The organism is Marisediminitalea oceani (assembly GCF_003731635.1).
Lineage (GTDB): Bacteria > Pseudomonadota > Gammaproteobacteria > Enterobacterales > Alteromonadaceae > Alteromonas > Alteromonas oceani.
In genome coordinates, this window is the sequence record NZ_RCUA01000020.1 from 57672 (window position 1) to 114430 (window position 56759).

The following is a 56759-nucleotide window of genomic DNA, read 5'->3' on the forward strand; positions in this document are numbered from 1 at the left end:
CTGCTTCTACCCTGCATAAATTAAACGAATCAGGATTTGATCTGCATACCTTAGATCGCTACGGTCGCAGCCTGCTTTTTACCGCGATTCAGGCGATGAATCTGGAAGCCCTGACATTCCTGGTAGAGCAAAACGTGCCTTATTATCAGCCCGATGATGCACCCGATCCGCTCTATCAGGCGCTTTACTTTGTCGCCACTAGAGGACAGGCGCAAAACGCGTATGAAATCGTTTCACATCTAATGAGCTATCAGCCCACTATCACCCAGGCACACCTTAACCAGATGCTGTTGCTAAAGCTCAGGTTTCGCCAAACCTATGACAACATCGTCGATGCTTTCCCTGCATTGGCCAGTGATGAAGATAATGCTGTTTACCCTACAGAAACTTGCGCTTTATGACTGCTACGCCAATTCGAGTAATTTCAGTTGAAAACTAACGCGATGTTATGCAGCTAGTCGAATCGCCCTTTTGATTCGCTGCGTCATCCCAATAATACTTGGTATGCAAACTAACAGGTATTTTCATGACTGAATCCTTGCCCCTGTCGATTCTCGACCTCGCCCATGTCGCCCAAGGCAGCTCCGTACGCGACGCTCTGCTGCGCAGTCAGGCCATCGCACAAACGGCTGAGCAAGCCGGCTTTACCCGTTACTGGCTGGCTGAACACCATGGTATGCGGGCTGTGGCCAGTGCCGCAACGGCGGTATTGTTATCAAGTGTGGGCGCAGTAACCAACCGTATTCGTATTGGCTCAGGTGGCGTCATGCTGCCCAATCATGCGCCACTGGTGATTGCCGAACAATTTGGCACCCTTGCCGAACTTTATCCTGACCGGGTAGATTTAGGTTTAGGCCGGGCTCCGGGTACTGATATGGCCACCGCTCGCGCGCTGCGTCGCGATATTCAGGGCGATGCCGAGCGCTACCCTGAGGATGTCGCTGAGCTTCAGCGACTGCTGGGCACACCTGCAGAAGGCCAAAAGCCTATTGCTGTTCCCGGCGCCGGTACTAATGTGCCTATTTGGTTACTCGGTTCCAGCTTATATTCAGCTCAGCTTGCTGCCCACATGGGATTGCCGTTTTCTTTTGCATCGCACTTCGCGCCCGATATGCTCGGCGATGCCATCAGCATCTACCGGGCAAACTTTAAACCCTCTGCGCAACTGGCCGAACCTTATGTATCGGCGGGTGTAATGGCAATCATCGGCGATAGCGAAGAACATGCAAAACAGTTGTTTACCTCGGTTCAGCAACAGTTTGCTAACCTGCGTCGTAACGCCAACAAGCCTATGCCACCGCCGGTTGAGGATATTCGCCTTGAATTAAACGAGATGGAAATTCATGGTATCAACAGTACATTGCGCTACGCAGTTGTTGGCGATAAGCAAAGTGCCGAGCAGCAGCTTAACCGGTTTGTCGCGGCCACTGGTGTTGACGAAGTGATATTGTCGTTTCCGATGTTCGATAAGGCGCGAGTACTGTCGGCCATAGCCAGTGTTGGAGAGATGCAGGTAGCCAGGCCTATTACTTGAGTCCGATGATGGTGTAATCCCCTTTTATCATCAGCTTTACGGTGACGTTATTGGCGCCGTTGTTTTTAAAATACCAGCCATGGGAGCCTGTAAAAGGAGTGGTGAAGCTACCTTTCATTTCATAGGTGGTGGCTTCGGCATAACTCTCGAAGTAGCCTGAGGTATCGCCCTCCGGTTCACCGTGTAAATCGAAATATAACTCGCCGCCGTAACTCACCCATTCATAGGTGAGTTTGGCATACTGTTGCATGGCTAGTTTGTATTCGACGCCTTTACCCGCTGGTACCGTAAACTCAACCAGTTCGAATGCACTTTCCCTTGCTGGGTCTGGCGAGACCGGATTAGCAGGTTGCTCCCCTGCCAGCGCAGTTAAACCTAGTGATTTACCAATACCCGTTGGATCGACGTTATATTCTGCCGGTAAAATAAACAAAATCAGGGTAATAACGGCAATACCAAACGCAGAGAAAAACGCGATAATTAATTGCTTACGGCTTAACGAATGGGGAACCTGGGACATATTACCTGCCTTAACCAATAAAATAGCCGGTGAGTTGATAGCCGATTAACATCATGCCCGCACTCATCAAAAACGAATTGGTAATAGTTGAAAATTTAACGAATGAGGCCGAGTTTCGCCAGGCATTAATAATTATCAGCATCAGTAATAACGCCATGATCTGACCGATTTCCACGCCCAGATTAAATGCCAGTAAATTAAGCCAGAGGCTGTCACCGGAGAGTTCAAATACCTGTAATTTGGTCGCTAATCCAAAACCATGGAATAAACCAAAAATCAACACCGCTGCCCGCGTGTCTGGTTGCCGGCCAAAAAACCGTTTAAAACCGCCGAGGTTATCAAACCCTTTATACAACACGGAAAAGCCAATGATGGCGTCAATTATATAAGCATTCACCTGTATATCGGCCAGCACACCAGTGAGCAGCGTTATACTGTGACCCAGGGTAAACATGGAGATATACAGCAGCACTTCTCGCCCACGGTATAAAAAGAACAGCACGCCGAACAAAAATAACAGGTGATCATAGCCGGTAAACATATGCTTAGCCCCGATATACATAAAGGGGAAAAACTGCAGGCCTTCATTTTGTTGTAAAAACGACTGGGTGCTTTCATCCACACCATGGCCAAATGCAACGGATGGCAATAATAAAAGCGCGGCTAACAACAATTTCGACAGAATGACCATATCAGCTCTAAATGTAAATTAAGCAAATGCTATCACGATAAAAGCATCTTCTCTAAAACCCAAAAGTACAACAACTTTGATACAACTTCCCCCATACCGACCAGAAAACTGGAAGGGTAATCCGGCACCAATTGGCCCGATTATGCAGCACGCCCTCGAAACTGTATTGCATAACTCACCGGAAGCAGTAACCTAACCTCATGTTTTATTTATTAAAACAAACTGATACTGTGTAGCATTACTCTATTGTCAATAATGGTAACAACGGTGTTCAGAGTTTTTAGCTTAGTAGTGTGTTGCACTGCACTGTTGGCCTGTGCGCATCAGCCAACGGTTTACCTTTACGCAAAATACCTTACCCCGCAAGAACGGGAATCGCTGGAGGAAGCGTTAGGCAACAAAGAATTTGCCGTGCAATCCAACAACTTTGAATTCCCGACCACCATAGAGCAGAACACCATACTCTATTCTTTAGTATTATCAGAACCGGCACTGCTCACTCACATTGAGCAGGTCACCAGGGCCAAAGGCTTTGCAATTTCACGCCAACAAGCCATGACAGAAGGGAATCACTGGTATACCAAAGATTCAGCCGCATTGTTTTTATATTCACTTGAGGGCCCAAAACAGGGTTTACGCAAAGCCGATATTGCCCGCGCTTTTATCACCTCAGGTTGTGATACGGACATCACGCTGACTTTACAAGACGATGGTACTTACCAGTTCAAGGGGACCATTACTGATACTTTCCAAAAGCAGCATGCCACCGGCACCTGGCTGTTTCGCCAGCGTCCCTATGTTGAATTGCGAGCAACCGGGGCAGATTACAGTTCTCAGTATTTCGAAGTGAGCAGAGAATATACCCGGGATCAGATAAGTGCCCTGACCTTTATTCGGCTGACGCCATTGCAATCTTATCTGCTGGACTCAGACTGCACGCTGGAATTTGCACTACGAGAATGACGCTAGTCGTAAAAAGATACAGGACTGACGGATATGTGTTTGCTTACCTTTGTCCACTTCTGCTTTACTGTGACCTATAGAACACAATAAAACTGCCGGGCCTGGAACCAGGCAGGATCAGGAAGTGCAATGGCTGATAAGTCTGTTCAGAAATACACCGCCCCCGCCGGTGGCTGGGGTGCATTAAAAAGTGTCACCAAAAGCTGGATTGCCAGCGAAAAGCCGCTGAAAAACCTGCGCGCTATGCTCAAAACCAATCAGGACCATGGTTTTGATTGCCCGGGCTGTGCCTGGGGTGAATCACCGGAAAATGGCCTGGTTAAGTTTTGCGAAAACGGCGCTAAAGCGGTTAACTGGGAATCCTCAGGTCGTCAGGTAGGGCCAGCATTTTTTGCGCGTTATACCGTATCTAAACTTTTAGAGCACAGCGATTACTGGCTGGAAGACCAGGGCCGGTTATCCCACCCCATGCAGTACGATCCGGCAACGGATAAATATACAGAGATTAGCTGGGATGATGCCTTTGCTTTGATAGCGCAACATCTCAAACAGCTGGCCAGTCCCGATCAGGCTGAATTTTACACCTCCGGGCGTACCAGTAACGAAGCAGCGTACCTGTATCAGCTATTTGTACGTGCATTTGGAACCAATAATTTTCCTGACTGCTCCAATATGTGTCACGAAGCCAGTGGCCATGCCATGAAACAGTCGGTGGGCGTAGGCAAAGGCACCGTGGTATTCGACGACTTTGCCAAAGCCGATGCGATATTTGTATTGGGCCAGAACCCGGGCACCAATCATCCTCGTATGCTTGAACCGTTACGGGAGGCCGTTGAACGAGGCGCTCAGGTGGTTTGCTTTAATCCGCTGAAAGAGCGCGGTCTGGAACGTTTTCAGCATCCGCAACATCCGCTGGAAATGCTAACCAATGGCGATGCCCCCACTAACACAGCGTATTTCCGCCCGGCCTTAGGCGGCGATATGGCGGTCATGCGCGGGATTGCCAAATGCCTTTTGGAATGGGAAAGAGAAGCCCAGGCCAATAACCGTCCGGCGATATTTGATAACGATTTTATTGCCCGCCATACCAACGGCATTGATGATTATCTGGCTCTGGTTGATGCCACTTCCTGGCAAGACATTGTTGAACAGTCTGGGCTCAGCAAAGACGATATTTACCTGGCGGCCAGTATGTATTGCCGGGCTGACCGGGTGATTATGTGCTGGGCTATGGGGATCACTCAGCATAAGCACTCGGTTGCTATCATCCAGGAAATTATTAACGTCCAACTCTTGCGCGGCAATGTGGGTAAACCGGGTGCCGGCTTATCGCCGGTACGAGGCCACAGTAATGTGCAGGGCGACAGAACCATGGGTATTGATGAAAAGCCACCGCAATGGTTGCTCGATGCCCTGGAGGAACGCTTTAACTTTTCAGTCCCCCGTGAGCCAGGCCACAACGTGGTTCAGGCTATTCAGGCCATGGAACAGGGGCGCGCCAAAGTCTTTATTGGCATGGGCGGCAACTTTGCTCAGGCCACCCCGGACACACCGCGTACTCATGCAGCGCTTAAGCAATGCGACCTTACGGTACACATCAGCACCAAACTCAATCGCTCACATTTAATTACTGGTAAGGCCGCACTTATTTTGCCTTGCCTGGGTCGCACCGAAGCGGATATTCAGGGCGGCCAGCCCCAGGGCGTGACGGTAGAAGATACCTTTTCGATGGTACATATTTCCTACGGGCAACTGCCGCCGGGTTCAGCGCTGTTACGTTCAGAGCCAGCTATTGTGGCCGGTATGGCTAAAGCTGTGCTGGGCAATCACCCGGTAGACTGGGACGCGCTGATTAACGATTACAGCCGCATCCGCGAGTTGATTGCCGATACGATCCCCGGCTTTACCGGCTTTAACGAGAAGTTAACCCAACCGGGCGGATTTCACTTACCTAACCCGGCATCTGAGAGAACGTGGCGCACGGCCGACCAGAAAGCCGGGTTTGCTGCCAATCCATTACCCGGGCAGCTGCTCTCTGCACAATTACCTGCCGGAGAAACGCCGGATCTTATTTTGCAAACATTGCGCTCCCACGATCAGTACAACACCACGGTCTATGGCCTGGATGACCGCTATCGGGGCGTATTTGGCCAGCGCTATGTGGTGTTCGTTAATCCGAAGGACATTAACCGGCTGGGCTTTAGCGAAGGCAATAAGGTCGACATGATTTCCCTGTGGCATGATGGCAGAGAACGTCGCGTGGAAGGTTTCACCCTGGTGGCTTACGATATTCCTCAGGGACAGGCCGCGGCTTATTTTCCGGAAGCCAACGGTCTGGTACCACTGGAGAGTTATGGCGATGAGTCATTCACGCCCACTTCCAAATACATTGCTATTAAACTGATAAAAGCACAGCCTGATAACCGCATCCCGGTTTCTCAAAACTAGCCTGCATTACCGGCTACTGAGCTAGCTATGGTACACCCTGGGGGCGCTGTGGTGGGGTAAGTGGATTAAGTTAAGCTGATACCGTTTAGCCCACTCCACAGCCATAGTCGTAGGGGCAGATAAGGTAACCAGGGTTGGCAGACCAACACGAATAGCCTTTTGCACCAACTCCAGCCCGCAACGACTGGTCAGCACCATAAAACCATTCGTTAAGGGGGTGTCGGATAAAGCCAGCGCACCTATCAGTTTGTCCATGGCATTGTGGCGGCCAATATCTTCACGGCACAATGTGATGCGACCCTCGTTAGTCACAAAAAATGCGGCATGCTGGGCGCCACCTGAATGCAGAGCCTGTTGATATTCACGGATACGATGACGAAGGTTGGTAAAGGCACACACTTCAGGCAAGGGCGCATCCGGTAATTTGGAAAGTTCAGGTAACGCTGATTTCAGCGCATCTGTACCGCAGATACCGCAGCCCGAACTGCCAGCCAGGCGGCGTTGATAAGACTTCAGTTGCCACTGGGCACGAGGACTAAGCTGCACATCAGCAACCCCCTGCTCGCCGTCAAAGGTCACATTGATGCTACGAAACTGGCCCGGCGAATCAATAACGCCCTGAGTCAGGCTAAATCCAACCACAAAATCCTTCACGTCATCGGGGCTAACCATCATCACCGCATAACTAATGTCGTTATAGCTAATAGCCAGGGCACACTCGGTTGGCAGCGCACTCTCTTCTTCCAGTTGCTGTGCACTGACGGTCTGGTAGCGATACACTTCAGCGGTCTTTGCTCGGTCTGCCATGGTCAGGATTCATATGGTTAGTTTTAACTGGGATGATAATATAACCAGGCAGGGTTAGACACAGGATTTTATCTAATTTATGAGAGACGACGGCCTGTTATAAATACAGGGCGTTTTTCGGCAGGCATAAAAAAACGATGACCGAAGTCATCGTTTTCTCTGAATTTTGAGTTTCCTTCTCAGCGATCCCTTGCGACTAAAATCTTCCCGATTAAAATCCGTATACGCCCCTTTCCTTCTTTTCTCACATCATCCTGCGTGAGCTGTTCTCCCTGAACAGGTCCCTTTCCATTATTCCTGTATAAGCTGTACATCCTGCTACAGCATTCTCCATCCCGGAGTTGTCCTTTTCGGCCTTCCCGACCGGTCCTTTATCCTTAAACAGAGTTCCTTACCCTGTCTTACTCATCCTGAGCAATCCCAAGTTCATCCGTGTGTCTTCCTGACTCGTCGTGTTTCCTTGTGACACGTTCATAGTACGCTTATGACTGAGGAACGCTAATCCACTCTGGGATATTTTCTCGTCAAAGTTGCCGATTAAGACTGACAAAAATAAATTTAATTATTATTTTTCAATACCTTAAAAATTAAGCGACGTTTTTAGCACAGACAAGAATCTACAATATCTCACAGCTTTGTAAGATATTTCGTACACAGATAGAGGGGAATTGTCTTATCCTTTTGGCTAAGTTCCAGGCATCGATCAACTGAGTGCACAGAGAAACAGTTGTAGAGCTTTACAATGAGGGAATAAAAGATTGCTTATTCTGGCTCCAATTCGTTATAAGTATAGCCAAGTGTTGCGTTAGCGCCAGAACAGGTCACTATTACCAACAAGCATTTGTGAAAACGGACTTTATTAATGACTTCATCCAATCCCATCAACAAAAAAACATTAATGCACGCTGCCCTGGCCGCCCTCAGTGCGGGCTTGATACTCTGGATAGTGATACAAGAAGTAAATCTGTTGCTGATGCTGGGTGCTTTTAACCTGGTTTGGATAGTGAAGTGGTGCAAATCCATGCCAGACAGCACGGTAAAGGACCCGGTAAAGTATGTAACGTTTAACAATGGTCAAATTCAGTTTGGCTCAACTTCAATACCGGCCCACAAAGTTACGCGGGTGGCATTAGAAACCACGAATGAGCATTGCTATTTTTCCCTCCCCTATAATCCAACAACACCGGGAAATCCCCCGGGTTTTGTTTTTCCCGCTCGCAAAGCAGCGGAGTTTAAGCGCTATCTTCAGGCAGAGTTAGGTAATATTCATTTTATCCATTAGACAGTTTGTCCATTAGAGAGCTGTACAGGTAATAAATAAGTAATAACAGCCCTTTACGCTACGCACAGGAAGTTGCCAATTACCAGCTAACTGGCAAGCAAGTTACCAGTCACCCAGCTTCCCCCCGTTCAGTACAAAAACAACAAAACAGCTAAATTTCATAGACTTAAAATAATTTAATCGGTAAATTTTAGTTTGGCACCCGTTTTGCAAATTCAGGAAATGCTAAAGCAGTAGCCATTACAATAAAGTTGTTGTTAGACATTTATACCAGCAACAACACACTAATAACTGTTCGATTTCGCAGTAAGGTAAAAACATGACACGTACACAAAAAATAACCAGCGGCCTTCTACTTACACTTGCTACCACAGCACCGGCCTTTGCACATACTGGTCACGAAACGGTTCAGAATGCATTTTTGGCTGGTTTGTCACACCCTATGATGGGAATTGATCACCTTATTGCCATGGTAGCGATGGGCTACTGGGCGTCAGGTTTTGCAGGTAAACAATGCAAAGCCATGCTTGCCGCATTTTTTGCATTATTGATTGGTGGTTTCTCATTAGGCTTAGCAGGTTTCAGCTTTTCGTTTATGGAAACGGGCATCGTCCTGACATCTGTAATCACCGGCTTACTTATTGCCACACGTAAGAACGTAACTCAGGGCCTGGCGGTTAGCCTGGCTGCTTGTTTTGCAATGTTTCACGGTTTTGCCCATGGTCTCGAGACCGCCGGCTCCGTCCCTTATCTGTTTGCTTCAGGTTTCCTCGTTACCAGCGCCACACTGGTAGCGGCGGGCTTTGCTGTGTCGAAACTGGTCTCGCGCAGCATCCCTTCTGCAAACAGAGTCATTGGGCTGGTAATTGCAATGATGGGAGTATCGTTGTTTTCAATTTAGGTGACCCACACCAACTATTGAATGCCATGGGCGGGAGCCGATCTTAGGGTCGGCTCCTTTTTTGCGTTATTAAAACCGATGGCTTCATTTGATGCAGCACTAACACACTAAAAGTCAGCACAACCTTCATTATCCCAATAGCACCTTCCCGGATTATTGCTGTAAGCTATTATGATTAATTAATATGTAAGGCGTTCAGGGATGAGTGAGTCAGCCTTTTTCTATGAGCCTTTTCAAACCGTCTTTCGGTACTGATATGAAAACAGAAAAAGAAATTCTCGCTGAGTTTACAGCCCTTGTTTTTGAAAAGGGACAACCATCAGCCATGGATATTTTTGCTAAACAGAACCTGTTAAAAGGATCTTTATCTTCTGTAAGGCTGGCAGCTAACGACGCATTAGAACTGTCTGCTTTAATGCGCCAGGATCAACAGAACAAGTTGAATCTTAAAATGAAGGAGAGCGGTCTACCTTCTCTCACCACGATGCATAATAAGGCATTCAGAGACTTTCTTAAGATCGCCAATCGGGGAATCATCAAAAAAGAACAAGAGTACCGGCTGGTGCGCTCTGTATCAGAAACAACCATTTTAAGTTTGGAACAACAGTCCGTTGCTTATAAATTGTTGGAGAGCTACGAACAAACACACAGCTAACAAAAAATTATGTCAGCGCTAGCAAATCCGCGGCAGTTGCTCGCCCACCAGCATATCCAGGATGCGCTCTCCGCCAAAGTGAGTTTTCACCAGCACCCGGTTATAGTTCGATTCAATGACTTCACCAATAATGGCTGAATCTTTCCCGGCCGGATGATTGCGCATCGCCGCAAGCACCGCCTCAGCTTTATCGGCCGGAACCGCTGCAACAAGTTTACCTTCATTTGCAAAGTACAGTGCATCGAGCCCCAGGATCTCGCAGACACCGCGCACGGTATCTCTTACCGGGATCTGTTCTTCCTGCAAACGAATACTGACGGCGGATGACTCAGCGAATTCACATAAAACCGTAGCGACACCGCCCCGGGAGGCATCACGAATGGCGTGAACGTCCGGACACACTTTCAACATGGTTTGGACTAACTCATTTAACGCCTGGCAGTCGGTTTCCAGCGTCACATCGAGCGCCAGATCACCACGGGCATTTAGTATTGCCGCGCCATGATCGCCTATCAGGCCATTCACAATAATTTTGTCGCCTACCCGGCAGTTAGCCGCTGAAATATCAACGCCTTCAGGGATCACCCCAATGCCACTGGTATTGATAAAAATTTTATCGCCTTTGCCTTTAGGTACCACTTTGGTGTCGCCGGTGACGATAGTCACTCCGGCCTTATCAGCGGCGGCTTTCATTGAGGCAACCACGCGTCGCAGTAGCTCAACATCGAGCCCTTCCTCTAAAATCATACCGCAGGACAAATACTTTGGGATCGCGCCAGACACAGCAATATCATTTACCGTACCATTTACCGCCAGCGAGCCAATGTCGCCGCCTGGAAATTCTACGGGGTCGACCACGTAAGAATCGGTGGTAAACGCCAGTTGTGCGCCACTTTGCATTAGTTCAGCCAGTTCAAAACGAGCTTGATCTTCCAGTTGCTCAAGGTCGGGGTTAGCGAAGGTCCCCACAAAAACATCTTCAATCAGATCGCGCATGGCTTTGCCGCCTGCGCCATGAGCCATGGTGATGGTTTTGGCCCGCAGGGTCCGTTTAGGTTTATTCATACTGCTTACTCGGTTAGTTAAACGGCTTGTTTTACGTCGATTTTGCCGTAGCTGTAATAGGCTGAACAGGCGCCCTCGGTCGATACCATTAACGCGCCGATGGGCGTTTCGGGGTTGCACTGCTCGCCAAACAGTTTGCACTCCCAGGGTTTGAGCACGCCCTTAAGTACTTCGCCACACTGGCAGGCTTTAGGGTCGGCCACATGAGCTGGCTCTACGGCAAATAAGCGTTCAGCATCAAATCGTGCGTATTTTTCACGAATACGCACGCCGGAATGGTCAATAGAGCCCAGGCCCCGCCACTCAAAGAATTCGCGAAGCTCAAACACCTCACCAACAGCTTTCAGGGCGTTATTGTTACCCTGCTCTGGCACAATTCGTTTGTACTGATTTTCCACCAGCGCCTTGCCATCGCGGATTTGCTCTACCACCATCAGCATGGACTGCAGAATATCCAACGGCTCAAAACCGGCTATCACCAGCGGGCGTTTGTAATGACTGGCAATAAAATCATAAGGCGCTTTACCAATTACCATCGATACATGACCGGGCCCTAAAAAGCCATCTATAACCATATCCGGAGAGTCCAGAATCGCCTTGATGGTAGGAATGATGGTGATGTGGTTGCAGAACAGCGAGAAGTTCGTAATGCCTTCTCTATCTGCCTGCAGTAGCGTTAACGCCGTGCTCGGCATGGTGGTTTCAAAACCCAGTCCGAAAAACACCACGTTTTTATGCGGATTTCTTCGGGCAATATCCAGTGCATCCATAGGGGAATAAACCATACGTACATCACAGCCATCAGAATTGGCCTGCTGCAGGCTTTTCTTCGAGCCTGGCACACGCATGGCATCACCAAAGGTCGTAAATATCACATCAGGCTGTTCAGCAATGGCAACGCAATCGTCTACTCTTCCCATCGGCAATACACAAACCGGGCAGCCAGGACCGTGCACCATTTCAATCTTATCGGGTAATAACTCTTCCAGTCCGTAGCGAAAGATTGAGTGCGTATGACCTCCGCATACTTCCATTATTTGTAACGGGCGTTGGGCGGTCGTGGGGATTTCCTCTACCACGGCATGGATGCGCTCAAGCACGCGTCTGGCCATTTGGGGATCGCGAAACTCATCTACAAACTTCATTATTTCTTCTCCTGAGACAACCGGCTGTCAGCCAGCAGGCTGTGCACCAGATCCCATAAAATGTGATAACAGGCCAGGTGACACTCCTGAATGCGGTGAATACTGTCGCTGGGTACGGTAATACAAACATCGGTGAGCTGTTGTCGTTGCAGCTCACCACCGGTTCGGCCAGTAAAGGCAATCACGCTTAAATCCATGGCCCGGGCTTTTTTACAGGCTTCAATTAAGTTGGCTGAGTTGCCACTGGTGGAGAACACCACCAGCGTATCACCATAATTGGCCAGCGCGGATAACTGCCGGGTGATGACATGTTCGGTGCCCACATCATTACTCACTGCCGTCATCATCGCGGTATCCTGAGATAAGTTGATAGCTGGCAGCGCCTTGCGACCGGTAGTAACCGGGTGCATAAACTCTACAGCCAGATGCGCAGCATCACAGGAAGAACCGCCATTGCCCGCGGTTAACAGTTTTCCCTGTTGTGCGTAAGTGGCTGCAATGCGTTTTGCGGCCGCAAGCAAGGCTTCACTGTGAAGGTCAAAAAAAGCCTGCTTCACGGCAATACTGTCACGCCCTTTAGCCTGAACAGAGGCTACCAGGGCGCTGGCTAACTCGTCGTTATCACTAGGTTTAACAGCCGGAGCCTGGCCGGTAAAGGGGTACAATGCCGACAGAACAGACTGGTTATCGGTAGACTCGCTCATCACGATTATCCCTGCGCACCCTGCTGCATGGCGTCGAGTTCTTCCTGTAACTCACCAATCTCAGCCAGAATTTCCAGCGTTCGCCGGGCCTCTTCCTCATCGATAATGCTCATGGCAAAGCCCACATGCACCAGCGCCCAGCTACCCACTAAAGATTGCAGGTTACCATCAGTAGGCACCACACAACTCAAATTAGCTTCGCGTTTAACACCGGAAACCTGAACAATGCCGGTTTGCATGGCCTCATCGCTTATTGCGACAATCTGGCCGGGGATCCCTAAACACATACTGATATTCCCCTTAATGCTGTTTACTGGTTTCTGAGTCGCCGGATTTCTCAAGCTCGTAGCGTTCCAACTTGGAGCGCAATCCTACCCGAGACAAACCCAGCTCCAGTGATGCGCTGCTTTTATTCCAGCGATGGCGGATCAACGTTTCGCGCAGAATGCGTTTTTCCAGCAGCTCGACCTTTTCTTTTAGCGTGCCTTCAAGGCCAGCAAACATATCAATGTCTTCATCCTCACCGCCAGGCGCCGCTCTCAGGACTCGCGGATTCAGCAGGTCGGCGGTCAGCCATTCGCCTTCACACATTACCAGCATGCGGCGCACCTCATTTTGTAATTCACGCACGTTACCCGGCCAGCTGTAGCGTTTCATACAAGCGATGGCTTCTTCACTAAAGCCTTTTACCGGCTTGTCGAACTGATGCATGGCGGTTTGTAAAAAGCTGTTCGCCAGTACCGGAATATCTATCGTACGGCGAGACAATGCCGGCAGCTCCAGGGTGACTTCGGCTAAACGAAAATAAAGATCTTGTCGGAACCGGCCAGCGCGCACTTCCTCTTCAAGGTCCCGGTTTGTGGAAGCCACTACCCGCACATTAACTTTGCGGCGTTGTTGCTCGCCCAGGCGGCGAATTTCTCGCTCCTGCAGCACCCGCAACAACTTAACCTGAAATGCAGGGCTGATCTCACCAATCTCATCCAGAAAAATAGTGCCGCCGTCGGCCTGTTCGAACAGGCCCACATGGTCGGTGATCGCGCCGGTAAACGAGCCTTTTTTATGGCCAAACAATTCAGATGCCAGCAGTTCATCAGGCATGGCACCGCAGTTTTCTACCACAAACGGGCGGTCTGAACGCAAGCTGTTGTAATGCAGCGCCCGGGCAAAAAGCTCCTTACCCGCACCGGATGGGCCAGTGATCAGCACCGAGACATCATAAGGCGCAATTTTGCTGACCTGGTCACAGACTTTATTCAGCGGGCTTTGCGCATGGCGTTTTATCTCTTCAAGCTGAAAGCTATTGCGCAGATGGGCTTTTTTCTCACTAACCTGCTGCTCGGCCTGCTCTTCGGTAAGACGCATCTCCATATTCAGCAGTGCATTCTCACTCTGTAAGGCGCACATCCGGCACGCACTGCGGATAATCATTAACAGACTTTCCGGGTGCCAGGGTTTGGTGATGTACTGCAAAATACCTGCTTCGTTGAGGCCTTTGATAATGTCTTCTGAATCGGTATAGCCAGACAAAATAAGGCGGGCGACCTGAGGCCAGCGATCCCGCACTTCGGTTAGCAATTCCACACCGGTACGATCCGGCATGCGCTGATCGCACAGGATCACCTGCACGTCATGGCTTTCCAGTAATTCCAGCGCCAGGTCGGCGCTATTGGCAGTTAATACGTCAAACTCTTCATCCAGAGTTCGCTCAAGAGTTTCAAGCGAACGGACTTCATCATCAACGCATAACACAATAGGACGTTGAGATGTGGTCATTATAAGATTGCCTTAAACTGCTCTACCTGTTGTTGCAAAAGATGAATACGCGATTCAATGATGGCTGCCCGCTTGGTGTTGATCCAATCAAGCCACTCCTGCATGCCTTCGCCGCTTTTGGCTGACAGCTGAATAATACGGATTTCCGGATTGACCCGTTTAGCGTACTCAATGCATTTCTCGACATCAAAATCCAGGTACGGCAGCAGGTCAGTTTTATTCAGGATCATTAATTCTGACGCATGAAACATATCCGGATACTTGAGCGGTTTATCTTCGCCTTCGGTGACCGAGAGAATCGACACTTTTGCCGCCTCGCCCAAATCAAACGAAGCCGGGCACACCAGGTTACCGACATTCTCGATAAACAGCACGCCACCGGTCATCCCGGAAAAGTTCTCCATGGCATGACCGACCATGTGCGCGTCGAGGTGACAACCTTTGCCGGTATTGATCTGAATAGCCTGAACGCCGGTTTCGCGGATGCGGTCTGCGTCATTGGCCGTTTGTTGATCGCCTTCAATTACGCCTACAGTGTAACGGTCTTTAATGTGATTAATGGTTTCAGTCAGTAAGGTGGTTTTGCCTGATCCCGGGCTTGATACCAGGTTGAGCACAAACAACGACTGCTGTTCAAAGCGTACCCGGTTTTGCGCGGCATACTGGTTATTTTTACCCAGAATATCCTGCTCAATTTGCACCATTCGGCTTTGGCTGAGGCCTGCCACATGGGCATGAGCCGGACCTTTGCCGAAATGAATATTATCGCCATCACTTTCAATGCCGCTGTGATCATGCTGGTCTTCATGACTGTGAGCGTGTGAATGGTCGTGACTATGAGTGTGATCATGGCTATGCCCGTGGGCGTGCCCCTCATGCCCTTCTATCTTAACTTCACCTTCTGAACAACCGCAAACCGTACACATGTTTATGCCACCTCTAGTTCTTTTATTCTCATTTCTTCACCCTGCGTTATCTGTAAGTGATAACTGCCACAAACAGGGCAACTGTCATAGCGTTGCGTGACCGGGACGGTATCCAGACACTGCAAACAGAAGGCTTTTCCCGGCATTTTTATAATGTGCAGGCTGGCGCCTTCGGCCAGACTTCCTCTTATTACAGCATCGAAACAAAACGTTAATGCGTCGGCTTCGATGGTGGCGAGCGGGCCAATTTCGACCCACACCGCTTTGACTTTTTCAAACGACTGGCTCACTGCCTGTTCTTCTAATACCTGCAGGATCCCTTCGGCAATAGACATCTCATGCATGGACTAACTCCAACTGCCACGACACACAAGGGTCGAGAAGCTTTATCAGGGTTTCCGCCACCGGTGTTACCTGCTCCCAGGGTAAATATAACCCTTCCAGCATGGTTTTGAGACTCCCCTGGGGATGAAAATTCCACTCAGTGGGAGCAATAATCTGGTACTTAGCCACGTGATTTCGATTATCCAGCGCCACTTTATGTAGCAGCGTTCCTCTGGCCGTCTCGACTACCGAGCAGCCGCGCACGCCGGTGCCCTCTGTCTGGCTAAACTGTTGCTGACGGATAATTGATCTGAACCTCATTGGCGCTGTAGTTATTTCACGGTAAAGCGAGCGCAGGCGACTTTCAATTAAAAATCCTCTGGCTTCAATGTTTTGCCGTGCCCAACTGCCGGTTTCGGCCGGCACTCCGCTAATGGTAGGCTGGTGACAAAACTGCTCCGCCTCAGCAGCATTCAGGGCTGCCAATGTTGCCATCAGCTGTTGTGACTCACTTAAGTTTAACGTTTTTGCGGCCAGTCCTAACGGGTATTCACCGCAGGCTTTCAACAACTGACATACCCCGGCAGACACCCCCATCGTTGCTAACGAGGCGCCTTCCCGCTTGGCGGGCAATAGCGGTTTAACAACTTCTTCCAGTTGCCGGGCCAATTGCTCAAGCGCAGGCCGACACCACGCCTCTCCGGTTGTTGCCGAGGACAGGGTTAAACTCCAGTCAAGTTGCTTACGGCACTGATTAAACCAGTCCACCACATGGCTCATTCTGGATTTATGTTGTGGCGCCCAGTTGGTCACCCAGCTAAACACCTGCTCCCGCAAAGACTCAGCAAATAACAATGTATCCCGCGCTTGCTTTATGACCGACGTTTCGGTAATGCCCGCGGCGCTCTCTACGGCCCTTAGCGCGGCGATTAACTGCCCCATCCCGCAAATATAAAAGAGTGATGGCATCATCGCCAACACCCGATCAACCGGCTTTTCCCTGAACAGGCGGGTAACGGCAAACGGGCGGGTATTGTTGATCTCAACGGCTTTGATGTGGTCACGGTTATAACAAACGGTAACCTTTATGCCACCGGTAAGCGGATTCGCCGCTGTGTTATGTGCTTTACTTCCGGCCGCCAGTTCCGCAGCAATATTCATGGTCTGCTGTCCTCTCGCCGCGCAAAGCTGCCTGTCAGGAAGGCCCGGCGACTCACTTCTGGTGCCTCTTCATCGACCACTTGCTGTTCACTTTCTGCATCACAAGCCTGGGCCTCAAGCTCTACAGCCTGACGCATTTCGCTGTGAACCGTGTAGCTTTGATGACGTTCTGAAGGCGTAACGTTTTCGGCATCAAACAACGCTGCCAGTACTTCCTGCGCGGTTTCCATAGCTATGTTCTGTGATGAAAACTCAAACATCGGTGAAAACACCGAGCAAGTGGCAAAATCGCCACATTCCCCGGCATAAGCACGAATAAACTCGTATTGGCCGGAGGGTAACTTCTGACGAAATTTAGCGCCAACCTGCTGAGCGTTATAATGAGACGTCTCGCCCGGGAGCAACACAATATTCATACACCAGGGCGTAACGATGATGCCCAGCCAATTGTCTTCCCATGACAAAAATTTCGTCGCATCCACTGCGAGCTTATTATTGTACACCGGCAGGCCTGCCATTTTGCGGGCGACCGATTCATAGAAAGCAACAACTGCTGTACCGTTTGACACTGTTAGTCCTCTATCACCATAAACTGATCGCGGTCACCATCGCATTCCGGACACCGCCAGTGGTCAGGCAGGTCGACAAACGCCGTGCCTGGTGGGATCTGCCAGACCTCATCACCTTCCGCCGGGTCGTAAACATACCAGCATATTTTGCATTCCAGTCTGGCCTGCTTATCAATCCGGCTGGCATCACCTAAATAACTGCCCTCAAAGCCCTGAAAACTCATTCTGCCTTCCTATACCAACGCATCGCGAATTTCAGACAGTCGGACCGCTGAATCGGCCAGATCCTCAGGGGCTGCGCAAGCCACGGCAGGAATGGCCACAATTTCCAGGGTGTCCAGGATAAGTTGGTCGGTACTGTTGTAATACTGCACGCGCCATAAGCCTTCCACCTGAGTCGAAGTGATCCGGCAGTTACCGTATCCGCGGGACAAAATGGTGACACTGCCGGTACCGGTGGTTTCGGTCAGGCTGTAGTGGTCTTCAGGCGAAAAAGGTAACAAGGACAGGTTTATTACATGCGAAGCCATCCCCGGGTCGCGCTGGTAGTCTGCAGAGGTATCCGCAATTTCTACCAGTACCGAAGGCGCATTCAACAGCCCTTCCGGCAGGCTGGCGATTCGGGCGGGTAAATCCACCTTAGTGGCAAATGCCTGGTCTTTCACACATTCGGGGATCTCTGCCACCTCAATAGCTTCGGCTGTCACGTTGCCCTGCTCGTCAAAGGTCCGCAAACGCCAGATACCGGCCATTACCGTTTCCTGAATTCTGACCGGCTTATCGCCATCAATCAGAACGCTCACCTCGCCCTCACCAAGGATTTGATTAAGCAGATTTAAATCGGCCTCAGGTAACTCGGTAAGCGTCATAATGCTGCTCTGACCGTTTTCGTTGATTTGCCCAAGCATAAGCTGGATATCGGCGAGGATACTCATGGCCTGGGGACAACGTTCCAGCTCACTTTCTTCCGGAAACGATGGCATATCATAAGTGTTCATTTCCGACGGCATCTTCATGTAATCAAGCACCATGTCACCTTCTGACTGACTGCCCGGCCCGATTGGGACATTAACGATGTTTATACTGTTATCACGCATACTATTCCCCTATTGCCCGCAACTTTTGCTAACCGGATTAAACACCACCGGTATACCGATACCCGGATCCGGGCGGGGTTCTAAAGTCAGGATTCGATTGATTTCGTGTACATAATCATCCCAGTTCTGCACTTTGGTAATGGCGTCGAGATACTGGCCATGCTTAAGAAATACCAGTGCCGGCCACGCCATAAAGTTATAACGGCCTCGACAGGCAGTTTGAATATCTTCAGATACCACCGCCGGGGTAAGCTGAGGAAACTGTTTGATCAGTTCTGGCAGGATCACGGCTACGTCCAGGCTTTCCGGAAAGCGTTTGGGATCTTCGGTTAGAAACAACACGCTAAGCGGTGTTTGCTGGATAAATGTCTCGAAATTATCATCGTCGAGAAGGGGGTAACCTAACTCGTCGATAAGACGATTGATCAGCGGTGAGTTCATAGTGTTCTCTTATCTTGTGTTATTTTAAAAGCGGTTTTAAATGGTCTGGCAATTGTGGCTCGCGTTCGACCAGATCCTTAAAGCAATCGTCGAGGTCGACACTTTGGCCGGACATCACCCGTTCAATTGCGCTGACGGCCTCTTCCACCTGTTGTGCCCGCGCTTCAGTCAGCACTTCCCGGGCAGCGTCTAAAAAGACTAACAACCAGTCACCAGGCACTACATCGCCCACCAGCGAGGTATCAATCCAGCGCTGCTCTGCACCGCGCTGACAGTAAGCCTTGTGGCTGTCGGTCTGAATAACCTGAAATGGCACGCCAATACACATTACTTAGTACTTTCCCCTGCTGCAGCACTACCGATAACCCGGCTATCACCGGTGCGGCACGCTGCCTGCTCATCCGGACGGCCCTGTTCATAGTCGCTCAGGTTTAACTGACCCGGAGCCAATGCCTGCGCCGTTCCCGCGTTTCGCTGCGCAGAAATACCAAACTGCGTCAGATAGTCGAGCGCGATGTCGATAGCGGGTTGTACCTGCGCCTTTACTTCCTCGCGCAAACTGCCGCCAAAGTCTTCCAGTTCTACCGGCTGACACCCCACCAGCAATAAATCTGCCGGATAGTTACCGGTAAACTCGGCCATGGCTAAGACTTCCTGAAAACCGGTCTGATGCAGGCTCATCTGTTTAGCACCCATAAATTTAGGCACTTCGTCGTTATAGATAGTTTTTAAGGTGCCTGGTGCCAGGCCGTAATCAATAGCGTCGAACACCACCAGCACATCGGCTTCCTGAACGTGCTGTACCAGATAAATGCCCTGGGTACCGCCATCCATGATCTTTACGTTTTCGCCAAATTGGTAATCCTGGTTCAGCGCCTCAACACAGCGCACGCCAAACCCCTCATCGGCCCATAAAACATTGCCAATGCCTAAAATAAGTATTTGCTTTTCATTCATTCGATTTTGCACGGTGGTAAAACTCAGATTCTCTGGCGCTAGCGCTAATTACATTTCATTTACATACATCAAGTTGCATGCCAACTTAGTAAAAAATCAGGAAGCGCCGTATGGCGGGGTGTCACGGGGGGCGTTACAAGTAACCACACTAAAAAGAAGGAAATAAATATAACAAAACTATCCATCAAACGGAAAGTTACTTACCACCCCCTTTAGCGAATCGGCGGCTGGCATCGTACAGCTCCCAAAGCTGTTGTTTTTCCAGCCAAAACATGGGCGTTGTCTGAAAGTGTTGGGCCAGCCTGATAGCCGTATCAGCAGAGATTGCGCGTTGGCCTTTGATAATTTCGTGTACACGTCGGCGGGATATGTTCAACAGTCGGGCCAGCTCAGACTGGCTGATATTCAGCGGTTTAAGATAACAACGCTCGAGGAATATACCGGGATGTTCAGGCTTGCGACTACTCAGGCAATGGCTGCTAACATTGAGGTTGAAGGCTGTCATCCGGTTGCTCAGAAAAGTAATCAAAATAGGTTAAAGAAAAAAGGGACGCAGGCGGGGTCAACAATTGCCTGCATCCCTCTGAGGAGCCTTAATCCGGCTTATCGTCCTTAAACATCCGCCAGCCGCTGATCATGGTGGAGATCAGGCTTTGGCGTGACATGATGTCTTCACGAATTGCCACATAGACATGGATCATAATAAAGGTGATCAGATACCACATGCCCAGGCGATGCCAGGTATGTACATCCTGACTCTGGCCAAACAGCGGGATCACCCAGCCAAATAACGTATCCTGCCAGCTGCCCTGCCCGGCACCTTCACTGTAAAGCGCAAAGCCGGTGAAGATCATAAAGATCATGCCGAGGATAAAGAAAAAGAACATGCCCAGTTGCGCCAGCGGATTATGACCGATGTACTTCTTGGGCGTCTTTTCCATAAACAGATACCAGCGCACCTCGTGCCATACCTCTTTCCACCAGGCTTTGACGAAAAACTTCGGAAAGAACAGTTCACGGGAATGATGGTTACCCACCAGCGCCCAGTACAACCGGCCGATAAAGCCCACGGTTACCACGTAAGCCGCGGCAAAGTGGGCAAAACGAATGTAACCCATCAGGAAATTATCGCTGGCTTCACCCGGCAAGGTGGGTAAAGGCTGGCCGATAAAATACCCCGTCACGCACAGCGTGATGATGGAAAACACCGTTATCCAGTGCCATAAGCGCACTGGCGCCTCGTAAACATAGACCGCTGTTTGACGGCGGGTGATAACCTTCTCGTCACCACTGTGATGGTTATCCGTAAGCTGACTTCTCTCAACAGCTTTGCTTTTCACTGACGTAGACATAATTGAGTCTCCAGAGAGAGCACCTGGGTGCTCTCTTAACGAATTTTCACTTTAGTCAGTTCCTGACCATCTTCACTCATTACGTGTGTGGAACAGGCCAGACACGGGTCAAAGCTGTGTAAAGTTCGCAGGATTTCAACCGGCTCATCAGGGCGCTCCATGGGCGTATTGAGCAGTGATGCTTCAAACGCGCCGATATTGCCTTCTGAATCACGTGGAGAACCATTCCAGGTAGTTGGTACCACCGCCTGGTAGTTTTCAATTTTACCGTCTTTAATCTTAATCCAGTGACCCAGTGCACCGCGCGGCGCTTCGTTGGTGCCAACACCTTTAGCCTCTTTAGGCCAGGTTTTCGGATCCCATTTTTCCACGTTGGCGGTAGAGGTATCACCGTTTTTAATGTTATTGACCAACTGATGCCAGTCATCCAGCATCGAGTCGACACACAGTTCAGAATCCAGCGCCCGCGCCAGGGTGCGGCCCAGGGTTGAAGGCAGGAATTGCTTTAAGCCCAGGTCCATGCCGGTAGCCTGATTAAACGCCGACAGTGAGCGGTCAACCTGCTCCTGAACGTACTCTTTGCCAGAAGCATACGCTACGATATAACGTGATAGCGGGCCCACTTCCATGGCATGGCCTTTCCAGCGTGGTGATTTGATCCAGCTGTACTTAGCACTTTCATCAAGCTCTTTAATATTCGTTTTGGTGCCTTTAAAGTTTGGCCCCAGTTCAAATTTCGCTTCGGTTTCACCGTCCCAGGGGTGCAGGCCTTTAGCGCCGTTGGCATACTGATACCAGCTGTGATCCACGAACTCCTGAATTTCATCCGGATTACGCACATCCACCGGGTGTATCTCGTCCCAGTTGCCATTAATAATCGCGCCAGCCGGGATGAGGTCGGTGGATTTATCGCCCGGTACCACTGTATGCGTGCCATAACTCAGCACGTTAGAAGCTGCCAGACCGCCGCCGTACAGCCAGTCTTTATAAAGCGTGGCAATGGCGATCACGTCCGGAATGTAAACGTTTTTAATGAAGGCTTCTGCTTCGCGAATACGCTCCAGCACAAAGTTAAGGCTGGTCATATTAACCGGTGCGCCCGATGAGCCTGTACCGTCGAGGTTAATCGCACATGGCACACCGCCAACCATAAAGTTAGGGTGTGGGTTCTTACCGCCGAAAATAGTGTGGATCTTAACGATCTCTTTTTGCATATCCAGCGCTTCAAGGTAGTGCGCCACCGCCATCAAATCCGCTTCAGGCGGCAGTTTATAAGCCGGGTTGCTCCAGTAGCCATTGGCAAATAACCCCAGCTGGCCGCTCTCGATAAACTTCTTGATACGGGTTTGTACGTCGCGGAAATAACCCGGACTGGATAATGGATGTGACGACGATATTTTCTGCTGTAGGGCAGAGGTAGCTTTCGGATCGGCTTTCAGCGCATTAACCGGGTTCACCCAGTCCAGCGCATGCAGATGATAAAAGTGCACCACGTGATCGTGGATATTCAGGGTCTTATCCATCAGATGACGAATAAGGTGCGCATTTAACGGAATGTCGATGCCCAGCGCATCTTCTACGGCGCGAACACTTGTGAGTGCGTGGCAACCGGTACATACCCCACAAATACGTTCAACAAATGCCCAGGCATCACGCGGGTCACGGCCTTTTAAAATCACTTCCAGCCCGCGCCACATGGTACCGGTAGATACTGCATTGCGGATAATATTATTATCATCAACGTTTACTTCGCAGCGCATGTGACCTTCAATACGGGTCACCGGATCCACCACAATACGGCGGCCTGAGCTGTCGAGTAATTTAGAATTTAACGGCGTGTTCATTATTCTTGTTCTCCCTTATGCTGCGCGCGTTTCACCGCACTAACGGCAGCATGGGCAGCAATCGCTGCACCTACACCGCCAGCAACGGCAGTGCCTACTTCATCAGCGTTCGATTCGATACCGAACTGGTTAATGTCAGTCAGACGGTCATAGAAGGAACCTTTGTCCCAGAACCCATCTTCTGAACAGCCGATACAACCGTGGCCTGCCTGGATTGGGAAGGACGTGCCTTCGTTCCAGCGAACGGTCGAACAGGCGTTATAAGTGGTTGGCCCTTTACACCCTACTTTGTACAGGCAATAGCCTTTACGTGCGCCCTCGTCATCCCACTGTTCAACAAACTGGCCTGCATCAAAGTGCGGACGGCGGTAACATTTATCGTGGATTCGCTGGCTGTAGAACATCTTCGGACGACCCTGACGGTCCAGTTCCGGTACTTTGCCGAAAGTCAGCATATAGGTGATTACGCCGGTCATTACCTCTGCAATGGGCGGACAACCCGGTACTTTAATGATGGGTTTATCTTTAATCACTTTATGAATAGGAACCGCCTGAGTGGGGTTTGGACGAGCGGCCTGAACGCAGCCCCATGAGGCACATGAGCCCCAGGCAATGATGGCCGCCGCGTCTTTAGCAGCGTGCTTAAGCTGGTCAAGGAATGGCTTACCGCCAACAATACAGAACATGCCGTCTTCATTGAGCGGCGGATTACCTTCTACGGCAAGGATGTACTTACCCTTGTACTTCTGCATAGTCTCTTCAAGAATCGCTTCGGCCTGATGGCCTGCTGACGCCATTAGCGTATCGTCGTAATCCAGTGAGATCATCGACAGTACAACGTCTTTCACCAAAGGGTGCGCAGAGCGAATAAAGGATTCAGAACAACAGGTACATTCCAGTCCGTGCAGCCACAGCACAGGGGTACGTTCCTTGGTTTCCATGGCATTGGCAATACGCGGTGCAAACGCAGGGCCCAGGCCTAATGCAGCAGCCGTCAGGCTACAATACTTCAGGAAACTGCGACGGGTAATCCCCTGTCGCCGCATGACTTCGTAAAAGGTCTCTAATTGGGACATTCGGTCCTCCGGCAGTGATACCGCTGAAGTTACACTTACCTCAAATTTGCACGGCCAATGGTCTTGGTTTTTGTTCTGATGTAAGTTGCGTTCAGCTATTATTTTTCTAATGACACAGCGTGGTGTTTTGTTAGTACGCACAAGGCAGAATGCAAACAACAGACCAACTACAAAAACCATTTATTTTCATTGAGTTAGAATAAATCGAGAGAGAGTTACCTGAAGTCTACTTACCACTAGGCAGGGAAAGCGGAAAGTCTGTTTACACTGTGTTAACGGTGTTTCCAGACAGCAATGAATAGACGTATGGCAGAGCGAAAACTATGCCGGATAAATCTGATTTTATTGATTTTTTGCCAAAGCCACCAGGGCCTGACCAAAAGCAATCCCGCCGTCGTTCGCGGGCAGTTGCTGATGCGTGAGGACACTCAAGCCGCTGGCCTGCAACGTATCCTGCAGCGCCTCACCAAGCAGCAGATTCTGCATCACACCACCGGATAACACTACGGTAGTAAAGTCGTAGGCCGCTTTTAACTTTAACGTCATCTCACTAAGCGCAATCACCAGCCCTTTATGGAAAGCCAATGCCATAGCAGCTTTGCTCCGTCCCTGGCGTAAGTCCGTTAAAATCTGCTGCCACATCGCCTGGGGCACTATATGATTATCAATGATGTTGAGATGATAAGGTTCAACCTCTTCCTGACAGGTCAGAGCCAGCGATTCCAGCCGGATTGCAGCCTGCCCCTCGTAGGTGATTTGTACAGGGGCGCAGCCAAGCGCCGTCGCAACGGCGTCAAACAGCCTGCCAGCAGAGCTACTCAGCGGGCAGTTTAACTGCATTGTCAGCATTTTTTCGAAGCTGTTGCACATGGGGTCGGCAAACTGTGGGCAGATATCGATCATTTCTGCCAGTTGCCCGGCACTGAAGCATTGTCGGAGCTGTGCATAAAGCGAACGCCAGGGGGATTTAATAGCCTGTGCGCCGCCAATCAATGATACCGGCAACAACGAGGCAACCCGCCGCATTTCGGCATAACTGCCATATAAAAACTCACCGCCCCACAGGGTCTCATCAGTGCCGAAACCGGTGCCATCCAGGCATATACCGAGCACCGCTTCGCCGGCCAGCGGATACTCATTGTCGCCCAGACAAGCAGCTATGTGTGCGTGGTGATGCTGTACCCGGGTGAGGTGATTGCCCTGCTCTTCAAGACTTACGCCATGCTTTGTGGAAAGATACTCCGGATGCATATCACATACGTAATGCTCAGCAGCATTATCGTAGAGTTCGCGATAGAGTTGCAGGGTTTGCAGGTATTCATCAAAGGTACTGGCATCGTGCAAATCGCCAAGGTGTTGGGTAATCACCGCCCGACGCTCCTTAACCAGACACAGGGTATTTTTTAACTGACCGCCCAGCGCAATTAGCGCCGGCGCGGCAGGGAAACCTGGCGGTAATGATAGACTGGTCGGCGCATAGCCACGCGCGCGACGCAAGATCTGTGTACCATGTTTTCCCGCCACCACCACCGAATCATCCAGCCGATTGTGGATTGGCCGGTTGTGCAACAGCAACAGGTCGGCAATGCCATATAATTGAGAGCGAGCCGCGTCATTAGTTATCGCCTGAGGTTCCCCGGAACGATTCCCACTGGTCATTACCAGTGGAAAGTCTATCTCTGCCAGGAGCAGATGATGTACCGGCGAATAGGGAAACATCACGCCGATTTTAGTATTGTCAGGTGCAACCGATGGCGCAATTGCCCGGAGTTGGTCAGTTTTTTCCTGCGTAGACAACAGCACAACTGGCGCGGCGGGATGCCCTAACAGCGCCTCGTCCTGCTCGTTAACTCTGGCAAACTGTCTGATTGCCTCAATATTCGCGGCCATTAATGCCAGCGCTTTATGGGAACGCTGCTTTCGTTCGCGCAATCGTTTCACTGCCTGTTCATTAGTGGCGTCACACGCTAAGTGAACGCCGCCAATCCCCTTTATCGCTACGATTAAACCATCCCGTAATGCTTCCCCCAGGGTATGAAAAGGCATCTCGCTAGCCACAAGCTCACCATCAGGTGTTTCCAGCCAGCAATAAGGGCCGCAGTCCGGGCAGGCATTCGGCTGGGCATGAAAGCGGCGATCGGCCGGGTTGTCATATTCCTGCTGACAAGCCGCACAAAGGGTAAATTCCGCCATGGTGGTGGAGGCACGGTCGTAGGGAATTTGCCGGATAATACTCAGCCGCGGGCCGCAGTTGGTACAATTGATAAAGGGGTACTGGTAACGGCGATCGCCGGACTGCCAAAGCTCGGTAAGACAGTCTGGGCAGGTTGCGGCATCCGGTGCACAGCCGGTAGTAACGATACCCGACTGAGATACATCGATCTCAAAGGATGAAAATAACGGTAAATCCAGCGGCTCATAATGCATTGCATCAATCCGGGCCAGTGGCGGTAACTGCTGCGACATCATCTCAGCAAACTCACTAGCCCGTTCTTCATTACAGTTAAGCTCAATGATAACGCCACCAGCGTCGTTATAGACCCGCCCGGTGAGCTTTAACTCTGTTGCCAAACGCCAGATAAACGGGCGAAAGCCCACGCCCTGAACAATCCCGTTAACGCGTAAACGCATTCCCTTGCTGTGTGGCATTAATGCACCGTACAGGCCATACAGGGATCGAAAGAACGGACAATATGTTGCACCGACACCGGTGTTTTTTCACCGTTCATCACCGGCGCGCCAACTACCGCCTGTTCCAGCGCACCGGGCTGTTCATTTTTATCGCGGGGCGAAAAATTCCAGCTGGTCGGGGCGATAATCTGATAATTACTGATCTTACCGTTTTTAACTTCCAGCCAGTGACCTAAAGCGCCTCGCGCCGCCTCAACCAAACCAACCCCGGAGGCCTCGGCAGGCATTTCACCGTGATTACAAAAAGGCGCCCTGGGATCAATTTGTTTTATCCACTGCTCCATTTGCCCTACTACAATGGCTACTTCGAGGAGTCTGGCCACCACGCGGCTTAACACATTGCCACCATGGCGACTGATCATGTCACGCATCAGCGGGTGACCGTTAACCACCTGCCGCGCTAATGGCCCGACTTCCACTACTTCCTGACCTAAGCGAGGCGCCTTACACCAACTGTATCCCGCCTCATTGTCCAGTGTTGGCTGGGTAATCCCCTGCGCCGGCGGGTGCGGATGATCGCTGTCACTCATCCAACTATGGGAATGATCTTCAGCTATCCGGGAAATATCCAGCGGACTTGTCTGGCCATCTCTATAGCTGCCAGCAGCCCACATCGGCTCATCAAAAGCACCATAAGCGCCGAAACTGAGGAAATGATCCGTTGCCCTGCCAAGCTGGTGTAACTGTTGTACTTCAGCCACATGCAAAAAACGGCGGAAATCAGAGCTGTGCCAGGGCTTTTGCTGATACCACTGCCACAACTCGGCTTCGCTTTTAAGCTGACTAATGGTGGTCAGGCTATCGCCAAATAAAGTACTTTCCAGAAAACGCTTAAACCCGGCAACAATGGCCAGTAAACGCATGCGCTCTTTGGGCTCAATCGCTTTGGCTACCCCACCCGGCTGTAAACTCAGGGTGTGTGGCCACTTGCCGGCCATCAGTCCCATCAGGTGCAGAAAATCGGCGCGGGCTGGCAGCATCTGCGTTGCGGCAGAGCCTGCAGTGGCTTTAAACCGCCCCTGAATATCACCAAACCAGCTAGCGCCAGCGTATGTGTCGCGGGCAAAATCGGGCATAAAAAACAAATAAAAGTGCGTGATCAGATCGGTAATGTTCTCACTTGCCAGCACTAAGTTGGTACACAGCTCGCCGTTTTTCGGCATACTCAGTCCCATAGCATCGGCTAACGCCCGGGCACTGGCCACCGACTGGGTAACCGAGCAAATACCACAGATCCGCGGCGTATAAACCAGCGCATCCATGGGTTTGTGGCCCAGTAAAATTCGTTCAAACCCACGATACAGCGGCGAGTTTACTTCAGCTCGCTGCACTTTATCTTCGCCGGTTTCCAGAGTGATTTCCAGGTCCCCTTCCACGCGATTAAAGGGGCCTGCGATAATTCGGCTCATACTGCTACTCTCTGACCGCACATACTGATGGTTCAGCCTTTGCGTTTATGAATGGTGGGCGGATAAATTAGCTGCTCAGCAATGGCATTCTTTTTTAACCGTTCAGGCGTGGCCGCTTTAGACAATTGCGCCAATGCTACAAACCAAGCTTTGGGCATATCGGTTGGCAAGCCAACCGGGATCCCGGCGATTTTCGGCGTTTGGCAGAAACTGTGACCCGGCTCTTCAAACTCAGGCGCAGTACAGTTAATACACGGGTAGCCACCGTTGGTACAGGAGCCCTGACCATTCCAGGGCCGACTGTTACAGTCTGCATGCGCCTGGGTGCCTTTACACCCCATGTTTTCCATCATGCAACCGCGGTCGCCCATATCTACTGCACTGGCTTTATACTCATAGAATTCGTTCCGAGAACAGCCGTGATGCACCAGATGGTCCGCGTACATACGCGGACGACCAAACTTATCGAGTTGTTCATCATTGTGTTCACCCAACGCTATGCTCATCAGGGTTTCGGTTACCCAGTCAGGGTGCACCGGACAACCGGCGATATTTACCACCTGATCGCCACTTTGCGAAGTAAAATCCTTACCCAACAGACCACCCGCCATTTCGCCGTCAAATTGCAGGCCCGTCGCATCGGTATCATTTGCTCCTGCTGCCGTAATGCCGCCATAGGCCGCGCAGCTACCGACGGCAACAGTATAACGGGCAATGTCCGCCAGCGCTTTTACCCACTCAATCATGGGCTTGCCGGTACCGCCCATTATGTGAAACTTACCGGTGCCCATCGGGCCGGTCATCATAGAGCCTTCGATACAAAGAATATCCAGTGTAATGTCACCGGCCAGGATCCCCTCCAGCATAGCAATACACTCATCACCGGTGGCTTCGCTTAACGACGGATGCCACAGCAGGTTGATGCCGGCATTTTCAAACAGGGTTAGTACATCGGGGGATTCGGCATTGAGTAACGACATGGAACAGCCGCCGCAACCACCGGATTGCAGCCATAACAGATTAAGCATCAGCGGACTCCCGGTTAGGTAAAAACAGGCTGGCGATTGCACCGCCATCGATATGGTTGTCGATGGATAATTCGCCATTATGTTGCGAAACGATACCATAACTAATTGATAAACCTAAGCCTGTTCCCATTCCAACTGGTTTGGTTGTATAGAAAGGCTCGAAGATTTGCGGCGCATCATCGGGGCTGATCCCGGATCCGGTATCCCTTATGGTAAGTAGCACGCCGTCTTTATCTGCACTGGCATTGATGGTTAATCTGCGCGTCTCGGACGCAGCCATCGCATCTACCGCATTTTCAATCAGGTTAACCACGACCTGATGGATCTGCCCGGCATGGCCATAAGCTTCCAGTGGCCTTGGAATATTGTCTTCTACCTCTACCGCGTAATCGCTCTCTTTCATTATCCAGTGTAAAGCGGTATGCACCACATGACTGAGGTCGAAAGACGCCTTCTCCGACACTTGCGCAGAGGAGAACTGACGTAAATCATTGACGATTTCTTTTACCCTGTCTGCGCCTTCCATGGTGCCATCCACCAGCGAATTGAGATCCTTGATGGCTTTTTCCAGCCGCATATTTTCGCGCATCTCGCGCAGCGCGTCACGGCTTTCGCCATTGGCGACCGCATCAAAATAAGTGCTGAGTTTGTCGGTGTAGCGACGTAACACGTGCATGTTGCCATACACAAAGCTAATCGGATTGTTCAGCTCGTGGGCTACCCCTGCCACCAGACGACCCAGAGAAGCCATTTTTTCTGACTGAATAAGCCGTTGCTGGGCGAGCTGTAATTCAGCATGGGCGATATTGAGCTCTTTATAGGCTCTCTGCAGCTCGCCAAGAGGCCGTCCTACCAGCACCATACCTACAGACTTACCGCGATGATTTAAACGTGCCGTGCAATTTACCGATAACGGTACATTGCCCGACTTGCCCTGTAATTCCAGCTCATAATCACGCACAGGCTGAGCTCGCAGACGTTCGTAGAAACCCTGTACCTTGTCGTGCAACTCCGGGGCGATGAAGGTTAAAATAGAACGGCCAATCAGAGCCGATTCTGACTCTCCCACCAGCTCGGTTAAAGCCCGGTTAACCCCTTCAATAATACCGTCGTTATCACACACGACGAGCACATCGTTCATGGCACTTTGAATACTGTCAGAAAAGCTTTTGGCCTCTTCCAGCTCAACGTTTTTTTCTTCGACTTCAACCTGCGAGTGCACCAGATCCGCATAGGCTTCATCCATTTTCTGGATGACGCTAACCCATGCATCTTCATTCTGAATGGCTTGTATCGGATCGAAATCTAGAGAGTCGGACATATCTGCAGCGTGTGATTATCTATACAGGCACTATACCTGACGGGATTCGGCCCGCAAGACTGACAAGGCATTTTCTCATTAAAAGCAGGGCGAATTGCTCGCCCTGCACGGCATTATCAGCGACCGATTATGGTCTTGGACGGAACATAACCTGCCCGGTTTTATTAGCAATTTCCACCTGCGCGACCTTTTGGTAAAAGCCGTCGGAAAAGAAGGTTTCATATTTAGGCACGGTTACAAATACGCCTACCCCTTCTGAATCACGATGCTCAAGTAAGACACTGTCGATAGCCCGCATCAGCAGATGACCGAGACCGTGTGACTGATAGTCCGGATGCACCGCAATGAACGACAGCAGGTGATACTTTTCAGCTGGCATAGCAGAGCGAATTTTTTCCTCTTTCTCCAGCATTTGCCGGGTGCCGTAATAACCGGTGGTTAATAACATCTTTAACCGCCAGTGCCAGTAACGACCAGCCCCTGCAGCATTGTCTGGCCCCGTAAGACAGGCAACAGACAATAACCGCCCTTCATCAAACAAGCCAATAATAGGTTGCTCTGCTTCCCAGAAGGCAGTGAGTTCTTCGCGTATAGCCGAACGTAACCGCGATTCGTAGCCTTCTTTTTCGCTCTGGAATATTTGTAAAAAAATTGGATCGTCGTGGTAGGCGTTGTAAATGATGGATGCCGCAACTTTCAGATCTTCCGCTGATAAGTATGCTGCTCTGATTTTATCCAGGTTTTGTTGGATTTCCGCTTGTACCATAGCCTGTCTCCCGTGTTGTGGTGATGCGTAAACGCCAGTTATTGCGACCCAGGCCGCCCTCTCACTCAACCGCTCAGCGCTGCCGCTGAACAACAGCAAACTGAAAACAACAAGATTGGTCTTAAGAGTTACGTAATAGACGCACAAAAAGTGCATCAGTTCCCCACTCTAGCCGAAAAAATAACACCATGTAAATATACTGTTAACAATATTTATACAATTGGATAAATTTAACGATGAGGATTGAGTGCAACAACCAGGCAGGTAGTGCAACCACGCCATCATTAATGATGGCCGGCCAGACAGCAACAAGCCCGATAAACGGGATGCTTATCGGGCTTGTCAGTAAGTATGAATGATGGGCGGATTAGATTTTACGAACCGCTTCTTCACCCCAACCAATCAGGCGATTGTCTTTAAAGACCAGTGGCGTGCACTCGTCCTTAGTGGTGATGCCATCGTCCTCGGTACGCTGCGTGCGATAGTAAAGGATCCGATAAACATGATCGCCCTCGCCTACCATTTCGTTGAAGTCGGCAACACCCATCTTGCGGGTAACGTCTTCAAAGTGCGCATTCACTTCCAGGTTGCTGATATGTTTGCGGTTATTATACTCGCGCTGCTCCCAGCTGGCCTGATAGTGTTCTCTGTCGTCATCACCCACGGAGATAATACAGCCAGACAATAACATTGGTGCTACCAGAGCAGTACAAAGCATTAATTTTTTCATAGTGGTTCCCTGTTGAAAAATAATAAGTCACTAATGAACTTCAGGTAATCAAGAATGAGGCCAATTATAACTCATTGAATTTTAAGGAAGTTAAAAAATAACCACTTGGCGACACTGCTAACTATCGGTATGATTAGCGAAATTTTCGTTGTTTTGACTAACCTGTTACAGGCCGAGCCAGCCATACGAGTCAGTCACCAGTTAAGAGTAATTTCATGTCCTCTAAAGAAAACCATAAAGCCCTGGTCGAAATCTGCCATACACTGGCGGCCGAAGGCTTAACGCCGGGTGTAGGCTTATTACGTGGTAGAGCCCCTTTTAAGGTAAGTGTGCTGGATGCCATCGAGGCGATAAAGGTTTTTAACCAACAGCATGTGCAGGTCAAAGCTCAACCGAAAACACCGGGCGACAGGGAGCGTATCGCTGAGCTGGAAAAACGGGTTGAACAGTTAGAGCAGGCTCTCGCAGTGATGGAGAGCCGGCTGGCAAAGCTAAGTTAAGCGGCTGGCGTCAGGCCATCAAGAAAGGTCGCCAGATCAGGTGCCAGGCATCGGGAGGGTAATTTACCTACCTGTTCCAGCACCACTTCGCCTGAGGCATTATCCACAGACAAAATAAAGTCGTCTTCATCGGTTAAACCAAAAAATAATGTGGGCGGCTGTTTTAGTCGCTGCTTCATTAACAGATGGCCTATAAGGTTTTGTTGTAGCCGCTCGAAGTCCTCTTCACTGCACACCTGCAATAGTTCGCAGTTGCCCTGTTCAGCCTTAACCGGCAGATTAAAACTCCAGTAAGTGGTAAAGAACTTACAAAACTGCTCGTTCAGGGTGATGTGCAGCGCGTTTTCGATGTTGGCAAAAGTATATTCACCTTCCATCGGCACGGGCTGCCAGGCGCAGGGCTCTCCCTGGCTGGGGTTCCCAACATAACAGGGGGATGCTAATTCCGCTTCAAACTCAGTGGTCATCAGCGCGGGCTGAGATGCTGCCGCCTGTTGTAAATCGCGCATTAACTTATGCAATGATTGTTGAACTATATTCTCCATTGCTATTCCATATCAGGTATACTAAACCTCTATAGTAAAGAATTTATGGCACTTTAAACACCAGCTTGGCATATTGAATGCGCGTGCCATGATTAATCAGTGGTAAAAAAGTTACAGGACAGCATGACAGTAAAGCACTCTTCGTCACCGTCTCTTCCCGCCAACCTGACACTGGGTCAAAAGGTTGACTACATTGAACAGTATACGCCTGAGCTGCTGCAAGGCGTGCCTCGCACACTAAGCCGTGAGCAAATTGGCGTTTCGCAGCCCCTGCCGTTCGGTGGCGTAGATATCTGGAACGGTTATGAGCTTTCGTGGCTTAACCCGAAAGGCAAACCGCAGGTCGCCATTTTACAATGCCGCGTGCCCATTGATTCGCAAAACCTTATCGAATCTAAGTCTTTCAAACTTTATCTGAACAGCTTCAACCAGTCGGTTTTTGGCAGTGCAGATGAAGTGGCCCGACACTTAACCAAAGATTTATCGGCCTGTGCCCAGGCGCCGGTTGAGGTGCAATTATTCAGCGCCGGTCAGTTTGGTGCCCTTCAGCTTGGTGAACTTGACGGCACCGTGATTGACGATCTGGACATTGAAATCAATGCCTACGAGCCTAGCCCGGAGCTGCTCACAACCGGCGACCAACAGGTTTCTGAAACCCTGGTGAGTCATTTGCTGAAGTCTAATTGCCTGATCACCAGCCAGCCTGACTGGGCCAGTGTGCAAATTCATTACGAGGGCGCGGCCATAGACCACGCGGGACTGCTGGCTTATCTCATCTCGTTTCGCCGGCATAATGAGTTTCACGAGCAGTGTATCGAGCGAATTTTTTGTGATTTAATGAATCGTTGCAAGCCGCACAAGCTAGCTGTCTATGCGCGCTACACCCGCAGAGGTGGATTAGATATCAACCCGCTACGGGCGAATTTTGATTTCAATGTATCGAACAATCGGTTAGCCCGGCAGTAGCATGCCGGCGGCTTTTTTGGCTAATAAGGAGCTTGCATAACACATGGAAGCGAAACAACTCCAATCGCTGCGTGCTCACAGCGAGCAACTCGCAGGATTTATAGTCCGGCTCACCAGTTACTATGAGGGGCTATCGGCAGAGATTGATAAAGAGTTACAGTCCCTGCGCGGTCATTTAAGTGGCAAGATTGATTTCACTCTGGCCACCCTATCCATGAATAAAGTCAGCCAGCTAATTATGCTGGAGCCCTACTCAGTAAAAACCCTGACCCAGGCCTGGATACGCCAGTTGGAAGAAGATATCCAGGCATTTCAGCGTCTGGTGACTGAGCCGGCGGCCCGTAGCCAGGCAGCCAAAGCCAGTAGCGCTTTGAAAAAGCCCATTAAAGGGATCAGTGCCGTACTGCCGCTCTATCAAAAGGTATTGAAATGCTATCAATCCGGCATGGGCAATGCTGAAGAGTCGGCGCCTGACAACCAACCGAATAATCGAACGGTACAACTTAAACAAAACCTCATCGATGAACTGGGTCAGCTGGTACAAACCTATATCCGGGTCAACCCGGAGGATGACTACATCGCTTCCCTGCAGGAAAGGCTTGGCCAGGGTCTGACCGAAGAAGAGCTACTCAACAGCTGCCTGATCCTGATCCGGGTAATGGTTCAGGAAACCCTCACCGAGGCCAATACGGCCGGTAAAATTATTCAGCGACTGAATAATGCGCTGGGTAATATTAACGGTGATGTGCAATCCAGTATCTCAAAAAGTGCCGAGAGCTTTGAGGCGCGCCAGTCTCGCAACCAGGAATTGCGAAACGTGCTGGAAGACATGGAAGACGCACTGGAAGGCGAAAACAATATCGACGACTTAAAGCAGCAGGCGCAACACTATCTGGGTCAGATGGCTAACTCATTGAGTGCTGGTGAAGAAGCCGAGCGCCAGGAGCAGGAAGGCCTGATGTCACTGCTGGTGTCCATGCAGCAACAGCTCTCGTCACTGCAAAAGCAAACCGACTCATACCGTAAAAAGCTGGTTGAACAGCGCATAAACATGTACACCGACCCGCTCACCCGGGTGCCCAACCGCATGGCTTACAATGAACGGGCCTCAAAGGAGTGGGATCGCTGCCAGGCGCAGAACAAGCCACTGAGTATTGCAGTAGTCGACGTGGATCACTTTAAACGGATCAATGATAAGTACGGCCACGCCGCCGGTGATAAAACACTCCAGGCCATAGCCCGCCACCTGAAAACCAACCTGACCAGCAGCGAGTTTATGGCACGTTGGGGCGGTGAAGAATTTATAATACTGTTGCCCGATCATGCCAGTGACAAATTGTTAAATCGCCTGAATGAGTTGCGCGAGGGGCTGGCTAAGCTACCCTTTAAATTTAAACAAGAGCGCCTGACAGTCACAGCCTCCATCGGCGGTACCCAGTGCCGTACCGGTGAGAAGCTCGACGCCGCCTTCGAGCGGGCCGATAAAGGGCTATATAAAGCAAAATCCGATGGTCGGAATCAGGTGGTCATTCAGGATAACGAATGAAAAAAATTCAGCTAAACCCTGTAGGTTGGATGAGCCAACTCTCCCAACTTGAAGTCAGCAAGCTTGAAGACACCACAAACAGTAATCTGTATCAGCTCTTCCGTAACTGCTGCCTGGCAGTACTTAACAGCGGTGTGGATGAAGACAACTACGAAATGTTGTTTGCCCCGTACGAATCATTCGACATTCGGCTGATTAAACGGGAACGGGGCGTCAAACTCGAACTAATCAATCCGCCGGAAGTTGGCTTCGTCGACGAGCGATTAGTAAAAGGTGTTCACGAGCATCTGTTCTCAGTGTTACGCGACATGCTTTACATGGGCAACAAGTACGCCTTTGTACACGAGAACGCTCCTCTGGATGGTGGCAGCATTACCGATATGGTGTTCGATATGCTGCGTCATGCCAAAGTCATCGAACGCAACAACGAACTCAACACAATAGTATGCTGGGGTGGCCATTCCATTGGTCTTAAGGAATATAAATACACCAAGGAAGTAGGCTATCAGCTGGGTCTGCGCGAAATGAACATCTGCACCGGCTGTGGACCAGGGGCCATGAAAGGCCCGATGAAAGGCGCCGCCATTGGCCACGCGAAACAACGCTATCGTGACGGCCGCTATATTGGCATCTCCGAGCCCAGCATTATTGCCGCCGAGCCGCCTAATGCCATCGTCAATGAGCTGGTGATCATGCCTGACATTGAAAAACGTCTGGAAGCCTTCGTTCGCATAGCGCACGGCATTATTATCTTCCCTGGCGGCGTAGGCACCGCTGAGGAACTATTGTATTTACTTGGTATTCTTATCCATGAGCGAAATGCCCAGCAGCCTTTCCCGGTAATATTAACCGGCCCGGCTGGCAGCGAGTCTTATTTTGAGGCTATCCACGAGTTCGTGGGCGCTACGCTGGGGCCCAAAGCACAAAATCGCTATCAGATTATAGTGGACGATCCGGTGGAAGTTGCCCGGGTACTTGGCCAGGGCGTTAAAAAGGTTGAGCAGTTTAGACTGGCTATGGGAGATGCGTTCAGTTTTAACTGGTCAATGAAAATCGAAGATGACTTCCAGCAACCTTTTACCCCCACCCATAAATCCATGGCGGCGCTAAATCTGCACCGGGAGCAACCGCTGTCTGATTTAGCAAATAACTTACGCAAAGCATTTTCGGGGATTGTGGCGGGTAACGTAAAAGCCGAAGGCATTCGCCAAATCCGCGATTTTGGCCCGTTTAATCTGTCTGGTGAAGCCGATTTAATGGCTCGTATCGACGCCTTGCTGAAATCCTTTGTGGCTCAACAACGCATGAAATTACCAGGCACGGAATACCGGCCCTGTTATAGCATTAACCGTGATTCATAATCAGTAACATTCTTAAGGCTGACAGTGTGGCCTTAATTGGATAGACTACTATTGATTAAGGTCCGGCAGGGCCAGAATGAATTAACCAGTAAAACGACAAAGATAAATGAACAGTAAAGCAATCCGACTTATTTTGATCGGCGTAGCCTCTTACGCGGTCCTTGCTTTTTTACTCATCGCCTTTTATCCGGACAAGCCGGAGAATATGGACTGGCAGGACCGGGAAGAGTATAACAAAGTGCAGATTTCCAAACTGGAGCTGGGTATTACCCGCGCCGAAGTAATGGCTTTACTGGGCACGCCGGATATTACCGAAGCAAAAATGCAGGATAGCCGTGAGATCCAGGTAATGTTTTATCGTACCCAGCACGTTCGTGCCGACGGTATGACAACACAGGATGAATGCACGCCGCTTTTATTCGAAAACGAAGCCCTGATTGCCTGGGGTGACGGTGCTTATCAAACCTACCTGAGTAGTTAATTAATTTGACGGCCATGCTGGCAGCCTTGCAGGAACTGGTGCGAGACAGCGAGGCGCTGCCGCCTTTGCCAGCCCGGGAAGCAGCACTTCTTTCCCGGTATCTTGATGTCAGCGCCCGCTGGCTCGATTTTGCACAAGCTCATCTTCCACTGCTAACGGTAATTGCCAGCCGCCCTTACAACTCCACTGAGCCGACAAAGCATTTATGGTTGCGCCATATCTCAGTATATTTATTGCTATGCTTACGCAATCGGGTGAATCATCACACCCAGCAGCAAGGCGTTGCGGCGCTGTTGTCCTATTATCAGTTAAAACAGCAGTCATTACTCAATAAACAGCGACTGAGCAGTACAATTAAACAACTCAGCCGTTTTGGCCAGCAATACTGGGCAGCACATGTTCTGCCGGCACGCAAACGACCGCCCCTCTACAGCGATTGTTTCGATATTGCCTGGTTATGGCAGCGCTACCTGTTGCGGGCTACGGTCAGCGACTTTAACGATATTCTGGCAAAACTGGCGATGACACTCCCGGTCACCGGACAGCAGCTTCTGCATGCCCTTACAGACTATCCCGGGCTACTTCACGAAGGCTTAATAATAGCCTCCGGCCAGCATATCGGGCCGGTGATGAGTCAGCTAGAAGATCAGGTGCTTATTTATTCAAACACTGAGGAACAGTTTTGCTGGCTGGCCAAAAATCAGGTTCGCCTGATGCACAAACAATCGCTTAGTGTCGAACACTGGTTCAGCCTGGTTAGCAAACTGGACGAACAACCGGAAGAAGGTGAAGTGATACGTTCGGGCGATCATGGCTGGGCACTCCCCGTTAGTTATCTGACATCACGCCCGCCGCTTAGCCTGCAAACACTGTTAAAAGCGCTTAATGATGCGGACATCGCGGTCGACAAAATAGTCGCGATGGTAGAAGTTGAGCCGGCTTTCAGTCATTTTCTGACCGATGCTGCATCAAAGGACAACCGCATGCAGTTACCGGTGCAGAATGTAAAGCAAAGTATTCTCACCTATGGCCTTGAAAGAGTCGGTCATATGCTTGTGCAGTATGCCCTCTTTCAGCGTTTAACCCAGCACTGGTTTCCGTTACTCGACTGGTATTCACGGTTGGCTCAGACAGCTATTTTGCTCAGCAGCGAACTGGCTAATGGCAGTGGCCGGATAACGCCTCAATATGCCAGCCTGGTGACCACAGTCGCCCTGTCGCCGTTGTTTACGTCGGCACAGGAAAAAGGCAAAACCGCGGTAAACCACAACGACCAACGGCTATTTGATGTCACAACACTGCTGCAAAATAATGCACAACAAGGTAATAGTGCCACCCGACAACGCCTTATTTCCCTTGCCAGCGCCTGGGAGCAGGACAAAGGGCAGTCAAGGTTGATAGCCTGTTGTGGCCGGCTGCCACAGGATGTTCCCGGGCTATTACGCCTGCCCCATTGTATCAGTGGTTTGAGCCTGATCTGGGCCCGGCAATGGCTGCTCGGGCATAAGCCCTGTGCACAAACGACTGAGTTTATCCAACAAACCCAACAGGCATTTCCTCAGCTGACTGCATTGCAATCGCAACTGCAGCCCAAGGTCAGTCACCTGCTCAATTGCCCGTTAACATAGCAGCAGTCATAGGGCCTTAATAAACGCTGTTTATAAGCACTATGGCCTATTTAACTACTCATTTAGTCTTGCATCATATACACTTATGCCTGTGTAAAGACACCCTACAATTGATTACAAAAACGCCAGAGAAAAACCCTCTTGCGCAAAAATTACGCTACACTTATCAAAAAGCAAACGACCTAACGAATCAGTAAAAGTTATTAAGGATCTCTGATGACTCAACAACGCATTACTGTCATCCGCGGAGATGGTATCGGCCCGGATATTATTGATGCAGCAACGCAAATTTTAGATAAAGTAGGCTGTGACTTTGCCTATGATTACGCTGATGCCGGCCTGATGGCGCTGGAAAATCATGGCGAGCTATTACCTCAGGAAACGCTGGATCTGATCGCCAAAAACAAGGTGACCCTGAAAGGCCCGCTGACTACCCCGGTTGGCGAAGGCTTTACCTCAATCAATGTAAGCCTGCGTAAGCAATTTCAGCTCTATGCAAACGTACGCCCGGTATTGTCTTTCAAAGGTACTAAGGCGCGTTACGAAGATATCGATATTATTACCGTGCGCGAAAATACTCAGGGCATGTACTCTGGTCTGGGTCAGGTAGTTTCTGAAGACGGTACCGAAGCCGAAGCGCGTAGTAAAATCACCCGTGAAGGCGCGGAAAAAATCGTGACTTTCGCCTACGAATTAGCTCGTCGCGAAGGCCGCAAGAAAGTGACCGCTGTACATAAAGCGAATATCCTTAAATCGACTTCAGGCTTGTTCCTGAAAGTCGCTCGCGAAATTGGTGAGAAATACCCGGATATCGAGTCTACTGAAATGATCGTAGACAACGCCTGTATGCAACTGGTAATGAATCCTCATCAGTTTGACGTAATTGTTACCACTAACCTGTTTGGTGACATTTTGTCAGACCTGTGTGCCGGTCTGGTTGGCGGCCTGGGTATGGCGCCTGGCGCCAACATCGGCGGTGAATGTGCCATTTTTGAAGCGGTACATGGTTCAGCACCAGACATCGCCGGCAAAAACCTGGCTAACCCTACCAGCGTCATTCTGGCTTCTGTACAGATGCTTGAGTACCTGGGCATGGCTGACAAAGCCGAGGCCATCCGTTCAGCCCTGAAAGATGTGATTGAAAGTGGCGATCGCACTACCCGCGATCTGGGTGGTCAGCACGGCACTACCGAATTCACTCAGGCAATGCTGGAACGTTTGTAAGCTGCATTTCGCTTTCACTGAATAATAGCAAGTCTTCGGACTTGCTTTTTTTTGTCTGGATAATACCAATCCGCATAGGAGTTTACCCTCTCAGAGTGAGTCAAAACGACTTAGATCACGACGCGTTCTCTGCGGCATAGTCATTCTATGTCCAGAGGGCGCAACACAGATGTAAGTCGTTTTGGCCACTCCCTTCGGGCAACTCCCTGAGGGTGAGCTGGCAGGCTTTCTGGCGTTGTTACGCTTGCTTGATTTGGAACCACCAAACCTGTGCAACCAAGCCTAGCCACAAAACCTGCCAGTCTTGCTGAGAGGGTAAACCTCTATGCCGATTGGTATAAAGTGAACTTTTTTTGTTGTTGTCTCGAATCAATGGGAGCAATAAGGAGAAAGTCATGTCTCAGACAACGTCGAACAACAGCATCGCTAATATGGCAGCCGTGCAAACTGCCATTGCTAATCAGGACAGCGCCGAACTTAAGCAACTGCTTGACGGGCAAACACTCGATCCATTACAAAAAGCTTACCTGAAGGAACTGGCGGACATCGGCAGCGACAACCAGATCTCGCAAATTATCGATAATGCACCAGAAAAAGGTGACGCCATGACGTAGCTAATTGACGGCAGAGTGTGCAATGATGGGCGCCTGGTCATTTTATGAGTAAAGTTATGTCAGACTCCCAATCACAACGTCGTCGTTTTCTGTTAACTGCGGGCGCTGCCGCCGGTGCTGCAGCGCTGGCACCGGTATCAGCCGTTTCGGCCGGCGAAGTAACTCTGCCAGCAATTCGCCACAGCGTATTTTTCTGGTTAAAGAATCCAGGTAATCAGGCCGACCGGGAAGCCCTTATCGCGGGCCTTAAGACACTGGCTGGCATAGAAACGGTGAAAGGCATACAGATAGGCGTACCGGCATCCACCGAGAAACGTGAAGTGGTCGACAATAGCTTTGACGTATCAGAAATGCTGTTATTTGATAATGTGGAAGGGCAAAACAGCTACCAGTCGCACCCCGTCCACCTAAAGTTTGTGGAAGACTGCGAACACCTCTGGCGCAAAGTGGTCGTTTACGACTCCATTGCTGTGTAAGTAAGCTGTTCGGGCTACGCTGAATGCCAATTTAATCAGGTAGCCTGGCTTAAAACCACCATTAACAGCCGGTTACGTGCTTTTCGGACTGATATCCAAAGGCAGGGTAAAGGCAAATTCCACGCCCTTCTGTGATGCCGACTTGAACGCTAAATCGCCTTTGAGTTTATTGGTTGCCAGCGCTTTAACGATGGACAACCCTAATCCGCTTCCGCCCGCTTCTCTGCGAGTGGTAAAGTAGGGCTCAAAGACAGATTGCTGATCTTTTTCCGGTATGCCATTGCCATTATCACGATAAATTAACTTCAAGGCTCCGCTATGAGAGTCTATTTCGCTGTGTAAGGCGATCTGCTTATTTTCGATGCCGGTAAAAGCATGGTTAATCGAATTAAACACCAGGTTAGTGATAATTTGCGATAACGCACCAGGGAAAGACCACATCACACAATGGGGTATTTTTCCGACTATAAGTTCGATGCCGTAACGTCTGAGTTCCGGCAGAATACTGTTAGTCGTGCTGTTAAGCACGGGCTCCAGTTCAAACCGGATGGCCTGGTCGGCGCCCTGGTTCACGGCATTGGCTTTAAAGTCCCCAATGAGCTTCACTGCTCTTTCCAGATTAAAGGCCAGCAAGTCCGCCACGTCTTGTGACTCCTCCACAAAATGACGAAAAAAAGACTCAGTAAGCTTGCCTGAAGAGAAATGCTTGTTGAGTTCGTTCAGTGACTCATTTAAATGGGACACCCCGGTAATAGCTACCCCAAGTGGGCTGTTGATTTCATGAGTAACACTGGCCACCAGCCTGCCAAGGCTCATCAACCGTTCTTCTTCAGCAAGGGCTTCATAGGTTTTAGTTTGCGGCAGGGGCGCCGTTGCAAAAGTTTCCACTGAAAATAAAGGCGACTCGGTAATTCGGCATATGGTGGGTAGCAAGCTTTCTACCATCTGGCTGATGACCTTCAGTTCATTGCCTTCGGGCTCCTCACCGCCTAACTCAAACACTCCCATATAATCTTCGCCACAACCACACAACCAATGGTGTATCCAGGGCACGGATAAGGTTTCTCTGTCGGCTAACAAAGCATGGCTATGGCCGGCAGCGCTGCTGAATACCTGCATGTTATGAACGGTGGATAAATGCTCAATATACTGTTTGGTTGCTGCCGTTGGCGACCGCCATGGGTATTCCCGCGAAGGGTTACTCCGCCCTAGCACGATGGGCACCCAATCGGCACTGTGAGTGGAGAGCACCCATAAGGTACACATAAACTCTTCGGGTAGCCGCTGTTGCAGGCCATCAACAGCATATTGCAACAGCGTAGTACTTTCTGTGTGACTACGGATGAGTCCAGCCCATTCATACGTCCAGTCCAAGCGTTCTGTACTCATTGAAGCCCTTCCCTAGTCCGGATAGCGATTACGGATTTCCCAGAAGTCCTCGAAGTTATCAAGCAGTAAATCAACCAGTCTTGGGTCAAAATGCTCGCCCTTTTCCTTCAGTAGCTCTTCACGAATGGTTTCTTTAGCCCATGGCTCCTTATAACAACGTTTGGAGCCAAGTGCGTCAAACACATCCGCCAATGCAGCAACACGCCCGGCAATCGGAATATCCGAGCCTTTTAAACCCAGCGGATAGCCCTTGCCATTCCAGCGCTCATGATGGGTCATACAAATCATGGCCGCGACTTTGAGAATGGGCTTGGTCGATTTTCTGAGGATATCGTGACCCACTGCAGCATGGGTTTTCATGGTTTCCCATTCTTCTAAATCCAGCTTGCCGGGTTTGTGCAGAATGCGATCAGGAATGGCCACTTTGCCAAAATCATGTAACGGTGCAGCCCGCTTAATCACCAGGCATTCCTCTTCTGGTAAACCATATAACTGGGCCAGGCGATAACTCACCAGCGATACCCGTTTTACGTGGGCCCCGGTTTCCTTACTGCGCATCTCAACCGCATCTCCGAGCAGATAGACCAGCTCGCGCTGGGTATCCAGTATTTCCTCGCCCTTGAGTAAACTTGCGTAGGTCAGCGCAACATTAAAGCAATAGATATCGAGTAATTCCTGCTGCGCATCGGTTAGCTTGCCGTTGGTGTCAACATACAGCAGTGACTGGTAACCACTTTCGGTTTCGGTATAAAACACATAGCCTTCCTCGCTATACAGCGACCGGCCTTCTTGCAGGGCTTTGTCGAATAAGCGCTGCACCGACTCCGGCAACCCTTCAGAGTCATCTTCGGCTATAACGTCGGCCATTGAGCCGGTGGCAGCCAGGATCCGTCGCTGACCATTAAACCCTTGCTCAGAAAAAGTCGTGCAATACACAGCGCTGGAATCTAGTTGCAACAGGTTCATGATCTCTTTAAGCACCGCTGTTGCAAACTCGCTCATGGAATTCGGCTTAAGCATTTTACTGGTACTTTCTATTACCTGGCGTAATCCTTTGCGATGGCTATCAATAGTCTGAATATCCCGGAAAGAGCGCAAGCCGCTGTACATCAGGGTTTTAAGTTTCTGGCTGGTTAACTCAGTTTTCTCTTTGTAGTCATTGATGTCGTAACGCTCAATCACTTCATGCTCCGGGGCCTGTCCAGGCTGCCCGGTTCGCAGCACTAAGCGAACCAGATGGTTGCCCAGCTCATTACGAACCTTATGTACCAGGTCCAGCCCGGCATGATCAGTTTCCATCACTACATCTACCAGTGCCAGCGCTATGTCTTCATTGTCGGCGAAGATCTGCAGGGCTTCCCGGGCTGAGTAGGCATGTAAAAAACGGATCCGCTTGCCATCAAAACGAAAACGTTTGAGGGTTAAATCGGTAACCTTATGCACTTCGACTTCGTCGTCAATGATCAACACGGTATAACCGTACTCCGCATCCGCCGGATCAGTTGGTACTTTTTCGGCCGATGATGTTTGCGATGCAAAAAGTGGGTTGGATATCACTGTTGACCTCTCACTTATTCAAGTCATGTAATTCAAAGGTCAACGCCAGACCTTCATCAACAAATATATTTAAGTCGCTGTTCAATTTACCTTTAACCAGGTTGTAAACCACGCTCAACCCCAGGCCGGCGTTGCCGGCCCCACGGCAGGTGGTAAAAAACGGATCAACAATGCGTTCCAGCAAGGCTTTTTCTACGCCGGTGCCATTGTCTTTAAACAGCAGTAGATGGGTATTATTATTTCCCTGAGTGTAGGGAAAGATAATGCTTATCTCACAGTGCTTTTGCTCGGGCTTAAAAGCATGGCTTACCGCATTGCTGGCGAGATAATTGAGAATGTCCAAAATGACATCCGGATAAGTGTAAACCATCGCACTCTTATCAATATTAGCGTTTATCTTTACCAGAGAGCCCGGGTATTCATTGTAAAAACGAACAATAAACGAATCGACCAGATCGGCCACAACCACGGTTTCAAGAGTCAGGTTGGCATCGGAGCTGATTACATCGACTTTTTTAAACCGCGCAACCAGAGCCGATGCTTTATGCATATTGTTCAGTGACAAGCTGACCATTTCATCCCCGGTCTCCATAAACTCTTTAAAACGCTCAGCATCAAGACAGCCTTTATCGTAATCATTGCGCAAGTCTCCCATCATCTCCTGTAAGTGGGACATGCTGGTGATACCTATACCCAAAGGCGTATTCACTTCGTGAGCAACACCGGCAACAATACCACCCATTGCCGATAGCTTTTCATTTTCCACCAGCCGCTGCTGGGCAAACTGAAGATCTTCGAATGCCGTTTGCTTTTCGCGATTGGCCAACCTCAATCGCTGTGCCTGTACCACCAGATACACAACCAGCAAACTTAAAGTAAATGCCGCAATCGGGATAATCGAATAGGCGGCTTTGTGATGGAACAGGTTGTTCTGATAAGTCGACACCAACCACTGACGATTAAAAAAATTCAGGGTAGCGACAAAGTCACCACTAGTGACATCTTCGGCACCGCTTATCACCTGATTGTGCTTGCTGAAAACCAGGCTGGGTAAACCTGATTCACGCTCAAACAAGGAGTAGCCATTATTTATCTGGTTATTCAGCGTTTGCTCAAGAGTGAAACCAGCATCTATCAATATGCCCACAAAGCCCTGTTTTTCGGCCACACGTTGTATAACAAACGTGTAATAATGGTCATTGCTTTTAAGTTTAAATATAGGTGAGGCAACAGCCCTGCGAGTATCCGAAAGACGCTTATACAGTTTATTAATGTCGGCTTTTTCGAGCAGATCGTAAGAGCTCAGCCCGGCCACAGAACTTGCTCCATGCCAATAGGTTTGCGATAACGACTGCTCTGTTTGATTATCAGGTTCTGCCAGGTAGGCCATGGCAACAATATTACCAAACTGACTCATCACCAGGTTGGTGTAACCGGCAAACTCATGAGCTTCTACCATCTCAGAAGAACGAAAAAGCTGTGCCAGCGAGCGCAGCGCATATGCGTTGTAATCAAGCTCCCTGCTTAATGTATCGATAAATTCCTGCATTGGGGCTTCGAAGCTGACTACCTGATCCTGTTTCAATAACGTTTGGCTAACTAAGGTACCCATTATGGTAATCACTACTACGAAAATTCCCCCCAGCAAAAACGTGGTGAGCTGACTGGGCATTGATGATTTCCTGGATTTTTAATAACTATAGTTTAGGAATGTAAAGAGAGGTAATTTGACCGGGTGAAGAAACTCCATAACCAAGGCTCTGCGAAGCTGTTAAGACCAGAAAACTTAAACACTCAGGCGTTGGCTGTTATTGTTTAAACCTTACCTCCTCGCAAAGATACAACCTTAACCATTGATTTAAATAGAATTTCAACGAAACTTCGAAATACGAAAGCACATTTTATCAATATTAAGTTTGAGAGTTATCAATTTTTGGCAACAGTGAAAGGAGAAAGATACATCTTTAGTATAATTTTTTAATTTACTCTTATCTGCACAACATTGTTATCCGCTGAAGCTTGATAAAGCCGCCTCAGACTAACCAAAACTGGCCATTTTCTGTACTGCCGCTCTTTACAAGAGATAAGTAGAGTAAAGGGGATGATTATCATCATTCACAACCTTTAGGAGCTACACATGAAATTATCTACTGTTCGAATCTGTATGATCGTGCTGGCGTTGTTTGCTGGCTTTAATAGTGCCACTGCTGAATCATTAAAAATGACTGACGAAGTCAGCCAGGTGGCAACCACTGAAACTTTGCTAAACCTGAATACCGCCTCACTGGAGCAACTGATGACGTTACCGGGAATTGGCAAAAGCAAAGCGGCTGCCATTATTAGTTACCGGGAATCCCAGGGCCCATTCAGCTCGGTGGATGAGCTGACCCGGGTAAAAGGTATCGGAGTTAAGATGCTGGCAAAGCTTACCGGCAGTATTGAAGTTCGCTAACGTTGAAAAGAGCTAGCTGTATCAGGAATGGCAGGCTGGCAACAAAAAAGCCGCGGTTATTCTCCGCGGCTTTCACTTGAGCATAAATTGACTGAATGCAACCTATGGCATCGCGTCCAAATCTTCGCCTTCTTTTTCGACCTGTGGCGGCATTAGATCTTCTTTACTGATCCCCAACGCCAATGCCACAGAACTGGCAATATAGATAGAAGAATAGGTACCTACTACCACACCAAATAACAACGCTGTAGCAAAACCATGGATAAGCGCACCGCCTTTAAAGAACAGCGCCAGCAATACCAACACAGTAGTTAATGAGGTAATGATGGTTCGGTTAAGCGTTTGGGTCAGTGAAATATTGATAATTTCCACTGGCTCACCCTTGCGGATCTTGCGAAAGTTTTCACGGATCCGGTCTGATACCACGATGGTATCGTTAAGCGAGTAACCAATAACTGCCAGAACCGCAGCCAGTACCGTCAGGTCGAATTCCAGTTGCAAAAACGAGAACAGACCGAGAGTCAGCAGCACATCGTGTATCAGTGCCGATACTGAGCCCAGCGCAAAACGCCATTCAAATCGTGCTGCTACGTAAATCAGAATACAGATAAGCGCTACCAGCATCGCCAGACCGCCCTGCTCTGTAAGCTCCTCACCCACGTTTGGCCCAACAAACTCAATACGGCGTTTTTCCACACTGCTATCAGCCTGTTGCAGGATATCAATTACCTGATCACCAATGGTTACGGCTTTTACACCTTCACGAGGCGCAATTCGGATAAGCACATCAGTACTACTACCAAAATTCTGCACTACGGCATCGGGGAAGTCGTTAGCCGCCAGAGACGAACGAATCTCGCCCAGATCTGCGGCTTGCTCATAACCGACTTCAATCAGGGTACCGCCGGTAAAATCCAGCCCCCAGTTCAGGCTGTTAGTTGCCAGCGAGAATATCGAAGCGAGGATTAGCACCGTTGACAATATCATTGCGGGTACCCGCAATTTCATAAAGTTAACGGTTTCGGATAATTTTAATAATTGCATGTCAGACGCTCCTATATCGCCAGTTTGCTAACACGGCGACCACCCCAAATGGCATTTACAATCACCCGGGTAACCAGAATCGCGGTAAACATAGAAGTGGCGATACCAATCATCAGCGTGATCGAGAAGCCTTTTATCGGTCCAGTACCAACGGCAAACAGAATCAAACCAGCGATAAAGGTGGTAATATTAGCATCAAGAATGGTAGAGAAAGCACTGTCATAGCCCTGATGAATTGCCTGTTGCGGACTACGCCCGTCACGAATCTCTTCGCGAATACGCTCAAAGATCAGCACGTTGGCATCAACCGCCATACCCACCGTCAGAACAATACCCGCCATACCAGGCAGAGTAAGCGTTGCCCCCGGGATCATCGACATTATGCCCACAATCATAACCAGGTTCAGGCCCAGCGCGATGTCGGCCACAATACCAAAAGCTTTGTAGTACACCAGCATGAACACCATTACCAGCGCCAGACCCCAGATAATAGCCTGCATCCCTAAATCGATATTTTCCTGACCCAGGCTTGGGCCAACAGTACGTTCTTCCACAATCTGAATAGGCGCAATAAGAGCACCAGCGCGGAGTAATAAGCTTAAATCGCGGGCTTCTTTGGGTGAATCAAGACCGGTGATCTGGAAGTTACTGGCAAACTGACCACGGATAGTCGCTACATTGATAACTTCTTCGTGACGTTCAAAAATCAGCTTATCGTTTGCATCACGTTCGCCGGTAGCCTTATATTCAATAAATACGGTGGCCATCGGTTTACCCACATTTTCGCGGGTATTGCGCGACATTTTATTACCACCTTCACTGTCAAGCGATATGCTGACCTGCGGCAAACCGTATTCATCAACGCCACTGTTGGCATCAATAATGTGGTTACCAGTTACTACTACACGCTTGTCCAGCAGCACAGGACGTTCACCTTCATACAGCAGTTGTGAACCCGGCGGCACGCGCCCTGCTACGGCGTCACGAACATCATTGTCCTGATCGACCATTCGGAATTCCAGCGTGGCCGTTGCGTTCAGAATTTCTTTTGCCTGAGCGGTATCCTGTATACCAGGCAGTTGCACTACAATGCGCTCTGCGCCTTGTTTTTGCACCACAGGTTCGGCAACACCCAGTTGATTCACACGGTTACGTATGATGGTGATATTCTGCTTAACCGCATAGTCTCTAATCTCGGCAAGCTTTTGCTCAGAGAAGCGGGCCCGCAGCACTAAATCATCCATTTCCTGATAAGTCAGGTCACGATTACGGTTTTCGAGGAAAAACTCGGCTTTATCAAGGGTTTCCTCATCGCGGAACTGAATGTCGATGTATCCGTCGCGAACGTTTACCGAGCGATAACGCAGTTTTTCTTCACGTAATGCAGTACGAAAATCGCTTTCGGCATCTTCCAGTGATTTGCCAATGGCTTCGTTCATGTCAACTTCCATCAGGAAGTGCACACCGCCCCGTAAATCCAGGCCCAGCTTCATGGGCGTGCCACCGAGGCCTTCCAGCCACTCCGGCGTATCAGGTGCCAGGTTCATGGCAACTACATAGTCAGTGCCCAGTTCACGATCAAGAAAATCACGCGCTTTTAACTGGCTGTCGGAATCCGGCAGACGAATCAGCAACTGCTCGTTTTCAAACTCTACCGATTTAATCGGAATGTTTTGCTCAGCAAGCGCGGAAGTGATTCGAGATTCGAGTGCTGCGGTGACGGTGGCGTTGCGTGAACCGGAGATTTGCACGGCATTATCTTCACCGTACAAATTTGGCAACGCATACAGGCCGCACATCAGTACCATAAACAGTACGACCAGCACCTTAAAAAATGAGTTTTGGTTTAACACAAAAATTCCCTACGACGGGCTGCGGAGATTACCGAGCCCGTTTTAGCTGGTTACTAGATAGACTTCATTGTGCCTTTTGGCAGCACGGCACTCACGGCAGATTTTTGTACCACGATGTTGGTCTGATCGTTCAGCGCAACTTCAATAAAATCCTTTTCGTCAGACACTTTGGTTACTTTACCAACCATGCCGCCCTGGGTCAGGATCTCATCACCTTTGGCCAGTGATGATACCAGCGCTTTATGCTCTTTAACCCGCTTTGCCTGTGGGCGATACAGCAGGAAATAGAAAATCAGGCCAAACACGCCCAGCATGATCAGCATTTCTAAACCGCCGCCCTGGCCACCGCCACCAGCTGTTTGTGCGTGTGCTTCGGAAATAAATAAACTCATAATGTTCCCCGTTATAAATTGTTATAAAGCCGGTACCGGCATGTTTTTCTGTGCGTAAAATTCGCTGACAAATTGGTCCAGAGTATTACTCGCAATCGCGTCCCGCAATCCCTGCATAACCCGTTGATAGTAACGCAGGTTATGGATGGTATTGAGTCTGGCGCCAAGTATCTCATTGCACTTGTCGAGATGATGTAGATATGACCGAGAATAGTTTTTGCAAGTGTAGCAATCACAATTTTCGTCGAGCGGACCCGTATCATGCTTATGTTTGGCGTTGCGGATTTTTATCACACCTTCGGTGACAAACAAATGACCGTTGCGGGCGTTTCTAGTTGGCATCACGCAATCGAACATGTCAATGCCACGGCGAACCGCCTCTACGATATCTTCCGGTTTCCCTACGCCCATCAGATAGCGGGGCTTATGCTCAGGAATTTTCGGCGCCGTGTGCTCGATGATGCGGATCATGTCTTCTTTGGGCTCACCCACCGACAAACCGCCAATGGCGTAACCGTCGAAGCCAATATCCTCGAGGCCAGCCAGCGAAATATCGCGCAAATCTTCGTACATGCCGCCCTGAATAATACCGAACAGGGCTGATGGATTATCACCATGGGCATCTTTACTGCGTCGCGCCCAGCGCAGCGACAGTTCCATAGAGATACGGGCTTCCTGCTGCGTCGCCGGGTACGGCGTACACTCATCGAAAATCATCACGATATCCGAGCCCAAATCACGCTGCACTTCCATGGATTTTTCCGGCGTCAGCAAAATCTTTTCGCCATTGATTGGCGAGCGGAAGGTTACCCCTTCTTCGGTAATTTTGCGTAAATCACCCAGGCTAAATACCTGAAAGCCACCGGAATCGGTGAGAATTGGTTTTTGCCAGTGCATGAAATCGTGCAGATCACCGTGTTCTTTTATAATCCCGGTCCCCGGTCGCAACATCAGGTGAAAGGTGTTTCCCAGACAAATATGGGCACCGCTGTCGGCCAGTTCTTCGGGGGTCATTCCTTTTACAGTACCGTAGGTACCTACCGGCATAAACGCCGGCGTTTCCACTTCGCCACGTTCAAACACCAGCTTTCCTCGTCTGGCGCGACCGTCGGTATGGAGCAGTTCAAATTGCATGAGAAATAATATCCTGTCTGATCAAGAGGGCTATTGGCGCGCCCCTTTGTCGATACTCAATTGAGGGCGGATTATACCAGCAATACAACAGAGATCATGTGTTAATGCTTTTTTCAATAAACATGCTGTCGCCGTAGCTATAAAAGCGGTATTCCTGTTCAATGGCTTCGGCATAAGCTTTAAGCACATTGTCGCGCCCGGCAAAAGCACTGATCAGCATGATCAGCGTTGATTCGGGCAGATGAAAGTTAGTGAACATGGCATCCACTACCTTAAATTCGAAACCGGGATAGATAAAGATGTCCGTGTCGGCCTGGAACGGCTCAATCACTGCAGTTTGATCGGCATGCAGTGCCGCAGATTCCAGCGAACGCACTGATGTGGTCCCTACCGCGATAACACGCTTACCAGCGGCTTTGGTAGCTCGCACTGCGTCCACCACACTTTGCGGCACAATGGCATATTCACTGTGCATCTTGTGCTCAAGCACATTGTCGACCCGCACCGGCTGAAAAGTCCCAGCGCCTACATGTAAGGTAACGTAAGCCAGATTAACCTGCTTTTCTGCCAGTGCGGTTAAGATGGTCTCATCAAAATGCAGTCCTGCCGTGGGTGCTGCTACGGCACCGGGCGCCTGATTATAAACCGTTTGATAACGTTCTTTGTCGCTGTCTTCATCGGCTCTGTCTATATACGGTGGTAATGGCATATGGCCATAGGCCTCAAGCTGCTCAAGCACCGTACTTTCGCCGTCAAAACACAGTTCAAACAATGCGTCCTGCCTACCGGTTACGGTCACTTCAACCGCCCCTTCCAGCAGTAATTTGGTGCCGGGCTTGGGTGCTTTGCTGGCGCGCACATGGGCCAGGGCGTTGTGCTCATCCAAAATGCGCTCAACCAATACTTCCACTTTGCCGCCCGAGGCCTTCTGCCCCAGAAGGCGCGCTGGTATAACCCGGGTATTATTAAATACCAGTAAATCTCCCGGCTCCACCAAATCCAGCATATCCCGGAACTGTTTATGATCGACTTGACCCGTTTTGCCATCGAGGTGTAACAAACGGCTGGCGGTTCGTTCAGCGGTAGGATGTTTAGCAATCAGGTGCTCAGGCAGTGTAAAACTAAAATCTGATAATTTCATGCAGCTCAAATGTTGTATCAAATTGCTTTTAGAACGCGCGGAATACCAGCTTGAAAGGGGTTTCCGGCGATATAAAAGGTTTTCTGTCAAAAATTGGCGGGAGTGTAACACATTTCGCCTAAAAAAGGCCGTGTCATCGTTACAATTTCACCGTCTGCAGCGGTCTTTCTGAGTTCATGAAGCGGGGGGAATTCAGCGCCAGCTCAGCTTAAGCTAAAGGCCTGATTTTATTTGGGTTAGCAAGCTACTCGCCAACATTCAATCGAGGCTCGCTCGCTACTTTTACAATCCTCTTGCAACGTTTTACAACGTTTTTGCAGTTCTTCCACCTTGCAATCCTGCAATTCCCTTACCAACTATAGGTATTTATATCTATACCAATGAATACCGGATAATACACAGTTTTTCTTTTATTATTCTGGAATAAGACTATTATTTAATCAAAGCGATGATGTTCTCCCATCTTCCTTATTCGACCCAGTCACTTTGGCTGGGTTTTGTTTATGTACCGCACAATCCATGTATCTTCTACCTTGTAGCAATTTAATCGCCGTCACCAGCGGCCATGATCTCGGCCATCATTTCTGCCGATAACGGTCGGGCTTTAAGTACATAAAGAATTTGCAGCAACAAATCAGCGCCTAAAATGCCTTTATTCACCTTATTGCGTAGATTATCAGCTGTTTGCGAAACTCCTATTTCTGCCAGTTTGTCACTCAACCCCTGATATTTCACACCGCGCAACGACATTTCCGAACGAATAATCCGCTGTACCACCATCCGCCATTGATTCTGACCTTTCAAAACAACCCCTTTTGTGAATTATATTTTACATTGACACACTTTTTTACACATATAGACATAATTATTATTGACTATTGCCACCTTAATTGTCTACACTTTTCCTCGTTCCGGCAGATACGCTAAAAAAATTCAGTCGGAACGGGCAATGAGAACAACACAGACTATCGGTTTAGTCACACTTTGTTGCACTAATTAACGTAAAGTCGTTGCAACAGTGTAGTAAATCTGACTAGAGTTAACGGCATTTAGCTGATTCGGTAAGGAGATATAGTATGGAATGGGATCTTGAAAAACTTGAGGCCCTGTTTAAAGACATGGATGACCTGGTCGTCACCCGCGAGAAAGAGTGTTTACTGATTGCAAATCAGGACGGGCTGGATGCCTGGCTGGCAATCAGCGGTGAACAAATCATTGTTGAGAGTTTACTGTTTAATGCATCGCAGGTTGCCGACAAAGCCGCTCTGGACCACGATATTCTGTCAACTCACATGCTTTTCCCACTCACAACGGTGGCCATATCCAACGTTAATGGAGAGGAATACTACACGGCATTTGGTGCGCTGAGCGCGCAGTCAAAAGCAGAGAGTATTCAAATTGAAGTGACTACGTTATTCCAGAACGTGGCAGCTTTCCTTGACGCTTATGAGTCACATTTGAAGTAATTTAAGGAGAAATTTATGTCTGTTTGGAAAAAACTGATCACAGCAGTGAAAGGTGGAGCCAACGAAGCGGCCCAGTCAGTGGTAGATAGTCAGGCAATCAGAATTCTTGAACAGGAAATTCGGGAAGCAAAAGAAGAGTTGCGCAAATCTGATCATGCCCGTACCCAAATTCTGGCTAAGTGCAAATTGTCACAGCAAAAAGTTGATGGATTTAACCAGTCGATTGCGGAGTATGAAGCCCATGCCCGTAAAGCTATCGACACCGACCGTGAACTGGCGCTTGATTGCGCGCAAAAGGTTAGCGAACTGAAAGCTGAACGCGACCAGGAACAGCAATACCTCGACCAGTTCAATGCGTCAGAGAAGCAATTAGCTAAAAATATTCAGCAGGCTAAAGCCAACCTGCGTCGCCTGGAGCAACAGGTTGACATGGTAAAAGCAACTGAAAGCGTGCAAAAGGCTCAGGTTGCGGTTTCCTCCCGTCATATGGGCGCAAATAGCAAAATGAAGACGGCGACTGAGTCACTGTCGCGGATTCAGGAAAAGCAAAAAATGCGCACCGCGGAGCTGGAAGCAGCGGAAGAACTGGCTTCATCTGAATCGTCAGACGATTTAGAAAAGCGTCTGGCTGCGGCAGGCATCAAAGGCGGCCAGAGTTCGGCCGACGATGAGCTGGCGCGCATTTTAGGCAAGTAAATAAAATCAAGCGGTTAAGTCTCGGGCTTGCTCTCTGGCAGGTACTTGGACTAACCGCTATTTTTTTGCGAAGATGGCAGACAACTCAACAACAGGGATAGTCAGTGGCGCCAATATGTGGATAAAAATCCGACGCGTAATGCTTAACTATTTTGCCGAATCACGATGGTATACCATCGTTCTGGCGACGCTGTTTTATGCATTGTCGTCCTGGTTGTTACTTTATGCATTCGACGAGCAGGCACTGACCGAAAGCGTTGACTTCATCTATTGGCTGGCAGTTACCGGCTCAACAGTTGGCTACGGTGATTTATCGCCGCAAACCCCGGCTGGCAAGCTTATTGTGGCCTTATATGTTATCCCGCTTGGGTTAAGTATCTTTGCGATGATTGTAGGCCGGGTTGCCGCATTTGTGGGAAATCAATGGAGAAAAGGTATTATGGGGTTATCCAGTCTCGATGTAAGCAACCATATTCTGGTCATTGGCTGGAATGAACGACGCACGTTACTACTACTCAAACTACTCCTGCAGGAACGTCAGTCCCTGGCTGAAAAGCCCGACATCGTGCTTTGTGTGAGAGCCGACATTACCAACCCCATGCCCGGTAAAATAGAATTCGTGCAGGTGGAATCGTTTAATAAAGATGAAGACATGGACAAAGCCTGTATCAGCGCGGCCTCCACCATTCTTATTGATAATCCCGAAGACGACTTAACCATGACCACCGCGCTGTATTGTGCACAAAAGAATCCGTCGGCCCATCAGGTTGCTTATTTTAATGATGAAAGTCTGGTAAGGCTGCTGCAGATGCACTGTCCACAGGTAGAATGCACACCCAGCGTTGCTGTTGAAATGCTCGCCAAAGCCGCTTTCGACCCTGGCTCCAGTGCGCTGCACCACGATTTGTTGAGCGTGGATGACGATGGTCAGGCGCAATTTTCTCTGACTATCCCCCACTCGGTTGAGCCGGTGAGCTACCAAACCTTATTTATGGCGTTTAAACGTCAGTATGATGCCACCTTAATAGGCTGTGCTGGCGCTGAACGTGGCCAATCCATTACGCTCAACCCTGCACTTAATACGGTTATTTCGCCGCAGGATAAACTTTATTATATCGCCAAAGCCCGCATTACCGATATTAACTGGAATGCGCTCACGGAGCAGTGATATGTTCAAAAAATGGTTTAAATCAGATGCGCCCAAAAAGCCTGCCGCACCGGAGGTGATGGGTCTGTACTTAGGCGGCTCCTTTGAACTGGATGCGCTTAAGCTCAAATTACTCACGCCACAGTTGTGTATTGAAGGCGCAGCCAGCAAGCATCTTATTCAGGCAGTAGGCCAGGCAGAGCTGGACAGCGGCGGCACCCTGTTACGCTTTTACACCGACGACGATGCCTTTCTGCAGGTAGTGCTTGACGGTGGCATGAGCGAAAACCATATTACCGATGTAAAGCTCTGGTATTTCTACTCCACCACCACTATCGGCAACCAGGCGCAATGGCAACAATGTCTGAACAAAGAGATTTCCCGCCCAACCTATGACCTGGAAGGCCACAGTTTTTCACGTGTTTGGGATGCTGTGGGTGAAGAATCACCACCGGTTGCCGTTACCGAAAAAACCTGGGAAGAAGACGGCGATGTGAGTGAAACCGACCAGTTTATGATGCTTTACGAGCGCGAAATTGATAACGACCGAACCGAGTCTTTGCTGGTTGCCGGCGAAGAGAAAATTGTCGGCGCAAATGCCGATCGCTGTCTGGTGATCAGTACCGGTTTTGACATTCAACCCTCAGATATTCGCATTAACGGCTAACAATAAGGAAAACGCATGGAAATTATTACTCAGTCGATGGCCGGACTTTTAAACTTCGCCCTGTATTTTGCGATCTCTATTATTTACCTGTTCATTTTTAAGGTGGTGTACGCCATGGTTACGCCGCACGACGAATGGAAACTGGTTAAACAGGAAAAGAACGTAGCCGCGGCAATTGGTTTTGGTGGCGCCATGGTTGGCTTCAGTCTGGCTCTGGCAAGCGCCGCGTCAAACTCTCTGGGGCTGATCGATTTTACCCTGTGGGGCATTGTCGCGGTAATCGCTCAGAGCCTGGCT

The 56759-nt window shown here is 49.6% G+C and carries 59 protein-coding genes (2 of these 59 cut by a window edge); 22 read left to right on the forward strand and 37 right to left on the reverse strand.

What is annotated here, in order from left to right; all coding sequences use genetic code 11:
• Together D9T21_RS07000 and D9T21_RS07005 are read left to right on the forward strand one after the other, a co-directional pair.
• A protein-coding gene (locus D9T21_RS07000) for a hypothetical protein (protein ID WP_123324331.1) crosses the window boundary here: on the forward strand, positions 1-401 show its final stretch. Its footprint begins 1504 nt before the window's first position; the window shows 401 of its 1905 coding nt (coding positions 1505-1905); its start codon lies beyond the left edge, outside the window; its stop codon occupies positions 399-401.
• A gap of 125 nt (positions 402-526) precedes the next feature.
• On the forward strand, positions 527-1534 hold the full coding sequence (locus tag D9T21_RS07005; RefSeq protein ID WP_123324332.1) for an LLM class flavin-dependent oxidoreductase: 1008 nt from the start codon (positions 527-529) through the stop codon (positions 1532-1534).
• Here D9T21_RS07005 and D9T21_RS07010 read toward each other — a convergent pair.
• Both D9T21_RS07010 and D9T21_RS07015 read right to left on the reverse strand, forming a co-directional pair.
• The gene (locus D9T21_RS07010; RefSeq protein WP_123324333.1) at positions 1527-2054 is read right to left on the reverse strand and encodes a hypothetical protein; all 528 of its coding nucleotides are present in this window, start codon (positions 2052-2054) and stop codon (positions 1527-1529) included. The genes D9T21_RS07005 and D9T21_RS07010 overlap by 8 nt on opposite strands.
• 10 nt (positions 2055-2064) lie before the next feature.
• Positions 2065-2745 (reverse strand): HupE/UreJ family protein, encoded by a 681-nt coding sequence (locus D9T21_RS07015; RefSeq protein WP_123324334.1) that lies wholly within the window; start codon positions 2743-2745, stop codon positions 2065-2067.
• 267 nt (positions 2746-3012) lie between these two features.
• On the opposite strand from D9T21_RS07015, the gene D9T21_RS07020 reads away from it, so the two are divergent.
• Together D9T21_RS07020 and D9T21_RS07025 are read left to right on the forward strand one after the other, a co-directional pair.
• Positions 3013-3708 carry a hypothetical protein gene (locus D9T21_RS07020; RefSeq protein WP_164464602.1) on the forward strand — a complete coding sequence of 232 codons (696 nt, stop codon included), beginning with the start codon at positions 3013-3015 and terminating at the stop codon, positions 3706-3708.
• A 129-nt stretch (positions 3709-3837) separates the two neighbouring features.
• On the forward strand, positions 3838-6156 hold the full coding sequence (locus D9T21_RS07025; RefSeq protein ID WP_123324336.1) for an FdhF/YdeP family oxidoreductase: 2319 nt from the start codon (positions 3838-3840) through the stop codon (positions 6154-6156).
• A 21-nt stretch (positions 6157-6177) separates the two neighbouring features.
• On the opposite strand, the gene D9T21_RS07030 is transcribed toward D9T21_RS07025, so the two are convergent.
• Positions 6178-6963 carry a formate dehydrogenase accessory sulfurtransferase FdhD gene (locus D9T21_RS07030; protein WP_123324337.1) on the reverse strand — a complete coding sequence of 262 codons (786 nt, stop codon included), beginning with the start codon at positions 6961-6963 and terminating at the stop codon, positions 6178-6180.
• A gap of 862 nt (positions 6964-7825) precedes the next feature.
• On the opposite strand from D9T21_RS07030, the gene D9T21_RS07035 reads away from it, so the two are divergent.
• From D9T21_RS07035 to D9T21_RS07045, 3 genes are all read left to right on the forward strand, one after another.
• On the forward strand, positions 7826-8245 hold the full coding sequence (locus D9T21_RS07035) for a hypothetical protein (protein ID WP_123324338.1): 420 nt from the start codon (positions 7826-7828) through the stop codon (positions 8243-8245).
• A 319-nt stretch (positions 8246-8564) separates the two neighbouring features.
• Positions 8565-9146, forward strand: coding sequence for a HupE/UreJ family protein (locus D9T21_RS07040; protein WP_123324339.1), 582 nt, complete (start codon positions 8565-8567; stop codon positions 9144-9146).
• 205 nt (positions 9147-9351) lie between these two features.
• Positions 9352-9801, forward strand: coding sequence for a hypothetical protein (locus tag D9T21_RS07045; protein WP_164464603.1), 450 nt, complete (start codon positions 9352-9354; stop codon positions 9799-9801).
• A gap of 18 nt (positions 9802-9819) precedes the next feature.
• On the opposite strand, the gene hypE is transcribed toward D9T21_RS07045, so the two are convergent.
• The 24 genes from hypE to D9T21_RS07165 all read right to left on the reverse strand — a co-directional run bounded on the left by hypE (position 9820) and on the right by D9T21_RS07165 (position 32183).
• Entirely contained in the window at positions 9820-10866 is a 1047-nt protein-coding gene (gene hypE / locus D9T21_RS07050; protein ID WP_123324341.1) for a hydrogenase expression/formation protein HypE, read from the reverse strand.
• A 17-nt stretch (positions 10867-10883) separates the two neighbouring features.
• Positions 10884-12011: a hydrogenase formation protein HypD gene (gene hypD / locus D9T21_RS07055; protein ID WP_123324342.1), complete on the reverse strand. Its 1128-nt coding sequence runs from the start codon at positions 12009-12011 to the stop codon at positions 10884-10886.
• Positions 12011-12715 carry a D-sedoheptulose-7-phosphate isomerase gene (locus D9T21_RS07060; protein ID WP_123324343.1) on the reverse strand — a complete coding sequence of 235 codons (705 nt, stop codon included), beginning with the start codon at positions 12713-12715 and terminating at the stop codon, positions 12011-12013. The genes hypD and D9T21_RS07060 overlap by 1 nt, the downstream gene beginning before the upstream one ends.
• A gap of 5 nt (positions 12716-12720) precedes the next feature.
• Positions 12721-13002: a HypC/HybG/HupF family hydrogenase formation chaperone gene (locus D9T21_RS07065; RefSeq protein ID WP_123324344.1), complete on the reverse strand. Its 282-nt coding sequence runs from the start codon at positions 13000-13002 to the stop codon at positions 12721-12723.
• A 13-nt stretch (positions 13003-13015) separates the two neighbouring features.
• Entirely contained in the window at positions 13016-14491 is a 1476-nt protein-coding gene (locus tag D9T21_RS07070; RefSeq protein WP_123324345.1) for a sigma-54-dependent transcriptional regulator, read from the reverse strand.
• Positions 14491-15417 (reverse strand): hydrogenase nickel incorporation protein HypB, encoded by a 927-nt coding sequence (gene hypB / locus D9T21_RS07075; RefSeq protein WP_123324346.1) that lies wholly within the window; start codon positions 15415-15417, stop codon positions 14491-14493. The genes D9T21_RS07070 and hypB overlap by 1 nt, the downstream gene beginning before the upstream one ends.
• Positions 15418-15419: 2 nt before the next feature.
• Positions 15420-15761: a hydrogenase maturation nickel metallochaperone HypA gene (gene hypA, locus D9T21_RS07080; protein WP_020745489.1), complete on the reverse strand. Its 342-nt coding sequence runs from the start codon at positions 15759-15761 to the stop codon at positions 15420-15422.
• Complete coding sequence (locus tag D9T21_RS07085) at positions 15754-16902, reverse strand: nickel-dependent hydrogenase large subunit (protein ID WP_123324347.1); 1149 nt, start codon at positions 16900-16902, stop codon at positions 15754-15756. Before D9T21_RS07085 ends, hypA begins: the two co-directional genes overlap by 8 nt.
• Complete coding sequence (hybE, locus tag D9T21_RS07090; protein ID WP_123324348.1) at positions 16899-17471, reverse strand: [NiFe]-hydrogenase assembly chaperone HybE; 573 nt, start codon at positions 17469-17471, stop codon at positions 16899-16901. Before hybE ends, D9T21_RS07085 begins: the two co-directional genes overlap by 4 nt.
• Before the next feature lie 2 nt (positions 17472-17473).
• Entirely contained in the window at positions 17474-17695 is a 222-nt protein-coding gene (locus D9T21_RS07095; RefSeq protein ID WP_071978380.1) for a rubredoxin, read from the reverse strand.
• Between the two features lie 9 nt (positions 17696-17704).
• Positions 17705-18568, reverse strand: coding sequence for a hydrogenase expression/formation protein (locus tag D9T21_RS07100; protein WP_123324349.1), 864 nt, complete (start codon positions 18566-18568; stop codon positions 17705-17707).
• A 9-nt stretch (positions 18569-18577) separates the two neighbouring features.
• Positions 18578-19009, reverse strand: coding sequence for a thioredoxin domain-containing protein (locus tag D9T21_RS07105; protein WP_123324350.1), 432 nt, complete (start codon positions 19007-19009; stop codon positions 18578-18580).
• 19 nt (positions 19010-19028) lie between these two features.
• The gene (locus D9T21_RS07110; protein WP_123324351.1) at positions 19029-19337 is read right to left on the reverse strand and encodes a HypC/HybG/HupF family hydrogenase formation chaperone; all 309 of its coding nucleotides are present in this window, start codon (positions 19335-19337) and stop codon (positions 19029-19031) included.
• Positions 19337-19966: a HyaD/HybD family hydrogenase maturation endopeptidase gene (locus D9T21_RS07115; RefSeq protein WP_123324352.1), complete on the reverse strand. Its 630-nt coding sequence runs from the start codon at positions 19964-19966 to the stop codon at positions 19337-19339. Before D9T21_RS07115 ends, D9T21_RS07110 begins: the two co-directional genes overlap by 1 nt.
• A gap of 196 nt (positions 19967-20162) precedes the next feature.
• Positions 20163-20471, reverse strand: a complete 309-nt coding sequence (locus D9T21_RS07120; RefSeq protein ID WP_123324353.1) for a HigA family addiction module antitoxin — start codon at positions 20469-20471, stop codon at positions 20163-20165.
• A gap of 88 nt (positions 20472-20559) precedes the next feature.
• Positions 20560-21318, reverse strand: a complete 759-nt coding sequence (gene cybH / locus D9T21_RS07125) for a Ni/Fe-hydrogenase, b-type cytochrome subunit (RefSeq protein ID WP_071978378.1) — start codon at positions 21316-21318, stop codon at positions 20560-20562.
• Positions 21319-21353: 35 nt separating this feature from the next.
• Positions 21354-23162: a nickel-dependent hydrogenase large subunit gene (locus D9T21_RS07130; protein ID WP_020745479.1), complete on the reverse strand. Its 1809-nt coding sequence runs from the start codon at positions 23160-23162 to the stop codon at positions 21354-21356.
• On the reverse strand, positions 23162-24238 hold the full coding sequence (locus tag D9T21_RS07135; RefSeq protein ID WP_020745478.1) for a hydrogenase small subunit: 1077 nt from the start codon (positions 24236-24238) through the stop codon (positions 23162-23164). The genes D9T21_RS07130 and D9T21_RS07135 overlap by 1 nt, the downstream gene beginning before the upstream one ends.
• 342 nt (positions 24239-24580) lie before the next feature.
• Positions 24581-26887 carry a carbamoyltransferase HypF gene (gene hypF, locus D9T21_RS07140; RefSeq protein WP_123324354.1) on the reverse strand — a complete coding sequence of 769 codons (2307 nt, stop codon included), beginning with the start codon at positions 26885-26887 and terminating at the stop codon, positions 24581-24583.
• The gene (locus D9T21_RS07145; protein WP_123324355.1) at positions 26887-28338 is read right to left on the reverse strand and encodes a nickel-dependent hydrogenase large subunit; all 1452 of its coding nucleotides are present in this window, start codon (positions 28336-28338) and stop codon (positions 26887-26889) included. The genes hypF and D9T21_RS07145 overlap by 1 nt, the downstream gene beginning before the upstream one ends.
• A 32-nt stretch (positions 28339-28370) precedes the next feature.
• Entirely contained in the window at positions 28371-29366 is a 996-nt protein-coding gene (locus D9T21_RS07150) for an NADH-quinone oxidoreductase subunit B family protein (RefSeq protein WP_123324356.1), read from the reverse strand.
• Positions 29359-30687, reverse strand: coding sequence for a PAS domain-containing sensor histidine kinase (locus D9T21_RS07155; protein WP_123324357.1), 1329 nt, complete (start codon positions 30685-30687; stop codon positions 29359-29361). The genes D9T21_RS07150 and D9T21_RS07155 overlap by 8 nt, the downstream gene beginning before the upstream one ends.
• A gap of 127 nt (positions 30688-30814) precedes the next feature.
• Positions 30815-31453, reverse strand: coding sequence for a GNAT family N-acetyltransferase (locus D9T21_RS07160; RefSeq protein ID WP_020745470.1), 639 nt, complete (start codon positions 31451-31453; stop codon positions 30815-30817).
• Between the two features lie 367 nt (positions 31454-31820).
• Positions 31821-32183 (reverse strand): DUF3192 domain-containing protein, encoded by a 363-nt coding sequence (locus D9T21_RS07165; protein WP_123324358.1) that lies wholly within the window; start codon positions 32181-32183, stop codon positions 31821-31823.
• A 215-nt stretch (positions 32184-32398) separates the two neighbouring features.
• Between D9T21_RS07165 and D9T21_RS07170 the strand changes: the two genes are divergently transcribed.
• Positions 32399-32683, forward strand: coding sequence for a hypothetical protein (locus tag D9T21_RS07170; RefSeq protein ID WP_123324359.1), 285 nt, complete (start codon positions 32399-32401; stop codon positions 32681-32683).
• Here D9T21_RS07170 and syd read toward each other — a convergent pair.
• Entirely contained in the window at positions 32680-33228 is a 549-nt protein-coding gene (syd, locus tag D9T21_RS07175; protein ID WP_123324360.1) for a SecY-interacting protein, read from the reverse strand. The two genes, D9T21_RS07170 and syd, sit on opposite strands and share 4 nt — an antisense overlap.
• A gap of 123 nt (positions 33229-33351) precedes the next feature.
• On the opposite strand from syd, the gene queF reads away from it, so the two are divergent.
• From queF to D9T21_RS07215, 8 genes are all read left to right on the forward strand, one after another.
• Positions 33352-34194, forward strand: coding sequence for an NADPH-dependent 7-cyano-7-deazaguanine reductase QueF (queF, locus tag D9T21_RS07180; protein ID WP_123324361.1), 843 nt, complete (start codon positions 33352-33354; stop codon positions 34192-34194).
• A 43-nt stretch (positions 34195-34237) separates the two neighbouring features.
• Positions 34238-35740, forward strand: coding sequence for a GGDEF domain-containing protein (locus tag D9T21_RS07185; RefSeq protein WP_123324362.1), 1503 nt, complete (start codon positions 34238-34240; stop codon positions 35738-35740).
• Positions 35737-37101 carry a nucleotide 5'-monophosphate nucleosidase PpnN gene (gene ppnN / locus D9T21_RS07190; protein ID WP_123324363.1) on the forward strand — a complete coding sequence of 455 codons (1365 nt, stop codon included), beginning with the start codon at positions 35737-35739 and terminating at the stop codon, positions 37099-37101. Before D9T21_RS07185 ends, ppnN begins: the two co-directional genes overlap by 4 nt.
• A 106-nt stretch (positions 37102-37207) precedes the next feature.
• Positions 37208-37582 carry a DUF3192 domain-containing protein gene (locus D9T21_RS07195; protein WP_105933852.1) on the forward strand — a complete coding sequence of 125 codons (375 nt, stop codon included), beginning with the start codon at positions 37208-37210 and terminating at the stop codon, positions 37580-37582.
• A gap of 5 nt (positions 37583-37587) precedes the next feature.
• Complete coding sequence (locus tag D9T21_RS07200; RefSeq protein WP_123324364.1) at positions 37588-39210, forward strand: hypothetical protein; 1623 nt, start codon at positions 37588-37590, stop codon at positions 39208-39210.
• Positions 39211-39426: 216 nt separating this feature from the next.
• Positions 39427-40434, forward strand: coding sequence for an isocitrate dehydrogenase (locus D9T21_RS07205; RefSeq protein WP_105933854.1), 1008 nt, complete (start codon positions 39427-39429; stop codon positions 40432-40434).
• A gap of 395 nt (positions 40435-40829) precedes the next feature.
• Positions 40830-41048 carry a hypothetical protein gene (locus D9T21_RS07210; protein WP_123324365.1) on the forward strand — a complete coding sequence of 73 codons (219 nt, stop codon included), beginning with the start codon at positions 40830-40832 and terminating at the stop codon, positions 41046-41048.
• Between the two features lie 44 nt (positions 41049-41092).
• The gene (locus D9T21_RS07215) at positions 41093-41524 is read left to right on the forward strand and encodes a Dabb family protein (RefSeq protein WP_241155653.1); all 432 of its coding nucleotides are present in this window, start codon (positions 41093-41095) and stop codon (positions 41522-41524) included.
• 72 nt (positions 41525-41596) lie between these two features.
• On the opposite strand, the gene D9T21_RS07220 is transcribed toward D9T21_RS07215, so the two are convergent.
• The 3 genes from D9T21_RS07220 to D9T21_RS07230 are packed head-to-tail and all read right to left on the reverse strand — an operon-like array spanning position 41597 to position 46142.
• Positions 41597-42913, reverse strand: coding sequence for a sensor histidine kinase (locus D9T21_RS07220; protein WP_123324366.1), 1317 nt, complete (start codon positions 42911-42913; stop codon positions 41597-41599).
• Positions 42914-42925: 12 nt separating this feature from the next.
• Entirely contained in the window at positions 42926-44470 is a 1545-nt protein-coding gene (locus tag D9T21_RS07225) for a DUF3369 domain-containing protein (protein WP_206427241.1), read from the reverse strand.
• 10 nt (positions 44471-44480) lie between these two features.
• Positions 44481-46142 (reverse strand): sensor histidine kinase, encoded by a 1662-nt coding sequence (locus tag D9T21_RS07230; protein WP_123324367.1) that lies wholly within the window; start codon positions 46140-46142, stop codon positions 44481-44483.
• Between the two features lie 465 nt (positions 46143-46607).
• On the opposite strand from D9T21_RS07230, the gene D9T21_RS07235 reads away from it, so the two are divergent.
• On the forward strand, positions 46608-46922 hold the full coding sequence (locus tag D9T21_RS07235) for a ComEA family DNA-binding protein (protein ID WP_123324368.1): 315 nt from the start codon (positions 46608-46610) through the stop codon (positions 46920-46922).
• A gap of 102 nt (positions 46923-47024) precedes the next feature.
• Here the strand turns inward: D9T21_RS07235 and secF are convergent, their stop codons facing one another.
• The 6 genes from secF to D9T21_RS07265 form a co-directional block, all read right to left on the reverse strand.
• Positions 47025-47966, reverse strand: coding sequence for a protein translocase subunit SecF (gene secF / locus D9T21_RS07240; RefSeq protein WP_105933861.1), 942 nt, complete (start codon positions 47964-47966; stop codon positions 47025-47027).
• 11 nt (positions 47967-47977) lie between these two features.
• Positions 47978-49819 carry a protein translocase subunit SecD gene (gene secD / locus D9T21_RS07245; RefSeq protein ID WP_123324369.1) on the reverse strand — a complete coding sequence of 614 codons (1842 nt, stop codon included), beginning with the start codon at positions 49817-49819 and terminating at the stop codon, positions 47978-47980.
• Between the two features lie 53 nt (positions 49820-49872).
• Entirely contained in the window at positions 49873-50211 is a 339-nt protein-coding gene (yajC, locus tag D9T21_RS07250) for a preprotein translocase subunit YajC (RefSeq protein WP_105933863.1), read from the reverse strand.
• A 21-nt stretch (positions 50212-50232) separates the two neighbouring features.
• Positions 50233-51345 carry a tRNA guanosine(34) transglycosylase Tgt gene (tgt, locus tag D9T21_RS07255; protein WP_123324370.1) on the reverse strand — a complete coding sequence of 371 codons (1113 nt, stop codon included), beginning with the start codon at positions 51343-51345 and terminating at the stop codon, positions 50233-50235.
• Between the two features lie 94 nt (positions 51346-51439).
• Positions 51440-52486 carry a tRNA preQ1(34) S-adenosylmethionine ribosyltransferase-isomerase QueA gene (gene queA, locus D9T21_RS07260; protein WP_123324371.1) on the reverse strand — a complete coding sequence of 349 codons (1047 nt, stop codon included), beginning with the start codon at positions 52484-52486 and terminating at the stop codon, positions 51440-51442.
• Between the two features lie 543 nt (positions 52487-53029).
• The gene (locus tag D9T21_RS07265) at positions 53030-53266 is read right to left on the reverse strand and encodes a DUF6471 domain-containing protein (RefSeq protein ID WP_241155659.1); all 237 of its coding nucleotides are present in this window, start codon (positions 53264-53266) and stop codon (positions 53030-53032) included.
• 296 nt (positions 53267-53562) lie between these two features.
• Here D9T21_RS07265 and D9T21_RS07270 point away from each other — a divergent pair, with 296 nt between their 5' ends.
• From D9T21_RS07270 to D9T21_RS07290, 5 genes are all read left to right on the forward strand, one after another.
• The gene (locus D9T21_RS07270) at positions 53563-53952 is read left to right on the forward strand and encodes a DUF2170 family protein (RefSeq protein WP_123324373.1); all 390 of its coding nucleotides are present in this window, start codon (positions 53563-53565) and stop codon (positions 53950-53952) included.
• A 15-nt stretch (positions 53953-53967) separates the two neighbouring features.
• Positions 53968-54648, forward strand: a complete 681-nt coding sequence (locus tag D9T21_RS07275) for a PspA/IM30 family protein (RefSeq protein ID WP_105933867.1) — start codon at positions 53968-53970, stop codon at positions 54646-54648.
• A 115-nt stretch (positions 54649-54763) separates the two neighbouring features.
• A complete protein-coding gene (locus D9T21_RS07280) occupies positions 54764-55816 on the forward strand; it encodes a potassium channel family protein (protein WP_123324374.1) in 1053 nt (350 codons plus the stop codon).
• A 1-nt stretch (position 55817) separates the two neighbouring features.
• Positions 55818-56462, forward strand: a complete 645-nt coding sequence (locus D9T21_RS07285; protein WP_123324375.1) for a YjfK family protein — start codon at positions 55818-55820, stop codon at positions 56460-56462.
• A gap of 15 nt (positions 56463-56477) precedes the next feature.
• A protein-coding gene (locus tag D9T21_RS07290) for a DUF350 domain-containing protein (RefSeq protein WP_123324376.1) crosses the window boundary here: on the forward strand, positions 56478-56759 show its 5' portion. The gene runs 135 nt beyond the window's last position; only the first 282 of its 417 coding nucleotides appear in the window; it begins with the start codon at positions 56478-56480; its stop codon lies beyond the right edge, outside the window.

What these genes read in the sequence shown, in the direction of transcription:
- D9T21_RS07210 (WP_123324365.1), top strand. Translation starts at nt 40,830, where the DNA reads ATGTCTCAGACAACGTCGAACAACAGCATCGCTAATATGGCAGCCGTG.
- D9T21_RS07235 (WP_123324368.1), top strand. Translation starts at nt 46,608, where the DNA reads ATGAAATTATCTACTGTTCGAATCTGTATGATCGTGCTGGCGTTGTTT.
- D9T21_RS07280 (WP_123324374.1), top strand. Translation starts at nt 54,764, where the DNA reads ATGTGGATAAAAATCCGACGCGTAATGCTTAACTATTTTGCCGAATCA.
- D9T21_RS07010 (WP_123324333.1), bottom strand. Translation starts at nt 2,054, where the DNA reads ATGTCCCAGGTTCCCCATTCGTTAAGCCGTAAGCAATTAATTATCGCG.
- D9T21_RS07160 (WP_020745470.1), bottom strand. Translation starts at nt 31,453, where the DNA reads ATGGTACAAGCGGAAATCCAACAAAACCTGGATAAAATCAGAGCAGCA.
- secF (WP_105933861.1), bottom strand. Translation starts at nt 47,966, where the DNA reads ATGCAATTATTAAAATTATCCGAAACCGTTAACTTTATGAAATTGCGG.
- hypA (WP_020745489.1), bottom strand. Translation starts at nt 15,761, where the DNA reads ATGCATGAGATGTCTATTGCCGAAGGGATCCTGCAGGTATTAGAAGAA.
- D9T21_RS07205 (WP_105933854.1), top strand. Translation starts at nt 39,427, where the DNA reads ATGACTCAACAACGCATTACTGTCATCCGCGGAGATGGTATCGGCCCG.
- D9T21_RS07025 (WP_123324336.1), top strand. Translation starts at nt 3,838, where the DNA reads ATGGCTGATAAGTCTGTTCAGAAATACACCGCCCCCGCCGGTGGCTGG.
- D9T21_RS07100 (WP_123324349.1), bottom strand. Translation starts at nt 18,568, where the DNA reads ATGCGTGATAACAGTATAAACATCGTTAATGTCCCAATCGGGCCGGGC.
- D9T21_RS07145 (WP_123324355.1), bottom strand. Translation starts at nt 28,338, where the DNA reads ATGAGCCGAATTATCGCAGGCCCCTTTAATCGCGTGGAAGGGGACCTG.
- D9T21_RS07005 (WP_123324332.1), top strand. Translation starts at nt 527, where the DNA reads ATGACTGAATCCTTGCCCCTGTCGATTCTCGACCTCGCCCATGTCGCC.
- tgt (WP_123324370.1), bottom strand. Translation starts at nt 51,345, where the DNA reads ATGCAATTTGAACTGCTCCATACCGACGGTCGCGCCAGACGAGGAAAG.
- ppnN (WP_123324363.1), top strand. Translation starts at nt 35,737, where the DNA reads ATGAAAAAAATTCAGCTAAACCCTGTAGGTTGGATGAGCCAACTCTCC.
- D9T21_RS07165 (WP_123324358.1), bottom strand. Translation starts at nt 32,183, where the DNA reads ATGAAAAAATTAATGCTTTGTACTGCTCTGGTAGCACCAATGTTATTG.
- hypB (WP_123324346.1), bottom strand. Translation starts at nt 15,417, where the DNA reads ATGTGTACGGTTTGCGGTTGTTCAGAAGGTGAAGTTAAGATAGAAGGG.
- D9T21_RS07120 (WP_123324353.1), bottom strand. Translation starts at nt 20,471, where the DNA reads ATGACAGCCTTCAACCTCAATGTTAGCAGCCATTGCCTGAGTAGTCGC.
- D9T21_RS07105 (WP_123324350.1), bottom strand. Translation starts at nt 19,009, where the DNA reads ATGAACTCACCGCTGATCAATCGTCTTATCGACGAGTTAGGTTACCCC.
- hypE (WP_123324341.1), bottom strand. Translation starts at nt 10,866, where the DNA reads ATGAATAAACCTAAACGGACCCTGCGGGCCAAAACCATCACCATGGCT.
- hypF (WP_123324354.1), bottom strand. Translation starts at nt 26,887, where the DNA reads ATGCCACACAGCAAGGGAATGCGTTTACGCGTTAACGGGATTGTTCAG.
- D9T21_RS07155 (WP_123324357.1), bottom strand. Translation starts at nt 30,687, where the DNA reads ATGTCCGACTCTCTAGATTTCGATCCGATACAAGCCATTCAGAATGAA.
- D9T21_RS07195 (WP_105933852.1), top strand. Translation starts at nt 37,208, where the DNA reads ATGAACAGTAAAGCAATCCGACTTATTTTGATCGGCGTAGCCTCTTAC.
- D9T21_RS07220 (WP_123324366.1), bottom strand. Translation starts at nt 42,913, where the DNA reads ATGAGTACAGAACGCTTGGACTGGACGTATGAATGGGCTGGACTCATC.
- D9T21_RS07215 (WP_241155653.1), top strand. Translation starts at nt 41,093, where the DNA reads ATGAGTAAAGTTATGTCAGACTCCCAATCACAACGTCGTCGTTTTCTG.
- D9T21_RS07085 (WP_123324347.1), bottom strand. Translation starts at nt 16,902, where the DNA reads ATGAATATTGCTGCGGAACTGGCGGCCGGAAGTAAAGCACATAACACA.
- queA (WP_123324371.1), bottom strand. Translation starts at nt 52,486, where the DNA reads ATGAAATTATCAGATTTTAGTTTTACACTGCCTGAGCACCTGATTGCT.
- D9T21_RS07110 (WP_123324351.1), bottom strand. Translation starts at nt 19,337, where the DNA reads ATGTGTATTGGCGTGCCATTTCAGGTTATTCAGACCGACAGCCACAAG.
- D9T21_RS07060 (WP_123324343.1), bottom strand. Translation starts at nt 12,715, where the DNA reads ATGAGCGAGTCTACCGATAACCAGTCTGTTCTGTCGGCATTGTACCCC.
- D9T21_RS07070 (WP_123324345.1), bottom strand. Translation starts at nt 14,491, where the DNA reads ATGACCACATCTCAACGTCCTATTGTGTTATGCGTTGATGATGAAGTC.
- D9T21_RS07030 (WP_123324337.1), bottom strand. Translation starts at nt 6,963, where the DNA reads ATGGCAGACCGAGCAAAGACCGCTGAAGTGTATCGCTACCAGACCGTC.
- D9T21_RS07275 (WP_105933867.1), top strand. Translation starts at nt 53,968, where the DNA reads ATGTCTGTTTGGAAAAAACTGATCACAGCAGTGAAAGGTGGAGCCAAC.
- queF (WP_123324361.1), top strand. Translation starts at nt 33,352, where the DNA reads ATGACAGTAAAGCACTCTTCGTCACCGTCTCTTCCCGCCAACCTGACA.
- cybH (WP_071978378.1), bottom strand. Translation starts at nt 21,318, where the DNA reads ATGTCTACGTCAGTGAAAAGCAAAGCTGTTGAGAGAAGTCAGCTTACG.
- D9T21_RS07185 (WP_123324362.1), top strand. Translation starts at nt 34,238, where the DNA reads ATGGAAGCGAAACAACTCCAATCGCTGCGTGCTCACAGCGAGCAACTC.
- D9T21_RS07170 (WP_123324359.1), top strand. Translation starts at nt 32,399, where the DNA reads ATGTCCTCTAAAGAAAACCATAAAGCCCTGGTCGAAATCTGCCATACA.
- D9T21_RS07150 (WP_123324356.1), bottom strand. Translation starts at nt 29,366, where the DNA reads ATGCTTAATCTGTTATGGCTGCAATCCGGTGGTTGCGGCGGCTGTTCC.
- D9T21_RS07270 (WP_123324373.1), top strand. Translation starts at nt 53,563, where the DNA reads ATGGAATGGGATCTTGAAAAACTTGAGGCCCTGTTTAAAGACATGGAT.
- D9T21_RS07115 (WP_123324352.1), bottom strand. Translation starts at nt 19,966, where the DNA reads ATGAATGAAAAGCAAATACTTATTTTAGGCATTGGCAATGTTTTATGG.
- D9T21_RS07065 (WP_123324344.1), bottom strand. Translation starts at nt 13,002, where the DNA reads ATGTGTTTAGGGATCCCCGGCCAGATTGTCGCAATAAGCGATGAGGCC.
- D9T21_RS07130 (WP_020745479.1), bottom strand. Translation starts at nt 23,162, where the DNA reads ATGAACACGCCGTTAAATTCTAAATTACTCGACAGCTCAGGCCGCCGT.
- D9T21_RS07095 (WP_071978380.1), bottom strand. Translation starts at nt 17,695, where the DNA reads ATGAGTTTTCAGGGCTTTGAGGGCAGTTATTTAGGTGATGCCAGCCGG.
- syd (WP_123324360.1), bottom strand. Translation starts at nt 33,228, where the DNA reads ATGGAGAATATAGTTCAACAATCATTGCATAAGTTAATGCGCGATTTA.
- hypD (WP_123324342.1), bottom strand. Translation starts at nt 12,011, where the DNA reads ATGAAGTTTGTAGATGAGTTTCGCGATCCCCAAATGGCCAGACGCGTG.
- D9T21_RS07135 (WP_020745478.1), bottom strand. Translation starts at nt 24,238, where the DNA reads ATGTCCCAATTAGAGACCTTTTACGAAGTCATGCGGCGACAGGGGATT.
- D9T21_RS07015 (WP_123324334.1), bottom strand. Translation starts at nt 2,745, where the DNA reads ATGGTCATTCTGTCGAAATTGTTGTTAGCCGCGCTTTTATTATTGCCA.
- D9T21_RS07040 (WP_123324339.1), top strand. Translation starts at nt 8,565, where the DNA reads ATGACACGTACACAAAAAATAACCAGCGGCCTTCTACTTACACTTGCT.
- D9T21_RS07230 (WP_123324367.1), bottom strand. Translation starts at nt 46,142, where the DNA reads ATGCCCAGTCAGCTCACCACGTTTTTGCTGGGGGGAATTTTCGTAGTA.
- D9T21_RS07265 (WP_241155659.1), bottom strand. Translation starts at nt 53,266, where the DNA reads ATGGTGGTACAGCGGATTATTCGTTCGGAAATGTCGTTGCGCGGTGTG.
- D9T21_RS07285 (WP_123324375.1), top strand. Translation starts at nt 55,818, where the DNA reads ATGTTCAAAAAATGGTTTAAATCAGATGCGCCCAAAAAGCCTGCCGCA.
- D9T21_RS07035 (WP_123324338.1), top strand. Translation starts at nt 7,826, where the DNA reads ATGACTTCATCCAATCCCATCAACAAAAAAACATTAATGCACGCTGCC.
- yajC (WP_105933863.1), bottom strand. Translation starts at nt 50,211, where the DNA reads ATGAGTTTATTTATTTCCGAAGCACACGCACAAACAGCTGGTGGCGGT.